We start from the raw sequence: 57,671 nt of genomic DNA on the forward strand, positions 1-57,671 counted from the left end.
TCCATACAATCGCAGTTCGTCCGCAGTTTTGTGCAATTAGCCATGGTGACGTTCTAACCATTTCATTTACATCTCCCTTTGTTGAAACGGATATTCAACGTGCTTATGTTGGCATGCTGACTGACAAATCTATCCCTGTAACTGTAACGGTTAATAAGGTAACAGCAGACGAGTTAGGAGGCGATAAAAAATGAGAGAATGTGAACATTGTCAAATCACAATCAAAGGGGATTGGGAGACTTGCCCGCTTTGTCATCAAGACTTAGATGTGACTCAAAAAGTAAATGATAATCCTTACCCAGACGTCCCGCTAAAATACAATCGTCAAAGAGGACTGAAAGTATTAACAATTATTTCGATTTTAATTGTTTTTGCATCGTACCCCATTGCATTAATATGGCAAGGGCGTTTTGAAGGCTTGCAAGGCGCCTTTATCGGGATTATCACCATGTGGTTGGTGGCTTTAATATTGATTCGAAAACGTCGTAATTTGGCTAAAAGTATTTTATATTTATTAGTTTTTTTATCGCTTGTTTGTGTATATATGGATTACTTGATGGGATGGTCGTCTTGGTCGACAACCTATGCAGTACCGATTATGTGCAACTCAGCTATAGTAGGTATGTTAGCGAGTGTGCAGTTTGTTAAAATTAGAGTAGGCGATTATATTCTTTACTTGATGGCAGCTGGCTTATTAGGTCTGATACCTGCTTTGTTTTTACTCTTTCATTGGGTTTATAATCCTATACCAGCATGGACGTCAATTATTCTAAGTTTGATTATGCTGGCGCTTATTTTATTTTTCCAAGGTAAAGAAATGATTAAAGAGTTGCATAAGCGGACGTTTATATAGGGGTATTGTTATTATAAAATCCAACCCTATGGTATCCTTATAGTATGAGGAGAGGAGTTGGAGAATATGAAAAAATGGGCTTGGCTTACTGCAGTCTTTTTATTGGCAGCTTGTGGAAACGGTGGCGGCAACGATGCAACAACTGAGACAGTATCGTCAGATGTACCAACCGAAATATCTTCTAAAACAAGTGACGTTGACTCAGAAGAGTCAGTGAGTTCGATAGAGAGCGAAGTTGTGTCGGAAACAACAGAATCCGAATCTGAGATGTCTGGAGAATCTGGTGGTTTAACCTTATATATTCCCGATACATTGAAAAAAGACGAGGGAACAGTCCTTTATGACGATGTTATCGCTGTAGCAACGGAATTTACGGAAGTTAATCCTGATTTAGGAGAGATTGGTCTCTTTACGTTAAGCTATACAGGTTATTATATTGAGCGTGATGACGGTAGTTTACAAGCCTTCTTTATGGGAATTAATCGTATTGGAGAACCTTTAAAGAATCTGTCATTTCAATTGAACTTTGTTGTGAATGATACGCCTATCTGGGATAATGTCACTTTTACTCTCGATGAAAGTGAGTTTGGTGAACATCCGAATCAGTCGGTTATGCCAATCTTCTTAGATGTGCCAGTTGGAAATGAAGAACAATTGATGGCTGCTGTTCCAGAGGAAACATTGATTGAAATCAAGAATTTACAAATAAATGAATAGATGCTTTATGAAAGAAGAGTTTGGGACGTTTGTCTCAAGCTCTTCTTTTTGTAATTAGTAAAAGTTTGACGAAAAATAAAATCCACGTTATAGTTATCTCGAATTCGAAATAACAAAACGTTTATTCAAGAATTTTTTAAAGGAGGAATAATATATGAAAACAGTTGGTATTCATCATATTACGGCAATTGTAGGGAGCGTTCAGGAAAATGTTGATTTTTATGCAGGGGTATTAGGACTTCGTTTAATCAAACAAACCGTTAACTTTGATGATCCAGGCACCTACCACCTCTATTTTGGGAATGAGGGCGGAAAACCTGGGACCATTATGACCTTTTTCCCATGGGAGAGAGCGGTTAAAGGAAAAATTGGTGGTGGGCAAGTCGGTATTACATCGTATGCGATACCTGTAGGAGCAATGCCGTTTTGGGAAAAACGTCTAGACAAATTTAACATTGCTTATTCAAAAACAAGTCGTTTCGTTGAAGACTATCTCCAATTCAGTGACGATCACGGTTTAATTTTAGAACTTGTTGAGAGAGACGGGGGCGAAAGAAACGAATGGGCATTTGGTGAAGTCACTGCTGATGTTGCCATTAAAGGGTTTGCAGGAGCTGTCCTATTTTCAACGGATCCACAATCAACCAATGATGCGGTTGCTAAAACAATGGGACTTGAGAAAGAAGCCAGTGAAGATGATCTCGTGCGTTATCGCTCATCAGCAGATATTGGGAATAGGATTGATATTAAACAAACTGCGGTTCGTGAAGGCCGCATGGGTGTCGGAACCGTTCACCATATTGCTTGGCGTGCCAAAGACAAACAAGAGCACCAAGAGTGGCAAGAACATGTTAGAAGTCACAATCACTACGTTACAGAAGTTCGCGACCGTAATTACTTTGATGCGATTTACTTCCGTGAAAAAGGCAATATTTTGTTTGAAATTGCGACAGATACACCAGGATTTGCTCATGATGAGTCTTATGAAACAATGGGTAGCGAGATTATGCTGCCTACTCAATATGAACCGAAACGTGCTGAATTAACAAGAGATTTAAGAAGCTTCGAAGTTCGTTCATTGGATTAAGTTATTGAAAAAAGTGCTGCTAAGACCCTGAATCGGTTTTAGCAGCATTTTTTTAGTCATATAAGATACAGTCTAGCTAAAGGAGCTGTATCTCCTGTTATCAGAAATCAGTAGCGATAACTAACTTTTTCTTTTAAATAATTATTAATTTCAATCAAGAATGATAGAGTGCAGACCCTTAAAAGGGTATACTTATCTTTAGAAAGTAGATGAAGAGGGGTTTGACGATGAAAAACGAAGTGGCCGTTGTGACAGGAGCCAGCTCAGGGATTGGACGAGAAATAGCCATACAATTGAGCAAACGAGGTTATGAATTGGTATTAGTGGCGAGACGAGAAGACCGTTTGAAAGAACTTGCCAGAGAATTACCAACTAAATCACATATTATCGTAGCAGACTTAAACAAAGAATCAGACTGTTATTCAGTTTATGAACAAACAAGAAATCTTGATGTCACCATTTTAATTAATGCAGCAGGATTTGGTTCTTTTGGATTATTTTCAGAATCAGGCATAGAGCGAGAATTTGAAATGATTGACTTGAACATTAAATCAGTCCATCTGTTAACTAAACTATATTTAGCTGATTTTAAAGAAAAAGACAAAGGTTATATTTTAAATGTATCATCAGTAGCTGGTTTGATGCCGGCAGGGCCTTATATGGCAACTTACTACGCTAGTAAAGCCTATGTCACAAGTTTGACATCCGCTATTCACCAAGAGTTATTAGAAGAAAACAGCCAGGTTTATGTGGGTTCGCTTTGTCCAGGACCGGTTGATACAGAATTCAATGAAGTAGCAGGCGCGGCATTCAACTTGAAGAGCATTACTGCCAAGGATTGTGCCATTTATGGCGTTCAGCAAATGTTTAAAAAGAAAGCCGTTATTGTGCCCGGCAAAAGTATTCGTGCCGCCGCAGTGGTTTCAAGATTGGCGCCACGGTCATTAGTTATTAAAATCGCTGGTCACCAGCAAAAGAAAAAACAAGGGTAATGCTCGCTTAGGAGGACACTATGGAAAAGGTATATATTGTGGGAGCGAAACGAACACCGATTGGGTCTTTTTTAGGCTCTTTGAAAGATGTTTCAGCAGGTGATTTAGGAAGTGTAGCAATTAAGGCTGCCTTAGAAGAAAGTAAGGTTCACGTAACTGATGTTGATGAAGTGCTGATGGGGAATGTATTATCGGCTGGGCAAGGACAAGGCATCGCGAGACAAACTGCCATTAAAGCTGGCTTAGGAGTCAGAGTTCCAGCCACTGCATTAAATATTGCTTGTGGGAGTGGCATGAAAGCAGTTATGAATGCTCTTCAGGCCATTCGAGCGGAAGACGCTCATGTGATTGTTGCAGGTGGTGTTGAATCAATGAGTCAAACGCCTCATCTTATTCCGGGACGCAACCGTAGCGGTCACAAAATGGGTAATTTTGAAGTAGTCGACCATATGTTGCACGATGGTCTAACAGATGCCTTCGAAGGTTATCATATGGGTATCACTGCTGAGAATATCGTTGAGAAATACCAAATTACAAGAGAAGAACAAGATAAATTTGCTTTTGAATCGCAACAAAAAGCAATTGCAGCTATAGATGCTGGAAAATTTAAAGCAGAAATAGCAGCCGTTGAAGTGATCAATAGAAATGGGAAAGTTGTTGTCGATCAAGATGAGTATCCAAACCGCCAAACAAATTTGGATAAGCTGGCACAATTACGCCCTGCATTTAAAAAGGGTGGTAGTGTAACTGCCGGAAATGCTTCTGGTATTAATGACGGTGCCAGCGCAACTGTTGTGGTGAGCGAGAGCTACTTGAAAAATAACAATATTCAACCATTAGTTGAAATTGTTGCAGTAGCTCAAGCCGGTGTTGACCCATCAGTTATGGGGTTAGGTCCAACACCAGCCGTTGAAAAAGTATTGGAAAAAGCACAATTAACATTGGCTGATATTGATGTCATTGAATTAAACGAAGCCTTTTCTTCTCAAGCATTAGGTGTAATTCATGAATTATCAGAACGTTGTGCAATTGATAGAGCAGAGCTTATGGCTAAAACAAATCTAAATGGTGGAGCCATTGCCTTGGGTCATCCAATTGGAGCAAGTGGTAATCGAATTATTGTGACTTTGATCCATTTGATGAAAGAAAAAAAAGCTAAATACGGTTTAGCAACGCTCTGTATCGGTGGCGGAATGGGAACCGCAATTATTCTTAAAAACCCAACCATTGACTAATAATAAAAAAGATGTTGACTTTTTAATGTTAATCTAATATGATTCTAATTAATAGCAGAATAGAAGAGTCGCGATGACGAGATAAGTAAATAAGAATGTTTAGGTAGAGAGCTTGTGGTTGGTGAAAACAAGTTAAACGGCATTATTGAAAATGGTCTCTGAGCAAAAGTAATTTGAGCCAATGGTTAGAGTTACTCGGGAACTCCCGTTACAGAGGACGAGTATTATCTATTTTTGAGACGTACTCTGTGAGGTTATGTCAGTGATGGCATGACGCATAAAGGTGGTACCGTGATTAAAGCTTTCACCCTTTACGTTTTTTCAAGACGTGGAGGATGGAAGCTTTTTTTATATAAACAGATAACGGGAGGAATATATGATGACAAAGGATTACAGATTTGAAACAAAAGCCATTCATTCAGGTTTAGAAATTGATCAAACAGGAGCACGCGCACTTCCAATTTACCAAACGACGTCATTTGTTTTTGAGGATACACAAGATGGAGCCGATAAATTTGCACTAGCTAAAGGTGGAAATATTTATACACGGTTAATGAATCCAACAACATCTGCCTTTGAAGCACGGATAACTGAGCTAGAAGGTGGGAGCGCAGGTTTAGCTGTTGCTTCCGGTATGGCTGCTATTACTTACGCTATCTTGACGCTAGCTCATAACGGTGATCATATTGTTTCTACTTCTAGTTTATATGGCGGAACTCATACGTTATTTACACACACCCTTAAAAATTATGGTGTTGAAGCCAGCATTGTGAGCACTAAAAATACGGATGATGTTGCTGCAGCCATTAAAGAAAATACAAAAGCTATTTTTATTGAAACCATTGGAAACCCAGAAGGTAATGTAGAAGATATTGAAGCTCTAGCAACGATCGCTCATCAGCACGGCATACCTTTGATTGTAGATAATACTTTTGCGACACCTTATCTATGCCGACCATTTGATTTTGGAGCAGATATTGTTGTCCATTCAGCAACTAAATTTATTGGTGGGCATGGAACCAGTATTGGAGGAGCGATTATTGAGTCGGGTCGCTTTGATTGGAAGCAAAATGATAAGTTTAAAGGCTTGAGTGAAGCAGATCCGTCTTATCATGGTATCATTTTTGCAGATACATTTGGGCCAGGGGCATTTGTAACAAAAATTCGTACGTCATTATTAAGAGATACTGGTGCATCTATTTCACCGTTTAACTCGTTCCTATTAGCACAAGGATTAGAAACATTAGCATTAAGAATGGAACGTCACGTTGAGAATGCTCAGAAAGTCGCGGAGTTTTTAAACCAGCACGATAAAGTAGAGTGGGTTGACTATGCTGGACTTGAAAATAGCCCTTATTATGACTTGAAAAATAAATACTTACCAAAAGGAGCAGGCGCTGTTTTCACATTTGGTGTGAAAGGTGGTCTGGAGGCAGGTGTTAAGTTTATTGAAGCACTAGAACTGTTTTCATTACTAGCTAATGTGGGTGACGCTAAGTCGTTAGTTGTTCATCCAGCATCTATGACACACAGTCAATTAACGGAAGAAGAATTAGCGCATGGTGGCGTTAAACCAGAAACAATTCGTATTTCTGTAGGAATCGAGCATATCGATGATATTATTGCTGATTTAGAAAAAGGGCTAGGAGTGATCTAAATGACGCTTATCGTTGCAAAAGGGTTGCCGGCTGCTAGTGAGTTAGCAGGAGAGGGAATTGTATTTGCGGAAGATTTGCCTCGATGTTCAAGCTACTTAACTATTTTAATTTTAAATTTGATGCCAACAAAAACAGATACCGAACGTCAATTATTACGTTTACTGGGTCAAAGTGGCGTAGCTATTCAAGTGGATTTTATCCACTTAACATCTCCGGAAAGTAAAAATGTCAGTAAGGAGCATCTAAGCCGTTATTATACTGATTTTTCAAAAATTAAAGGCAAAACGTACGATGGTTTGATTATCACGGGAGCACCAGTAGAACATTTGCCTTTCGAAGACGTTAATTATTATGATGAATTGAAAGAGATTTTGGAGTGGTCTAGAACCCATGTATCTCAGCGTCTATTCATTTGTTGGGCAGCCCAATTTGCTTTGAATCAATTGTTTAAGGTTAATAAGTTATCATTGAATGAGAAGTTGTTCGGTGTGTTTGATTATCATATTAGTAATCAAAATCATCCTTTTACGAATGGATTTCAAGCAACCTATTCGGTACCGCAATCACGTCATACTTCTATAGCGGAAGAGGATATCAGAAAAATAGCAGAGTTAGATTTATTATCTCGCCATCCTAATTTTGGACCAGATATCATCGCGACTAAAGATAAGAATGATTTGTTTGTTTTTGGTCATTTAGAGTATGAATCAGATACCCTGCAAAAAGAATATAAACGAGATTTGTCTAAGGGGGAAAGTATTAAACAACCCAAAAATAGTCAAGTAACAGACACTGCCCCTCACCAGCAAGCTTGGAAAAATGCTAGTCAACTTCTATGGTTTAACTGGATTCAGTATATCTATCAAATGAAATAATAGTGAAGAGTTCTCATCCTTTTGAAATAAAAAAAGGTTGGGAGCTCTTTTATCAATTCAGGACGTGGAAATAATAAATAGGAAATGGTATAATTTTGTAATGTTATGCGAAGCATAATAGATATAAAAGAATGTCGAAAGGAGATTACCCAGTGGTAGAGAATGAATCAATTGAATTAAACAAAGAACAAAGCCGGATGGATTATGTAGTCTCTGTGATTGAAAAAGAAAATAATAGACTCTCATATGAATATACTGAAAAACTAGAAAGACAAAAGGAATTATTAAAAGAGTCATCAACCATTAAGATTAATAATAGCTCCAACGAAGCAATGTGGGAATCTTCAGGCGAATTAAGAGAGTTTGAACAAAACTTAACTATTAAAAGTAATGAATTAAATCAAGTTCAAAACCGCCGTGCCGTTTTAACTAAAATGCAAGAAGACCCTTATTTTGGACGAATTGACTACCATAATATTGAAGAAAATGAAGAAGAACAAATTTACGTTGGGATTGGCTCTCTATTTGATGAAGGAGATAATCTTATCGTGGATTGGCGTGCGCCGATATCTGCCCTTTACTATGAAGGTAACGTAGGTGATACCGTTAAATTGCGCTTTGGCGAACAGACAGAAGCTTTCCAAGTTGATTTGAAACGTCAATTCCGTGTTAAGAATGGTCATATTACGGGTATGATTGATACAGATAATGTTATGGGGGATCCTTATTTATTAGAAGTATTAGAATCTAGTTCGTCTAATCAAATGGGACCTGTTATTGCCACTCTTCAAAAAGAACAAAATAGAATTGTCCGGGAATCAACTTCGAAGAATGTCTTGATTCAAGGTGTAGCAGGTTCAGGTAAAACCGTTGTTATGATGCAAAAAATTGCCTATATGTTATATGCCTACCGCAACTTCTTAAAGGCAGAGGATATTTTACTGTTTTCACCTAACCGTATTTTCCAAGCTTATATTTCACAAGTGTTACCATCACTTGGTGAATGGGATGTGGAAGGGAATACCTTCTCGCAATTTATGACGAGACGCTTACCTTCATTTGAACTCTTATCAGCAGATGTTGGTGGGGCAGCACTATTTAATACCGTAAAAGGAAGTTTGGAAGCCTATGAAGCTATGCAAAAATATGGTCGCTTACTGAAGAAAAAGCACTTGAGATTCCGTGATATTTTGTTGAATGATGAGGTACTCATTTCTAAAGAAGAAATTGAATATTATTATAATACGATTGAGAGTAAAGGCTCACTAGCAGCAAAACTAGAAATATTGAGAGTTCAGCTCTTACAAAAATTAGAAATACTCAAGGAAGAAGCTGTTAATGCAGACTGGGTAGATGAGGAATTGCAGCATCTTTCAGAATCAAGCATGCATCAGTTTGAGCGCAAAACGCATGATATTACTCGTATGGAAAGCTATATTCGTAAAGAAATTGTAGCCAAGGCGTTTAGAGTGGTTGAGAAAAAAATCAACAAGCAAAGTCATATTCGCTTCCTTGCGCAGTATATTCATTTTCTCCGTGTGTTACCTCAATTAGTTGATTTATCATCATTCGGTGTAACAGAAGAAGAATGGGAAGAGCACGTTAAACAAGTCGTTGAGACGTTAAGAGACAAAGAGATGTTTATTGAAGATATGACTGCCTATTATGCTTTATTATTGCAGATGAAAGGCATCATGCAACAGAAATCGTATCAGTACATTTGTATCGATGAAATTCAAGATATTACACCTTTCCAATTAAAGCTTCTAAAAGAGTTATACCCGCGTGCGAAGTATATGATGGCAGGTGACTTAAACCAAAATATTTGGCAAAATAGATTAAGTGAACAAGAATTGTCAGCAATTTTTGCAGAAGAAGTGATTGAAAGTCATTTGCTATTAACGAGTTACCGATCAACCGCAGAAATCATGGCGTTTGCTGATCAATTTGCAAGTTTAAGCGAGCGGAGAGCTAAACCCATTCGCTCAAGAGAAAAACCGACTGTTTTCTACGCTGATGAGGATGATTTTTCAGAAGAATTAAGAGAACGAATTTCTGGACGTTTGGCAAGAGGAGAGCGAGTAGCACTCTTAGCGCCAACTGTTAAAGCAGCTCAACAATTTGAAAAAGTTGTTCAGAATTGGGAATTAGATTTCCAAACCATTTACGATGAAGATGATTTCTTAAGCAAGTCATTAATTTTGATGCCGATTAGCTTAGCGAAAGGATTGGAGTTTGATGTTGCTGTGGGAATTGGAACTGCTGAAAGTTTGGCTGATTTATCTAAAGAGAGTTATCATCAAATTTGGTATACAATCTTTAGTCGTGCGATGCATGAATTATATGTCGTTGTGTCTAATGACGAATCACCACTATTAAATGGTATCGATGAATCAACTTATCAAGTGAATTAATAAATCGAGGCTGAGAATTTTCTCAGCCTTTTCTTTTTTTTAAAAAAAGAGATTCAGGTCGAAAATTGAGACTGTATCTTACATTAAGGACTCAAAATGTAAGATACAACCCATCTGTTAGGACTTGTATCTTACATTTAGCAGATGAAATGCAAGATACAGGTGATAAAGTGAAGCTGTATCTTACACTTAAAGCAAAAAGATGCGTCGAGACCAATTCTCGACGCATCTTTTTATAGATGAAATTTATTTTTGAAAATAGGTCCAATGGTTCGATATAAAATAATAGCAGTAACAGCGCCAACTATGCCTTGCAAGAGGTTCATTGGGAAGGCGGCAATGGCTGCAGCCAAACCATATAAAAACCAATCTGTTAATAAATAGCCGATAGGCATCCAAATAGCAGGGATAATGAGTGAAATAGATAGCTTTTTAGTTTTATTGTATAGCAAGCCAGCTAATAATCCTTCCAGACCTTTAACAACAAAGGTGAAAGGCATATACATGGCATAGCCAACAATCATATCAGCTAGGGCACTACCAATACTGCCCACCCAAAAACCAGCAGCTGGCCCCATAACAAGAGCAGCTAACAAGACAACTGAGTCGCCAATATTCAAATAACCTTGTCCATAAGGAATAGGGAAGTGAAACATTAAGGTCATTACAACAGTCAAGGAAGCAAAGAGAGCAAATAAAACAACTCGATGCGTCCGTTTATTATTTTGATCCATTAAACCAACCACCTTTAATAATTTTTAACTATTATAGCATTCTTTATGAAAAAAACAGAGAATACTTTCATTTCTTCAAAAATAAGAAGCAGATGATAAAAACATTTGGTACAATGAAAACTATATAATATTTAGTGAGATAAAAAGGCGGGATAAAACAGATGCATCAACCAAAAGTACTTGTTATACAAGATATATCCGCCAGTTGTCGGATTTCTTTAAATGTCGCCGGTCCTGTTTTGAGCTGTTTGAATAATGGCGTTAGTGTTTTACCAACTGCCTTATTAAGTACGCACACTGGGATTGGTTTTACTGATTTTACTTATTTAAACCTGACTTCTGAAATAAAAAAAATTCTCCACCATTGGAAAACACTTAGGTTAAAATTTGATGGTTTATTAATCGGCTATTTGGGGTCTATTGAACAGATCGAATTGGTTCGTTATATTATCCGTGAATTTTTAACAGATGATGCCTTATCAGTATTAGATCCAGTTCTAGGCGATCATGGGTTTTTATATCCTGGATTTGATGATGATTACGTCAATCAGATGAGGACTTTATGTAAGGATGTTTCGGTCGTTATTCCGAATATGACAGAAACGAGCTTATTATTAGATGAAAGCTATCATCCTGGACCTTACACAGAAGCAGATATAAAAGCGCAGTTGCGTAAACTGACGGCTCTTAATCAAGGGACGGTTGTTTTGACAGGAGTACGTTATGACGATGAAAAAATTGGTGCAGCTAGCTACCATTATCAAACAGATGACTATGCCTATGCAGTAGGTCCTTATTATCCGGGACACTTTGACGGGACAGGGGATTTATTTTCAAGTGTGATAGCTGGCTTTTTATTTCAGAAAAAGCCACTTGCTTTAGCTACAAAAACCGCTGTTGATTATGTGGGACGGGTCATTATCAGAACCCTAGAAAGTGATAATGATTTAAAGTATGGCGTACAGTTTGAAACAGATTTACCGTATTTAATCCAGCAGTTCTATCAATACATGGAATAGGAGATGATGGTAAGTGGATTCAAGCGATGTTTTGAATCAAATGGTCATGCTGATGTTAATTGTGGTCGTTGGGTATATCACTGCTAAAAGTGGTGTATTATCAAAAACGGCCAATCTTAATTTTGCTGGCTTAATTAACTATGTAACGGTGCCAGCTCTTATTTTGTCATCTACCTCAGCTGCAGGCCAAGTCGGAACGAAATGGGACAGTATCGTTGTATTAATTATGGCTGTCTTATCCTATGTCTTCTTTATTGGGCTGGCCTTTTTAACACCTAAGTTATTTCGAGTTCAAGCAGACCAAACGGGAATTCTTCAATTCCTAACGGTATTTGCTAACAATGGCTTTATGGGCTTTCCAGTTGTTCAAGCCATATTTGGAACTGGAGCCTTATTTTATGCCTCTATTTATAATATTCCGAATAATTTATTGGTCTATTCAATCGGTATTTATATGATTACCAAGGGGCAGAAGTCGAGTCAAATCGATTGGCATACCATTCTAATGAGTCCAGCTACATTAGCGTCTTTCTTAGCCTTATTCTTTTTCTTTTTTGACATTGAGCTACCATCAGTCATTGCTCAAACGGTGACCAGTATAGGGGGGATTACATCACCATTAGCTATGTTTATAATTGGTTCTTCAATGGCAGATATTGATTTAGTGGCAGCAGCCAAAAATATGAAATTGTATGCCTTTGCTGCTTTTCGAATGTTAGTGGTGCCATTGTTTCTTTGGCTACTACTAAGTCCGCTTATTTCAAATCCGATTATTTTAGGTATTTTAATTATTATTGCTGCTATGCCAGGGCCGACAATGGCGGTGACCTTATCAACCCAATATGGCGGGCAGACAGCTTTCGCGACATCCTATGTTTTTATTTCGACAATGCTTTCGGTAGTTACTATTCCACTGATAAGCTTGTTATTTTAGGAGGGAATCATGATACAAACAGTTGGTATTGTCGGTTTGGGTGCCTTAGGGATGCTATATGCGGACCACTTTTCTAAGCATATGGCTGATAAAGACATCAAAATCATTGTTAACAAAGAACGAAAAGATCGCTATGAATCACGTCCACTGACCATTAATGGAAAAGAAACTCATTTTAATTATGTTTTAGAAGATGACGCTGACGCAGCCGTTGACCTTATTTTATTTTGTGTCAAAGGCAATCAACTCGCTGATAGTCTTGAAACAGCTAAACATTACATTGGGCCACAAACCACTATTTTGTCAGTTTTAAATGGCATCTCAAGTGAAGAAGAGATTGCTAAGCGCTATCCAGCTAGTCAAATCGTTCATTGCGTGGCTCAAGGGATGGATGCGGTTCGAGAAGAGCAGAATCTGTTTTATGAACGTAAGGGCGAATTGCGAATCGGTATTGATGATCCAGCTAAACAAAGTCGACTAGCTGACTTGGAAACGTTCTTTCAAAAAACAGCCTTTCCTTATACGATTGAAACGGACATCGTTCACCGCATTTGGAAGAAATTTATGCTGAATGTTGGTGTGAATCAAGTTGTGATGTTAACGGAAGGAATTTATGCTGATGCGCAAGAAGATGGCGAGACAAGGGATTTAATGATTGCTGCCATGAAAGAGGTCATTCAACTCGCTCAAGCAGAAGGCATTCATTTAAATGAAAAAGACTTGGAAGATAATCTTAAGTTATTAGCTACTCTATCACCTAAAAATATGCCATCGATGCGTCAAGATGGTTTAGCAAAACGACCATCAGAGGTTGAGTTGTTTGCTGGAACGGTTATTGAGAAGGCTAAAAAACATCAACTGGCTGTGCCTACTAATATGTATCTTTATGGTAAAATAAAAGAAATGGAATCACATTATTCACTTTAATATGGAGGAAACATTAATATGCAAACACAAGAAATGAAAAGTCGTGACCAAGTAGAAGAAGCCTTAACATGGGACTTAACGGCGTTATTTGAAACCAAAGAAGCCTTTGAAGAAGCTGTTGTGAACTTAAAAGAAATGGTTGCGCAATTTGAAACAAATTATGCAGGAAAATTATCAGATAAAGAAACCTTATTAGCAGCTTTAAATGATTATGGTGCTATTTTAGAATTACATTCTTTAGCTAATCAATATGCCTTTTTACCAGAAACAACTGATTTAACAAACCCTGAAAATACACAATTATCCCGTAAAATGGGGATGACATCTGCTGAATTGTCAGCAAAACTATCATTCTTCCAATCTGAATTGTCTAAAATTTCGGATGATCAGCTAGATGCGGTTGCTGAAGAAAAACCGGAATATGCATCATTTATTCGTCTAACTAAAGCAAACAAACACATTCAACTTGATCCAGCGGTTGAAAAAGCCTTAGCACAATTATCACCAACACTACATGCTCCTGCTGATATATATGAGCAAGCACGTTTAGCAGACATGGACTTTGGTACATTTGAAGTTAATGGTGAGACGTATCCATTGAGCTTTGTTCTTTATGAAGATTACTATATGTATCATACTGATACGGCGATTAGACGTGCTGCCTTTGATAAATTTTCAGCCGTTCTTAAGCAATATGAAAATGTAGTGGCAGCAGCTTACTATACTAAGCTGCAAACAGAAAAAACACTTGCGACTATGCGTGGTTTTGACTCTGTTTTTGATTATTTATTGTATGACCAAGAAGTGGACCGCGACCTTTATAATCGCCAAATCGATACGATTATGTCTGATTTAGCGCCTGTTATGCAAAAATACATCACACATTTAAAGGATGTTCAAGGATTAGATAAAGTCACTTATGCCGATTTAAAAATTGACTTAGACCCAGATTATTCACCAGAAGTAACGGTTGAAGAATCGAAAAAAATGGTTGAAGAAGCTATTTCTGTATTAGGGAAAGATTACACCGACATGATTATGAAATCTTATCCAGAGCGCTGGATGGACTTTGCTCAAAACAAAGGGAAATCAACAGGTGGATTCTGTAGCACGTCACTAGGTGAAAAAGCCCATCCTTATATTTTAATGTCTTGGACTAACCATTTAAGTAATGTTTATACATTGATTCATGAGTTAGGCCATGCAGGACAAGGGATTCTTTCAAATAAACATAACTCACTTTTAGATGAAGGTCCTTCATTGTATTTAATCGAAGCACCGTCAACCTTTAATGAATTATTACTAACCGCTTCTTTAACAGCAAAAACAGATGATCCACGCATGGAGCGCTTTGCTTTAACGAAGATGCTGACGGATACTTACTTCCATAACTTCGTGACTCACTTGTTGGAAGCTGCTTATCAACGTGAAGTGTACCAACTCATTGATGATGGTATGAGTTTCGACGCTCAAAAATTAAGTGAGATTAAACGTAACGTTCTTGAAGCCTTCTGGGGAGATGCTGTAGAAATCAATGAAGGGGCAGAATTAACCTGGATGCGTCAGATTCACTACTACATGGGCTTGTATTCTTACACTTACTCTGCTGGTTTAACCATTGCCACACAAGCTTTCTTGAAAGTGAGAGAAGAAGGGCAAGCAGCAGTAGATCGCTGGTTAGACTTCCTAACAACTGGTGGTCGCTATATTCCAGTAGAGGCAGCTAAAGTGGCTGGTGTAGATATTACAACGGACCAACCATTAAAAGATACCATTCAATATTTGGATGATGCTGTGGAGCGAATGATGGTTTTAACCGCAGAACTAGAAAAATAAGAGTTGACAGATAGGGATAAATCACTTATTATAAGTCATTAATAAGTGCCTTATGAAAAATGAATGAGAGAAATATGAGAAAGACTATTGACATTTCTTATCCCATTCAATAAAATACAGTCAGATTAAAAAACTAAATATAAAATAATCAATCATAAAGAGAGTAGATAAGAATCACTTCTCAAAGCGAGATAGGGCAGAGTGTAAGCCTATCAGAAAAATCTTGTTGAACCGCACTTTATGGATGAAAAAGTGAAACTAGTAGCTTTTTCCGCAAATCATGCGTTACTAAAATGAGGTGGATGTGTCTTTGAACACGTCAACTAGAGTGGTACCGCGGAATCAATAAACTTTGACCCGTCTCTTGCATATTATAGAATATATGTAGGGGACGGTTTTTTTGTACCTACAATGAAAAAAAGGAGTTTTAATTATGTCGATCGATTTCTTTAGTGCGTATTTGCCGCTCTATTTTAAAGGAGCAGGTTATACCATTGCACTATCTTTTATCGCAATTTTTATGGGAGTTTTATTTGGGTCATTGCTAGCCGTCATGAAAATGTCGAAAAACCCACTTGCTCGTATACCAGCGCAAGCTTATATTCAAATTGTTCGAGGCACACCATTGCTCGTTCAACTCTTTATTATTTATTATGGCCTTTACGTGATTAATATCCAGCTGCCAGACTTTATGTCCGGTGTGATTACCATCGCCTTAAACTCAGCAGCCTACATCGCTGAAATTATCCGTGCGGGTATTCAAGCGGTAGATAAAGGCCAGATGGAAGCAGCACGCTCTATCGGAATGAATCAAAACCTAGCCATGCGTCAAATTATTTATCCGCAAGCCTTGAAAAATATCTTACCTGCTTTGGGGAACGAATTTGTTACGTTGATGAAAGAATCAGCAATCATTTCAGTCGTTGGTATGCGTGACTTGATGTTTAATGCGCAAGTAGTGGCGGGTGCAACTTATATGCCATTTATGCCTTACGTTATCGCTGCTGCATTCTATTTTGTCTTAACATCGATTGCAAGTAAGCTAGTTGAACTATTTGAAAGAAGGTTGAAACAAAGTGATTAAAACAAATAACTTAAAAAAATCATTTGGTGAGAAGGAAGTTCTAAAAGGTATCAATGAAGAAATTAAAGAAGGCGAAGTAGTCGTTGTCATTGGTCCTTCTGGTTCTGGTAAAAGTACCTTTCTTCGCTGCTTGAATCTTCTGGAAGAACCAACATCAGGAGAGGTACTCTTTGATAACCAAGTGATTAATCAAAAGGGTGTTAATATTGATGAAGTGAGAACAAAGATGGGAATGGTTTTTCAAAACTTCAATCTGTTCCCTCATTTGACTGTATTGCAAAATATTACCATTGGTCCACTTCAAATTAATAAAGTATCAAAAGAAGAAGCACATCAAATTGCAACAGACTTACTTCAAAGTATGGGACTTGCGGATAAAGCGGAAGCTTATCCTAACTCATTATCAGGTGGTCAAAAACAACGGATAGCTATTGCACGTGCCTTAGCTATGCAACCGAAAATGATGTTGTTTGATGAACCAACGTCAGCGCTTGATCCTGAAATGGTTGGCGAAGTATTACAAGTTATGAAGAATTTAGCAACGAATGGCATGACAATGGTTGTTGTGACACATGAAATGGGATTTGCTAGAGAAGTGGGAGATCGCATCTTGTTTATGGATGAGGGTTATATTGTTGAACAAGGTACGCCGCAACAACTATTTGATCAACCTCAAAACGAACGTACACAAAATTTCTTATCTAAAGTATTATAAAAAAGTATTAGGAGGAATGGAAGATGAAAAAGACTTGGCTAAAAGGTGTAATGGGATTAATGAGTATGGCAGCATTGGCTGCATGTGGTGCAAATGAAGGAGCATCTAGTGATTCTTCAGCAAACACATCGAAAGATAAACTAGCACAAATTCAAGATAAAGGTGAGTTAGTGATTGCAACAACAGCTGATTACCCACCATATGAATGGCATTTAGTAAAAAATGGGAAAGACGAAATCGTTGGTTTCGATATTGATATTGCCAATGAGATTGCAACTGAATTAGGTGTTGAGCTTATTATAAAAGATATGGACTTTGATGGATTGATTCCAGCTCTTTCAACAGGAAAAGTTGACCTTGTTATTGCAGGAATGAACCCAACTGCTGAACGTGCTGAAAGTGTTGATTTCACAGATATTTATGTGACAACGGAAGATGTTGTCTTAATTAGAAAAGAGGACGGTGAAAAGTACACATCTCCTGAATCATTAGATGACGCAAAATGGGCTACACAAAAATCAACAATCCAAGAAGATTTCTTGAAAGAAGCTTATGCAGATAACTATTTACAATCAGTTGGTAAATGGGGAACAGCAATCCTTTCATTAAATACGGGTAAAGTAGATGCCATCTTGATGGTTGAAACTGTAGCAAACCAATATGCAAAAGAAAATGACAACTTGATGGTTGCTAACCTTGATATTGCTAGTGAGGCAAATGAAGCAGCAATCGCAGTTCAAAAGGGTAATGAAGCGTTCTTAACAACGGTTAATGGCATTTTGAATGACCTACAAGAAGCTGGTAAAGTAGATGAATTAATCTTGAAAAATGTTCAATTGATGGAAGAAAACTCATCTGAAGAATAAAAAAATGTCGGGAAATTTCCCCGACATTTTTTTATTTAAGTTTTTCATCATAGTGAGCACGTTCACCACCAACTGACTTTGGTCTTGTCCTTGCAGCAGATAAAATAGCACTCCCAATTTTGTTTAATGTTAAGCGAACAGGAACAACAACTGGAATCATATGCATTCCTATAAAGGTTTGACCAATATCTAATCCAGCTTTTGCTTCAATAGCTTCTACTAATACGGGATCTTCCATGCCATTATAGGCAGCTGTTGCAAAACTACCACCTGCATGCAGGTGAGGAACAGCATTAACGACGGTATATCGTTCTTCCTTAGCAATTTTCCGATCAATCACTAAAGAACGGTTTAAGTGCTCACAGCATTGGGCAGCTAAAACAAGCTGATGTTGACGTAGTGCTTTTTGAGCTGTTTCAAAAATCAATTCGCCAACTTCCTTACTACCAGCCGTACCAATCTTTTCGCTAATGACCTCACTTGAAGAGCAACCAATGACAACAATGTCCCCATCTTCAAGTTTTGAAACAGCAATGAGTTCTCGAACGGCTTTATCAACTTCATTTCTAATTTCCTCTAACATTCTAAAACTCCTCTACAGTTATTTCTTTCATTATCCAATAAAAAGATGAATTTGTCATTTCTTCTCTCTTATATTTGTCCATGCCTCCACTATCGCTGCAAAAATAACAAACCCTATGCCAACAATAGGGAAAACTACCCAAGCAGTATCCCAGTTACCATGGAAGAATCCTTGGTAAAGAAAATAAAGGGTCGCTAACGGAAAGACAATGGATGAAACAGTTTCTTGGATTTGATTAGCGTTCACTCGAATAGGCGAATGCTCACCGATGCGGAGTAGTTTTTCATAGCTATCCTTTTGAATGCCAAAGAAGACAAATAAGAAAACACCAACAGCGATAAAACTCAGTAATAGTGAGACACCAATATATGATTCAGGTAAAAACACCAGGCTTAGTAACAAGACAACTGGTCCTAATATACATAAGGCTACACCGAAGGCGATAGCATAAGTAAAGCGTGTTTTAAAAAGGTTGTATTCTTTTTTTATTTCAAGATAGTATGGAGGATCCAATTCAAGTTCTTTCTTATCATAGCCAAAGTTAGACTCTTTCAAGCCAAATATGATAAACAGGGAAACGGCAATGGCGATAATCACTAATAAAACAATAACACCAAGTAAATCAAAAGCAGTTGATGAGAACAACCATTGTGTGAGAGACATAGTTAAAAACATCATTGTGACTGAAATGATACACATGAAAACACCTAATGCGATTGCGAATGCAAATTTTGTTCGATGAACTAAAAAAGCTTCAGCTTCTTGATTTGAAAGAGAAAGGATATTGGGATCAGAATCAAATGATTCACTCTCTTTTTCCAGATTGTATTCCTCAATAATTTCATCAATATTACCAAATTCAGATAATACTGTTCCGATTGCCTCGTTATCGCTAACACCAGCTTCTTTTAAAGCAAGGTATTTATCCTCCATATTAATGAGCATATCTGCTTTGAGCTGGTCCATTTCAGTTGTTCGAGGTAAGTTAATAAAAATCGATTCGATGTAGGCATAGATTGTTTCCATGATAATTCCTCCTTATTAGTCGTGGTGGCCGATGAATTGATCAATCAATTCTTTTGTTGCAGACCATTCCTTTATTTTTTCATCATAAATAGTTTTTCCTAGTGGCGTAATCGCATAGTACGTTCTTGGCTTTCCAAATGTCTCTGAAGAAGAGTAGGAACGAATAAGTTCTTTTTTTTCCAGACGAGAGAATGCAGAATAGAGCGTCGTTTCCTTCATAACATAATTACCTTGAGAAATATCTTTAATCGTACTGGAGATTTGATAACCATAGGAATCATTCTGGACGAGGATGGATAAAATTAATAGATCGTTAAAGCCTCTCATAATATCACTTGAAATCATTTTATCAACTCCTTTTTACTCCACCTGTCGTAGTAAATTTACTATAGCACGATTACTACGACAGGTAAAGTAAAATAACTTCTTAATTGATAAAACGCTTTAATGATAAAATTCTAATCTTATTAAGTTATTGTTCGTGTTTAATCTATTTACTTTTTGATAATAAGCTTTATAATAGGGTTAAATAAACGAAAGACTAAAATAAAACAAAAAAATTAAATTAATGTTCGTAATTAGGAGGAAGTTATGGAAAGCAATGTTGAAGAAATCCTAGGAAACATGCAAGAAACAGCTGTAGAAGTAGAGGCAACCGATAACGAGTTATTATACGGGGTAGAAGATAGTCCTGATCTGATTACAACTAGTGTGTTAGGTTTTCAAAATGTTATCACAGCTTTTGGTGGTTTAGTTGCAGTGCCATTAATTATTGCAGGTATGGCGGGCTTTGGTGTAGGGGATACTGCTTATCTTGTTAGTGCAGGGTTGTTAGTATCCGGTATTGTTTCAATTATTCAATCAAAAGGGATTGGGCCGAGAGCTTTCCGTGTCGGTGGAGGTTTACCGACTATTATGGGAACTGACTTTGCTTTCGTAGGACCTGCTGCATCTGTTATCGCAACAGGTGGTATCGCTGCTTACTTTGGTGGAACGATGATGGCAGCTGTACTTGAAATTGTTATGAGTTATTTTATCAAACCATTGATGAAATTCTTCCCACCTGTTGTAACAGGTTCAGTTATTTCTCTAATGGGGATGACATTGATGTCTGTTGCTATGGATTGGGCAGCTGGTGGAGTTGGTGCTGCTAACTATGGTGCGCCTTTAAATATTATGATTGCTGTTTTTGTTTTCATGATTATTGGAGTTGTTAATCATTACGGGGGCAATAAAATTGCGCCGCTATCTGTTTTAATTGGAGCGGTTGTTGGCTACATCGTATGTATTCCACTTGGTATGGTTGATTTCCAACAAGTTTCTGATGCAGCTTGGTTTGCTTTCCCACAATTATTCAAATATGGTATTACCTTTAAATTCGAATACGCACTACCATTTGTGACAGGTTACTTAGTTACTGTTATCGAAACAGTAGGCGTTATGCAAACACTTGGTCAAGTTACAAAAACAGAATTGAAAGATGAAGATATCGCTGCTGGTGTTCGTGCAGACGGTGTGGGATCATTTATTGGACCGATTTTTGGTTCAGGACCAGCTGCAACATTTAGTCAAAATGCTGGTTTGATTCCGATGACTCGCAATGCATCTCGTAAAGTTGCTATCGCAGCAGGTGTGATTATGATTTTAATGAGTTTATTCCCTAAATTTGCAACACTTGTTTCAATTATGCCAATGCCTGTATTAGGTGGAGCAGGACTATTGATGTTTGGTAACGTTGCTGCAGCTGGTATTCAATCATTATCTCGTGTTAAATTCAATAACCGTAACATGATCATTGTCGCTGCTTCTCTAGCAGTTGGACTAGGCGTTTCATTCCGACCAGAAGTAACTGCAGGCTTGCCAACATTCCTAAGTGGATTGTTCTCTTCAGGAATTTCAGCGGGAACGATCGTGGCGTTAGTTATGAATATTATTTTAAAAGAAAAAGAAGAAACAGTAACACAAACAGCTTAATATATAAAAGCCCTCACTAGACTATGTGTGATAGTCCAATGAGGGCATTTTTGATGGCTAGAGTGAATGGAAATTATATTTACCAGTTCTATTCACTTCTACTGATCTAAAAGGTCTTCTAAAATTGCGCGAAAGTGATTTCGGTCGTCTTGCGTGAATGCTTTTGGACCTTTTGTTCGTTTACCGCTTTTCCTCATTTGAGCATTGAGATAACGAGATTCCAATAGTTGATCAATATTTTGGCGCGTATAAAGAAAACCGTTATGGTGTAGAACAGTTAACTGCTTACCCAGTGCGAGAGAAGCGAGGCCGTAATCTTGAGTAACCAAAAGATCCCCTTTTTTGGCGAGCGCCATAATCCGATAGTCGGCAGCTTCACGGTCAGAATCAACATAAACAACTTCAACATGTTGCGGAATTTCCTTATTAGAAAAGTGAGCAAAGCTCGTCACTAAAATAACGGGCAAGCTACGCTTTTTTGTTTCTTCATAAATAATCGTTTTTACTGGAGAAGCATCTCCATCAATAATTACAGTCATAGTCTACCTCCTTATTTCTTTTATTTTACCAAAAATATGAGAAAAGCGTTGGAAATGATAAAATAAGCTTAAGTTTAAAAAGAAAAACTTGTGTTATTATTTAAAACAACATACTATAATTACGTGGAGTTTAATTAAATGTAGTAGTAAAGGAGATCGCTATGAGAATCGGAATAGATAAGATTGGTTTCTATACACCTCCCATGTACGTTGATATGAATGAATTGGCGGAGGCTCGAGGTGATGAACCAGCAAAATATACAATTGGTATTGGGCAAAGTCAAATGGCTGTTACGCCATTAAGCCAAGATATCGTCTCAATGGCGGCAAATGCTGCTTTCCAAATATTAGAGCAAGACGATTTAGATAAAATTGACTTAGTGATTGTAGGAACAGAGAGTGGCTTCGACGCATCGAAATCTGCTGCTGTATATGTTCATCAATTGCTAGGGATTCAGCCTCATGCACGTTCTATTGAAATGAAGCATGCTTGTTATGGTGCGACGGCAGGTATTCAAATGGCTAAAGGGCATATTTCCTTAAATCCTGATCGCAAAGCCTTGGTTATTGCAACTGACATTGCACGTTATGGACTAGCGACTGGTGGTGAAGTGACACAAGGAGCGGGAGCTGTAGCGATGATAGTTAGCGCTAATCCACGTATCATGAGCTTAGAAAATAATTCAGCATACTTATCAAAAGATATTATGGATTTTTGGCGACCAACTTATTCAGAATATGCTATGGTTGACGGCCAATATTCTAATGAACAATATATGTCGTTTTTCTTAGAAACATGGAATCTATATAAAGAAAAAACAACGATGAGTATTGAGGATATTAAGGCATTCTGTTTCCATTTACCTTATACGAAAATGGGGCTAAAAGCGCTCAGACAAATTTTAGCTGAAGCAGATGAAGATAAACAAACGGAGCTGCAAGAGCTGTTCCAACTGAGCACAACATTCAGCCGTAATGTCGGAAATATTTATACAGGGTCACTGTACCTTGGACTGTTATCGTTATTAGAACAAGATAGTCAATTAGCTGAAGGAGATCGTATTGGTTTGTTTAGTTACGGATCAGGTGCGGTTGGAGAATTCTTTACAGCTATTTTAGAAGAAGGCTACAAGTCGCAGCTGGCAATTGAAACACATAAAAGTCTGTTCGATAGCCGCCAACAGATTTATGTTGCGGATTACGAAACGATTTTCTCACAACAGCTCCCACAAGATGGTAGTGAAGTGGTCGTAGAAACCAAAGAAGATCCGTCAAAATTTTGTTTGGCGGGCATTAAAAATCATAAACGTTTCTATTTAGTTAAATAATAAAAAAATCAGTAGCGACCCACTTAATATGTGGTCGCTACTGATTTTTTTAAGCCTGATTTGATCGGTAAAAAGTTATGCCAACTTCTGTATCTTCTACATAAGCACCTTTTTCGGTCGTTAATAGCAATAGAATGAAGTAAAAATCCCCTACGCAAGAAGCCGCATGAAAGGCTGAGAAGAAAATAAAGGCTATACCTTGAAACCAGCCTAGTAGAAAGGCAATGAAAATGAGACTATTAATGATGACAAAAGGTGCCAAAATAATAATGGAAAATTGTCCTTTTGTATAGATTGATTGCGGACTTGTCGCATAAGCCATACCATTTTTAAAGCCAAATTTCACCTTTCCTTCAGGATTAAATAGTTTGAAGAAAAGACCATGGATGAGTTCATGAACAATCACAATCCCGAACATAATGAGAAAACCTTTAAAAGAAGTAGATAAATCAAAATGTTGTTCAAAGGCGCCATTACCTAAAATGAGAGTGGCGATAAAACCAAAGAAGAAAATAAACAGTATCGTTAGAATGACACTAGCTACATTTAGCCAAATAATGGTTTTTTTACTTTCTAAAAGATCAATTTCTTTAATAAGGATCATATCTCTTACTCCTATCTATTCTGTTTTAGATTATCTAAAATTTCTTTTGCTTGAGCTAAATTCATGTGTTTATGATTTTTTAATTCTGCTGCAACCCATTCAATATCATCAGCTGTGGCACCCGCACTAATGGCAAGCGAGCGAGCATGTAGTCCCATATGTCCTTTTTGAATACCTTCTGTGACGAGCGCGCGAATAGCTGAAAAGTTTTGAGCCAATCCAACTGAGACAATAATTGATTCAAGTTGTTCAGCATTAGGATAGTCAAGAAGATGGTGAGTCATCTTAGCACCAGGGTGGAAAGAAATAGAGCCACCAACTGTTCCAACTGGCATCGGTAAGGTTAATTCCCCAATTAAATCGCCATTATCAGCCGTCTTCCAGCTGGAAAGAGCACGGTATTGGCCAGATCTTGACGCATAAGCATGAACACCAGCCTCCATAGCGCGCCAGTCATTCCCGCTCGCTAAAACAACAGCGTCAACCCCGTTCATAATGCCTTTGTTATGCGTGACTGCACGATAAGGATCAACAGTTGCTAGTTGAGAAGCAAGAACAATTAAATCTCTTACTTCTTCACCACTTAGCTCGCCTTTAGCTAGAGCATCAGCAGGAACGCGACAGCTCGCTGTTGCCAAACATTCCGTCGCATAATTGGATAGAATTCCCATAAGAGCAGTCCCACCACTCAGTTCTTCCAGATAAGGCAAAATAGCCTCCATCATCGTATTGATCATATTAGCACCCATGGCTTCTAATGTTTCCACATGCAAATGAACGATTAAAAAGTGGGGCGTATTGTATTCAGGATCAGCTTGTATTTCACGGATACGGATGCTATCTGCGCCACCGCCACGTTTAACAATAGAAGGGTGAGCTTGGTTAGCTTTTTGAATGATGTCAATTTCATAATCATCAATGATTGCAATTGCTTTTTCTGGATCAGGAACGTTGGTTAAAATAGCCTGTCCAATCATCATACGTTCAGTGACTGCGGTTTGGAAGCCACCATGTTGTGCAAATAATTTGGCTGCGGAGCTCGCTGCAGCAATTACCGATGGTTCTTCCATTGCCATAGGAACGACATAATCCTGGTCATCAATTAAAAAGTTGAGAGCCAGTCCATATGGAAGTTGGTAAGTCGCTACTTGATTTTCAATCATACTATCAGCAACATCTTCAGAAAGAGCCAAATGATTGGCTAATAAGTCTTTTTCTTCCGTACCAACAAAACCTGCTTTTTCTAAGGCATCAATGCGTTCAGTTCGCTTTTTTTTATAAAATTTAGCTAATTCACTTATGTTTTTAGAGGTCATGACTAACTTCCTTTCTTTCAAACTATTATAACATGTTAAAGACACAAAAAAACCAGTCATCAAGACTGGCTCTCTTTGAAATTATTACATACCGTCGTTTTCAACAACCGCTTCTGGGTTATTTAAAACACTGTCATCAAATTGTTTAATGGTTCTGGATGAGACAACACCGGCTAACATAGAGTCGTTAACGTTAACCATTGTACGCATCATATCAACAACAGGTTCAACAGAGATAACAAGACCTGCAATCGCGATTGGTAAGTTTAAAGCGCCTAGTACGATTAAAGCCGCAAAAGTTGCGCCGCCACCAACACCAGCAACACCGAATGAACCGATTGTTACAATTGCAATTAAAGTTAGGATAAACCCAACGCTCGTTACATCAATACCAACAGTTGGCGCAATAATGGTTGCCAACATAGCAGGGTAAACACCCGCACAACCATTTTGACCAATTGAAACGCCGAAACTTGCTGCAAAGTTAGCTGAAGCTGAATCCACGCCTAGCGCTTCTGTTTGAGTTTTAATATTTAAAGGTAGCGCACCTGCACTTGAGAGTGCAGTAAAGGCAAAACTTAAAACAGGGAATGCCTTCTTGAAATAAGTTAGCGGGCTAACTTTTTGAGTAATTAGAATAATACTGTGAAGAATCAAGACAACGAATAGAGCAGCGTATGAAGCTAATACGAAGACACCTAAATTAAGAATGGCTTGTAGACTTGTTGTTGACGCTCAGCTAGTGATTAAATTCGAGCGGCTTCCGCAGCTCCTTCAACAAATTGCGCACCATCTAAATTGAAGATAATAACAGCAGCCCATCCGATAAAAGCAGCAACAGCTGTAGTAGCTAACAATGTTACTAATACAGAAATACTAATTTTACCTAAGTCCTTTGTTTGTTCAATCTTCGTAAAGGCTCCTACAACTGAAACAAAAATTAACGGCATGATTAACATTTGTAAGAATCTAACATAACCAGACCCCACAATACTCATCCAGTCAATCGCTACAGTCGTAACGTCGCTGTCTGCTTTAAATAAGAGTTGGATAATAATACCAAAAACAAGACCAATGGCCAGTGCAGTGAAGACACGTGTTGAAAATTTCACGTATTTCGCTGCCATGCGTTGTAATAAGAATAACAATCCAGTAAAAAATAGCTAAAATTGCAATAATAATGACAGTATCCATTGTTTTTACCTCCTAAAATAGTCGTTCTATAAGATAACTCTTTAGCAAGTATAAAGAAAAGTAGAATATTATTCTACTTTTCTGCCTGTATGTTCATAAAATTATTGAATACCTAATTTTTCTTTGACAATATCTTTCATTTCATTCACTTTTACCGAAGTATGGTGGCGAATGGGGTCATTAAGGGCTTCTTCAATGGCATTAGGGAAGGCAATGCCAGTTAAATCACGTAATTGCGATAAAGAATCTTCTAAAGACGTTTCTTTGAAATTGCTATTTGTCGCTTCTAAAACAGCCAATGGGAATTTATAAGGACTGGCAGTTGAAGCAATAACAGTTGTTGTCTGATCATTTGTTTTTGAACGATAGTCATTCGCCACATAAGCAGCAACAGCAGTATGGGGATCAAGAACATAGTTTGACTCTTCGAAAGTGTGCTTGATTTGGTCAGAGACCGCTTGTTCACTTGCAAATCCAGCATAGAATTCGACCGTTTTTTCAAGCATATCAGCTGTTACTTCATATAAGCCATCCTTCGATAATGAAGCCATATACGATGCTACTAATTGTGTGTCTTCACTCGCAAGGTGATAGAGCAGACGTTCTAAGTTACTTGATACTAAAATATCCATCGAAGGTGATGAAGTCAAGATAAAATCACGGTTACGATTATAGGTTCCTGTCTTGAAAAAGTCAGTTAGGACATTGTTTTCGTTTGATGCTACGACTAATTTATTAATCGGCAAGCCCATTTCTTTCGCATAATAAGCGGCTAGAATATTACCGAAGTTACCTGTTGGGACAACCACATTAATAGCATCACCAGCTTGAATACTCAGTTGATCAACTAATTGGCCGTACGCATAAACATAATAGATAATTTGTGGAATGAGACGGCCAATATTAATCGAGTTAGCAGATGAAAAGCGAAGCTTGTTAGCGTGTAAGTCAGATGCTAAGTCTTTATCAGCAAATAGTTCTTTTACCTTTGTTTGGGCATCGTCAAAGTTCCCTTCGATGGAAACGACATGAACGTTATCACCTTTTTGTGTCAGCATTTGCTTCTCTTGAATATCACTAACACCATCTTTTGGATAAAAGACAATGATATGCGTATTCGGGACGTCTGCGAAACCAACAAGAGCAGCTTTACCAGTATCGCCACTAGTCGCTGTTAAAATGACAATATCTTCTTGGCTGTTATTCTTCTTAGCCGAAATAGTCATTAATTTTGGCAGAATAGAGAGCGCCATATCTTTAAAGGCAATTGTAGGGCCATGAAAGAGTTCTAGATAATGATCGTGACCAGCTTCTACAAGTGGTGTGATAAGGGTAGTGTCAAATTTTTCCTGATTATAAACTTGGATACTTTCGTTAACTTCATCATCTGTAAAGTCAGTTAAAAAAGCTTTTAAAACATGAAAAGCAATCTCTTGATAAGATTTTTTTGCTAAATCTTCTAATGCCAGTGTTAGTTGTGGAATAGCAGATGGGACAAATAAACCACCGTCTGGTGCAATACCTGCTAGAATAGCTTCTGAAGCTGTATAAGATAATTGGTTGTTACGTGTACTGTGATAAGTGATAGTCATATAATTACTCCTTTAAATGAGGATTTTCTAATGAAAGTATGCCACACTCTAAGATAAAACTCAATTACCTTTTGTAATTATATAGAAAAGACCGAGACAAAAGTCTCGGTCTGAGGTCATTATTCTTCAGCGTCCGCATTTTCACCAATGACTTCTGGCTCAGCAACTTCTGCGTCTGTATCGCTTTCTTCTTCTAGTTGAGGCGCGGCAACAACGAATACTGTTGTTTCAGCATCCGACAAGACCGTCACATTTTCAGGGACTTTCAAATCAGCAACCGTTAATGAATCACCAATTTCAAGACTAGCAACGTCAACTTCAATTTCACTTGGAATATGAGTTGGTTCTGTTTCAATTTCTAGTTCATTTAACGGTTGAGTCAAGATACCGGCTTTAATTTCTTCAGCACCCGTTGCATTAATCGTAACAGTAACGGTAACCTTTTGTCCTTTTGTAATGGCTTGTAATTCAACGTTGTAATATTCTGGTTTTAAAGCAGAGCGGTCAACGTTTTTAATAATAACTTGTGTTTCTTCACCATCGATGACGATATTGAAAACCGCATTTCGTCCTTCTGAACGCAACAGTTCTTCAAATTGCTTGGCATCGACTAATACCGGAGTTGCATCGAATTCTTTTCCAAAAACAACTGCTGGAATTTTATTATCTACTCGTGCTTGTTTTGAAGCTGAAGTACCTAATCTTTCTCTTTTTTGAGCTGTTAATTTCATAAAATCTTTCCCTCCATTTTTGCGCTCGGTTAATTAACATAAAAAATATATTAATTAAATGCGCATAATATATAACTATTATAGCATTGAATAAAAGAAAAAGCTAATGATAGCCTTTTTCATAACAAACAGATATGAAAAAAGTGATGTCTATTTATACTTAAATCTAGTATACTTTTTGAGTATGAAAAAAGTATGAAGGAGTTGATAAGAAAATGTGGTGGTTTATCCCTGCAATCATTGCAACAGTATCTTGGGGTACAGCAGATTTATTTTACAAGAAAGGGTCTGTCCCAGACGATAAATATAGTTATTTAAAGACCGTTATTATGGTTGGATTTATTATGGGAATCCATGCTGTATATGTCATGGTAGTCCAAGGCGTTTCTTATGATCCGTCTTATATGCTTAAGTACTTACCGGTATCATTCTTTTATATTACATCTATGGCAGTTGGTTATGCTGGATTAAGATTTTTAGAGTTATCTATTTCAGCACCTGTTCAAAATTCATCAGGTGCCATTGCAGGCTTACTGACGTTTATCTTTTTAGGACAATCTGTGACAGGACTTCAATTTGGTGCCATTGCACTGATTACCGCTGGCGTTGTCTTACTAGGCGTATTTGAACATCGTCTGGCAGAAAAAGAACGTTTGGAAAACAAAGAAGTGATCGATCGCAAGTATAAATACGGCGCAATAGCCTTACTGTTTCCATTGTTTTATGCGATTCTTGATTCAATTGGAACGTTTGCGGATGCATGGTTCTTTGATGCTTACGCTAATCTAGATGAAGCAACGCTTGAAATGCAAGCTAATCTATCGTATGAATTTACGTGGTTCTTAGTAGCGATTGTAGCTTTTATCTATGTGGTTATTATCAAAAAACAACCGTTTAAATTAAAGGACCAAAAAGATCGTGGCGCTGCAGCTATTTTTGAAACGATTGGTCAATTCTTCTATGTTTATGCGATTAGTTCCAATGCTGTCATTGTCGCACCAATGATTTCTGCCTATGCAGTTGTATCGATTATCCTTTCTCGTATTTTCTTAAAAGAAAAACTGACAAAAGGGCAATACATGGCGATTGTGGGAATTATTATAGGAATTATTATTTTAAGTATTGAGTAAAACAAAAAGTGGTTCGGGAAAATTCCCGAACCACTTTTTTTATAGACTAGGGGATTATAAGTTCAGCCATCAATGTCTAGCTCCCAAGTCCTGACCTAGTGAAAAAAAGATAAATTTGCCCCATTGCGCGCTTCGCTGCTCGCTAACGCATATCATTCGACTAACCCGCTGAAGCGTGAAGTCTCCTGACAATTCAGGGTCAAATTTCCTATTTTTTCATAGGCCAAGGCGGACTTGTCCGCTTTTCTTATTTTTGATGACGTTCATAAAAGTCTTTTTTGGTTTGAATAAAGCGACTGAAATCGTTCAACAATTGAAAAAGAATCGCTCTATTTTCAAATTCAGGTCGGCTTTGAGGTAATTGACTCTCTCTAAACTGATTCAGTAAAAGGTCAATGTCTTGTAACAAATAGTCACCTGAATTAGACTCATGCAATTGATTGGCAGTAAGGTAAAAAAGACCGGATAGAATTTTATTTTCTTTCATTGGAATAACACAAATCGCTAGATTTTTCTCCATATAAGTTAAAATGGTTGCTTGGCTTTTACGCATTTCAATATAGCGAATATCATATTCTGATTGATTTAAAATTCTGTTTTCAGATTCTATTAAAACCAAACGCTCAGCATCAGACAAAAGTTGGTTAAGTTGATGGAGTGAGTCTCGATTGAAAGGACTACCATCCTTTAAGGCAATAGAAAAGGATAATAAAACCTCCTTCATACAAGTATCAGCTGCTTCCTTCAACTCAACGATATGATTTGTTTTGGAAGGCATATAAGAATTGATGATTAGTGCAATTCCAGCTCCAACAATCATTAAAAGTAATTCATTGGTCAGCCATTCTAGCGATGTACTTTGTTCGATTAACAAATGAGTAACCAATACAGAACATGGTGCGATACCAGAATCAACCTTTAGTAAATAAGCAGATGGTACATAAAGTAATAGATACAAGGCAAAGACATAGACATTAAATCCTAATATAGAAAAAAGAACGGCTGCAATACTCAAGGCTAGAATAGTTGATACTAACCGCTGACCAGCAGTGAGAAGGGATGTCTTTTTTGTGTCCAAGACGCTTAAAATAGCAATGATACCAGCTGCAACAGCATAGTCTAGCCCCAACCAGCCAGCGACTATAATAGCAATAAAAGCTGAACTGGCGATTTTTACTGTTCGTAGACCCAGTGACATGGGACAACCTCCAATTAAATTATTTTAGCAGTATACCCAGTGATGAGGAGATACCTCTTTGAATTCTTGTCCCTCATAGTTGGTCAGCTCTAGCTGTGCCTGTCTGACACTTGGACGGTTTGCTTCAAATGTTGGATCAGGAACAGGAATAGCTGATAATAGTTTTTTAGTATAAGGGTGAATCGGATTGGCGAACAGTTCTTCAGCATCCGCTAATTCAACGATTTTTCCTTTATACATAACTGCAATTCGATCAGAAATCTTTTTAACCATTGCTAAGTCATGGGCAATGAATAAGTAGGTTAAGCCGAGCTTTTCTTGAAGATTTTCTAGTAGATCTACAATTTGTGCTTGGATAGAAGCATCTAAAGCTGATAGTGGTTCATCCAAAACAATAAATTCTGGATTAACCGCTAAGGCTCGCGCAATACCAATTCGTTGACGTTGTCCACCTGAAAACTCATGAGGAAAGCGTTGGGCGTAAGAGGCCTCTAAGCCAACTAATTCTAATAGTTCAGTGACACGTTCGTTGCGTTCCTTTTTGTTTTTAGCTAATCCGTGAATGTCGAGCGATTCACCAATAATATCTTGAATTTTCATTCTTGGATTAAGTGAAGCATAGGGGTCTTGGAAAATCATTTGCATATGTTTACGCATTGCTTTCAATTCCGCATTGTTCAAGCTATTAATATCAAATCCTTCAAATAATGTTTCACCACTGTCTGCTTGGTGGAGTCGTAAAATAGTCCGCCCAGTTGTTGATTTTCCAGAACCTGATTCTCCAACTAGTCCTAGTGTTTCACCGCGGTAAATAGAGAAACTTAATTGGTCAACGGCTTTGACTGAATGATGACGTCCATAAGCGAATTCTTTTTGCAATTGAGAAACATTTAGAATAACGTCACGCTTTCCGCTATGAATCTCTTCTAGTTTTTTTAAGGATTTTACGGATTTTGTCTCATTTAATTTAGGTAAAGCAGCCAGTAGCATCTTAGTATAGTCATCAACTGGATTTTGGAAAACAGATAAGGTGTCTCCTTGTTCAACGATGTGGCCGTTTTTCATAACAACCACTTTGTCACACATATTAGCGACAACACCAAAATCATGCGTAATTAAAATAATTGCCGTACCAAATTTTTTCTGGATATCTTTTAACAGATCTAGAATTTGGGCTTGGATGGTCACATCAAGGGCTGTTGTTGGCTCATCCGCAATAATTAGAGATGGGTTACATGCTAAAGCCATAGCGATCATCATGCGTTGACGCATTCCACCAGAAAATTCATGGGCATACTGTTTATAACGGTAATCCACATCCGTAATCCCAACATGGGTCATCATTTCTTTGGCTTTCTTTTCGGCTTCCTTCTCAGAAACTTTTTCGTGGTAACGAATGGTTTCGCTAATCTGTTTGCCAAGAGTCATGGTCGGGTTGAGTGATGTCATGGGGTCTTGGAAAATCATACTAATGTCTTTTCCTCGCACAGACCGCATGTCTTTTTCAGATTTTTCTAACAGGTTTTCACCTAAATAAAGAATACGTGATTCAGGGTGAACATGGGCATTAGGAGATAATAACTGCATGATGGAACGTGCAGTTACACTTTTACCACTGCCAGATTCACCTACTAAGCCAATGGTTTCACCTTTTCCAACAGTAAATGATACGTCAGAAACAACTTTCTGCACATCAGAGCCTACAGAGAATGACACTGATAAATTTTGAATTGATAGTAAAGCAGTCATATTGACATCCTTCCTCGAGAAAATAGTGTTAATCAAAAAATAGCACGCTTTCTCTGAAAAAGAAAGGAAACTTTTCTTCTGAAAAAAAGTAAGCGATTGTTCTTGACGGAAGAAAGGCGCTCTGCTATATTAAGAATCAGCTAAACATTCGAAATAAAAGACTATGAAAAGAAGAGTACAGACTAGATTATGAGTAAAGCGAGTCCCGTTTGGTGTGAGGGGATCTGATAAAAGGTTTGGAAGTGCATCTTGGAGTCGTATGGGTGACGTTATAATCAGCCCATAACGGGATTGCCCGTTACAGCAAGCCATTATAGAAGAAATTCCGTATTGGACTGAGCAACAGCTTGCTTTTTTGCGTGCTGTTACTTAAGGTGGAACCGTAAAATTAACTATTTTACCCTTAAGTAGACTGTTTTTTGAACAGTTTATTTAGGGGTATTTTTTTTTGAAAGAGGAGGAGAGTAGTTGGAGGCAGTAGGAAAAAGTAAATGGCTGGATAACCTCCAGTATCTTTACACAAGAGCTTACCAAAAACAGTCGTGGAAAATCGCATTAGTCATCAGTGGTCTGTTCTTTCATCTAATTGTCTGGATAACATTCCTCTTGAGTAAAAAGACCAAGCATCACTTATCATCAGCTGATATTGATGAAGCCTTTGAATCAAGTGGACGGAAGCAAGACTTAAAAGAAAAGATTCAACAGCAAGAGTTAAAGAAGAACCGATACTTAAGCATTGAAAAAACGCCAATTCAAATTGAAAAAGATGTAGAAGGTCGTTTTCAATTAGAACTCAAGAATGAAAAAGAAAAGTGGAAAACAGCTTACTATGAGGATAAGCAAGTTGAGGAGTATAGTTATTTAAAAGCAACACTTGATGCGTTCGCTTATACACCACTCTTTATTTTATCCATTATCCTAGCATGGCCGATGTATCTCTTTTTAGGTATTGTATCAAAGCCAACGCTCTATTATTTAGCAGCTCGTTTGGTCATGATGCTCTTTGTTATTGTTGGAGTAACCGTTATTGTTTTTACACTTCTTTATTTTTCACCATCTGATCCCGCGACTAATATTTTAGGAAATCAAGCAACCCCTGATCAGATTGAAAACTTCAGAAATATGCATGGCTTAAATGATTCTTATTGGAGTCAATTAAGTCGAACGATAAAAGGTGTCTTCACTTTTGATTTAGGTAATGCCTACCAAGGTAATGAGCGTGTGGTGACGTCCTTACTCAGACGATTCCCTGTGACGCTTGAATTAACTCTCTTTGCCTTGTCACTATCAGTCATAGTCGCACTACCAGCAGGTGTTTATGCAGCCGTTAAAGCTAATTCAACCTTTGATCATTTATTTATGTTTATCGCTCTGATTGGTATTTCTATCCCAAGTTTTTGGCAAGGCTTAATTTTTATTTTGACATTTTCCATTAACTTAGGTTGGTTGCCAGCTACCTATAATGTCAATAATATGGCGTCATTGATTATGCCGGCAGTTGTTTTAGGAACAGGCTTAATGGCATCCGTTGCGCGTATGACTCGATCATCTACTTTAGAAGTGATTAATGAAGACTATATCTTAACAGCTAGAGCGAAAGGCTTGTCACGTAGCCGTATTATTTTACGTCATGCCGTTCCTAATGCCTTAATTCCGATTGTAACCGTCATTGGACTTCAATTTGGAGGCATGTTGGGTGGTTCATCGGTAACTGAAAAAGTATTTAATATTAATGGTGTTGGTAGCTATATAGTAGATAAGCAATTTATCCCAGATATACCGAGTGTGATGGGCGGGGTTATCTATATTGCTATCATCCTTTCCATCGTTAATATGTTTGTTGATATGCTCTATAGTTTCTTAGACCCTCGTATTCGCTCAAATATTCAAAATGGACAATATGGGAAGTAGGGGGGAGATAAAATGAGAAGTTATCGTGTATCACAGATTATAAATCAAATGCAATTTAATAACGGCTTGTCATGGGCTTTAGCTGTTGTCTTTCTACTATTATCTATAACAGCATTTCAACCTATTTTATTAGTGGCAGCTGCCGTCAATATTGTCGTTAGTAGTCTACATAGTTTATTAGTCTTTTTAATTAAACGAAATCGGATTAATTTAGAGCAGCCAAATCGATTGATCAGCCTTTCAGCTGTGCTCTTTATACTAGGATTAGCAGCTGGAAATATCTTTAGTTTCATATCAGGTTTGTTCTTAGTGAAAAAGGTAATAACGACAGCCTATATTTATAGTATTTATATGGTGTTGGTTGACCTTGTTATGATTGTGGTAAGTGGCTTAAATTTATTTAAACCCTTTGTTTCAAATACGTTTTTACCAACCCACTATGGATTGGTTGCCATCTTACTTTTCCACCTTTTTATTTTAATAAAGGGGGATCAATGGTATAGCTGGTCTAAACCATTGAAACATACCTTGCTTGTTCTACTAGGTCTAACAACTATAACTGGAAATGTATTAGCATTGTTTGTTGTTGTTTCGATGGTGCGTTTCGATCAAAACTTATCTGGAGAAAGACGTCAAACAAGTGTCCGAGAAAAGTTAACGCGTAACCATGCGGCTTTACTAGGCCTGTTCTTTATCACTTTCTTAGTTGCTATGGCAGTCACGAGCAATTGGACCTTTAGTCAAACCTTTGCTGTTCAAAATAACTACCAAAATATCTTGCAAAAACCATCATTAGCTTACCCGTTTGGAACAGATAATTATGGAAGAGACGTGTTCTCGCGGATTATTTTTGGCTCACAAATTTCACTTTCTGTCGGATTACTATCGACATTGCTACCATTTTTCTTAGGTGGTAGTCTAGGAGCTATTTCTGGTTTTTACGGTAATCGTACAGATAGCATCATCATGCGATTGTTAGATGTGCTTTATGCTATACCAGGAATGTTACTAGCGATTACGATTGTAGCAGCATTTGGTGCTTCAACGACCAACTTAATTATTGCACTAAGTTTAGGATCCATTCCATCTTATGCAAGAACAATGCGGGCAAACGTGATGCAAGTTGCTAATTACGAATATGTAGAGGCTGCTCGTTCACTGGGACAAAGCAATCTGTTTATTATCCGTAAACATATTATTCCAAATGCTATGGCGCCAATGATTATCCGTTCCACTCTAACAATCGGAACGGCGGTTATTTCAACAAGTAGTTTGAGTTATTTAGGACTAGGCGTTGAAGCTCATGTGCCAGAATGGGGGAATATCCTCAGAATTGGTAGTGAGTATTTAGAAACCAACCCTTACTTGGCTATCTATCCAGGCTTGGCGATTATTTTACTAGTATTATCATTCAACTTTTTAGGGGACGGTTTGCGAGATGCAACGGATCCTAAATTGAATTAAAAAACAACAAACGGAGGAGAATAAAGATGAAGAAAAAATTACTACCTTTTATTGCAACTGCTGCTATGGTATTGGCAGCTTGCTCGGTTCAAACTGAAGGCGATGCGAATCAAACATCTGGTAATACAGACAGTGCTGCAACAGTCGATGTTGCCGAAAAAACAACGATTGAAATTTTAGGAACAAGTGCAAATGAAACGGACATGAATATCGTCCGCGACCAACTGATTAAAAATGGCTTTGATGTCAAATTAAATACCCAACCTGATTATGCGAGCTTTACCTCTCAAAAAGAAGCAGGTAACTATGATCTAGCTATTTCGAGCTGGACAACAGTAACAGGTAACCCTGACTATGCGGTTCGTTCACTATTTATTACAGGTGGGGACTATAGTATTATGTCAAACCCTGATGTCGATGCTTTAATTAATCAAGCAGCTCTTGAAACACCAGAAGAGTATGTATCAACTTATAAAGAGTTGGAAGATGTTTTAGTAACGGAGAATGCTTATATCGTTCCCTTGTATACGTCTTTAAAAGCACAAGCTTTTAATAAAAATGTCTTACAAGCAGATTCTATTCGTCTATCGAAATCACGTGCATTTGCTTGGGAACCAGTTTCTTTTGTTGACGAGTCCCTAAATGACACGGATACGTTGCTATTAACGCAAACAATGGGGAACTTAACATCACTTGACCCAATTAAAGGAAATGATGGTTCAATCAACCAATTAAATACGAATATGTATGTGCGTTTAGTGAACTTAACAGATGACGATAAGGTTGTTTCTGACGGTTCATTATCATACAGCCATGCGATTGCTGAAGGTAATTCAGACTATTACTTTGTGTTAAGAGATGATATTAACTTTGCAAAAGTAGAAAACAATCAAGCTGTCGATACAGGTGAATTAGTTAGCGGACAAGATGTTATCTTCTCACTAAACCGTGCTAAAGATGCAAATTCAGTCCCTGACCACCGTACATACTCATTGCACGAACATATTAATACTGTAGAATTGGTAACCGATTTAAGCGAATTAGAATCAGCTCAACTATCTGATGGTTCAGCAACCGTTCTTGAAGCTTTGGAAGCTGATTTACCTGCTGGTTTAACTGAAGCAGTTGAAGCAGTAGACCAAGTGGATAATGCAGCAGGTCGTTACCAAGTGCTTAAGTTGACAACAACAGAGCCTTTCCCACAAGTATTAAACTACCTAGCTCACCAATCAGCAGGTATTGTTTCTGAGAAACAAGTGACAGCAATCAATACGTATGATGTAGCAAGCTACGATGTGAATACAGATATTGCTTACGGTGATCAACGTGCTGTAACAGAAGGCGCAACTTACGATAACCACCTTTATACAAGTGGTCCATATACGATGATTCAAAAGAATGACTACGAAGCTGTTTTCCAAAAAAATCCAGCTTACATGACAGGAACAGAGCACGAAGCTAATATTGCTAACGTCACTGTTCGCTTTATTGCCGATTTAGATAGTGCGCTATCTTCATTACGTTCTGGTGAAATCCACTTATTGTACGGATTGGATGAAACGAAATATGATATCGTAGAAGGCGAAGAAGCTCTAGCACTTCAAAGTATTCCAAGTAACGGTGTAGCTTATATGTTATTTAATACAAGTGGCCGTGACGTTTCTGACAGTGCTGACTTGCGTAAGGCAGTTTTATATGCGATTAACCAAGATGAAATTAACGCAGCATACGCTGGTAACAAACTAAAAGCTTACTCAACTGTTAGTCCATTAGTTGAAACAGGAAATGAATTAGTAGCTGATCCAGCTAAAGTAGAAGAATTCTACCAAAACTATGTAGATTCAGCAGAATAATAATTGACGCTCTCAGAAGACTCCTTTCTGAGAGCTTTTTTATTCGGATTATCATAAAAAAATACTATATATTGCTTATTGGAAATGATACAATACTAAATGTTGTTATTTTAACAAAAGGGAAGGGATCTGATGAGTGTGATCGTTTTGGCAGGTATGATTGGAGCAGGTAAATCAACCTATACAGAATTCATAGCAAGAGAAATGGGGACACAAGCGTTTTATGAGAGTGTTGACCATAATCCAATTTTAGATAAATTTTATGAAAACCAAGAAAAATGGGCTTTTAGCCTACAAATCTTCTTTTTAAATGCACGCTTTAGAAGCATTAAAGCCGCTCTAAGCGACAATAATAATGTTCTGGACCGTTCCATTTATGAAGATGCCTTGTTTACTAAGGTGAATCATTTACAAGGAAACATTTCTGTTGAAGAAATGGATATCTATAATGATCTCTTAGATAATATGATGGAAGAACTAGATGGTATTCCTAAAAAAGCGCCAGATTTGTTAATTTACTTGGATGGCTCATTTGAAATGATTTTAGAACGTATTAAAAAACGTGGTCGCGATTTCGAGCAAATTGATGATAATCCAGATTTACTTGCTTATTATCGTTTACTTTATGATAACTATGAGCAATGGTATCAAGATTATGACTACAGTGCGAAAATTAAATTATCAATTGATCAATACGATATTGTTGAACGTATGGAAGACAAACAAGCCGTATTAGACATTATTGAAAATGCATTAGCTGAAGCACGCTCGACAGAAGCGATGGCTGCTTTCACAGTAAAATAATAAGAAAAAAGACTGATTGAGTGTCAGTTTGATTACCTATTCGACATAAAAAGTAGAAAACCTGTCGAGTGAACAATGATTTTTCAACAGTTAGCATATCTAGCTCAAAAAGTGTCGACTAAGCAAATGATTCGTCCTCACTCGACACTTTAATAAATAATCAATAAAAAACTTGGAAAAGCAGCCATAATCAGCTACTTTTCCAAGTTTATTTTTTATCTAAAATGCATGTAAGCGTCTGGTCCTACTGGAATACTTGTGAAGTACCAAATAACTATTAAAAGAACCCATGAAATAAAGAAAGCAATTGAATAAAATAACATAGTAGAAATCAACGTTCCTAATCCACTGCGTTTATCATATTGAAGATAAAAAATAAGTTATTTTCTAATAGCATTCTCATCTAGAGTGTAGCCAATATTCTGATAAGTGATTTATTGAAGTTGAAAGAACAATATGTAAGGATATCATGCCCGGCTGTAAAATGAGGCCGATTATTGGTAGAATAGATAGGTACGATTGAAATGGAATAGGGGAGAGTATAAAGATGGTAGTAAAATTAATTGCAGTAGATATGGACGGTACCTTTTTAAATTCAGAAAAAGAATATAATAGAGAACGGTTTTCAAAACTGTTTACTCAAATGAAAGAAAAAAACGTTCGCTTTGTATGTGCGAGCGGCAACCAGTTTCCCCAATTAAAATATTATTTAGAAGACTACCATGATCAAATGACTTTTATCGCAGAAAATGGTGCTTATATTATTGAAAATGGAAAAGAATTAGATAGTGCTCTTATCTCGATGGACGTGGTTAGTCATGCGATACACACACTTAGAGAGTATGGAAACGTGCCGTTTATCTTATGTGGTAAAAATGGTGCCTATGTTCATACCGATATTCCTAGTGATTACTATAAAATGTTCCAAAAATATTTCCGTAACCTTGTTCAAGTTACTAACTTTGATAATATTAACGATGATATTTTTAAATTTGCTACAGCATTTCCAGAAGAAGAAGTTCCTAAAGTACTAGATTATTTACATGGTGAACTAAATGGTGATTTAATCCCAGTAGCGAGTGGCTTTGGTTTTGTTGATTTGATTCAACCAGGTATGCATAAAGGGCGTGGGATCCGTATCCTTCAAGAAAAATGGGGTATCACAAAGGAAGAATCAGCTGCTTTTGGAGATAGCCCGAATGATATTGAAATGCTAACAGAAGTTGGTCATAGCTTTGTTATGTCAAATGGCCATCCTGATGTGAAGGCCGTATCAAAAACTGAAATTGGCAGTAATGAAACAGAAAGCTTGTTAGACACAATAGAAGAACTTTTAAACTAAATAGAAGAGAGACTATATAATGGTAGCTTTTGCAAATAAAGAGGAGCCATTGCATGAGGTAAAAAAGAAAATAAATTAGCTTTTCCAAATCAAAAAGGATAAGCCTATCTCTTGATAATATTAGATGGAGATAGTAATGAATCGATTGAGCAAAGTGTTTTAAACTAACATTGTATTGAATTATTACCATTGATTGATATTAGCAAAGAACATACAGCATGGTATTTAAAAGATCGCCTTCTCGCATCTGTTGTGAGTTATTGGAAACAGGTGACAATGGATGAGATTGTTCCAATTAATCATATCGATACCCTCTATCGTTATAGGAAAGTATTAGAGGAAGAGAGCGGCTTGAAGCTAATTTACACACTTGTATTACGAGAGGTGATATCCAAAGTCAAGCTGTATGGGAAGAAAAAGGTGACTTAAGAGCAACCTATTTCCATCAAATGACAGCTGATATTAATCTTGAATTGATGAGGAATATCAAATCGGTGTTTGATCCTAACCATCTGTTAAATCCAGGTAAAGTTTTATAAGACAAGAAACCACTAGCGAATAGGTTAGTGGTTTTTTTGTTGACAAAAATCGTTTACGGATGTAAACTATAAATATGAGTTGATTACAAATGTAAACGAAAGGCGGTAATCGTACGATGCAACAAGCAATTGAAAGCAAAATATCTGATGCAGAGTGGGAAATTATGCGAGTGATTTGGACAAACCAACCTGTAACGAGTCGTTTTATTAGCAATGTATTAATGGAAAAAATGAGTTGGAAAGCTGCAACAATAAAAACATTAATTGGACGTCTAGTGGATAAAGGCGTTGTTTCTACTGAACAAGAAGGTAATAAATATCTTTACTCAGCAATCCAAACTGAGGAAGAAAGTATTCAGTCAATGACCTCAGCTGTTCTTAATCATATTTGTTCAACAAAGGTAGGACATGTATTAGCTAATTTGGTGGAAGACTCTCAACTGAGTCAAGCAGATTTAGACAAACTAGCTACTATTATTCAAGAAAAACGACAGACAGCGCCAGCTTCTGTTGCCTGTAACTGTATACCCGGCCAGTGCCACTGTTAATAAAAGGAGTGAGACCATGAAACAAGAGACTTATAATATAGAAGGTATGTCTTGTGCGAGTTGCGCTCAGGCAGTAGAAAAAGCTGCAGTTAAAGTGGCAGGGGTTGATCAAGCCTCTGTTAACTTAGCAACTGAAAAACTAACTGTTTCTTCAAAACATACTATTGATTTTACCCAAATTGAGCGAGCGATAACTGAAGCTGGTTATAAAGCTATCGAACCGCTGACAACTAAAGTATTTGATATAGAAGGAATGTCCTGTGCTAGCTGTGCCCGGTCCGTAGAAAAGGCAGTTGGGAAATTAGTTGGAGAAGGCTATGCGTCTGTTAACTTAGCCACAGAAAAATTATCAGTTCAATATCCGGCTGATCGTATTTCTACAAAGGCGATTATGGATGCAGTTCATGAATCAGGTTACCAAGCGAAGGAAGTTATCGATACGGTTGATCAAGATCGTGAAAAGAAACAAGAACATATTAAAGGAATGTGGCGGCGATTTTGGTTATCAGCCATCTTTACCATTCCATTATTCTATATTTCAATGGGACATATGATTGGGTTACCTATTCCAAGTGTGATTGATCCCATGCATCATGCTACGGCATTCTCAGTCATTCAATTTATTTTAACTCTGCCTGTTATGATAATCGGTAAAAAATTCTTTACATCAGGATTCAAGGCACTTGTTAAGGGACATCCTAATATGGATTCTCTCGTTTCACTAGGAACAAGTGCTGCCTTTCTTTATAGTGTATATGCGACTGTTCGTATTTTTAATGGTGAAGCAGATTTTGCGATGGCACTCTATTATGAGTCGGCAGCTGTTATCTTGACTCTCATTACACTCGGAAAATATTTTGAAGCAGTATCCAAAGGTAAAACATCTGAAGCTATAAAAACGCTGATGGGATTAGCTCCTAAAACAGCTCGAGTTATGAGAGAAGGTAAGGAAGTTGAGATTCCAATAGATGCTGTAGAAGTAGGCGATCAGCTTGTAGTAAGACCAGGAGAAAAAATCGCTGTGGACGGAGTGATTGTAGAAGGAAGAACGTCTATTGACGAAGCTATGTTGACTGGGGAAAGTCTACCTGTTGAGAAGGAAGTAGGCGATCAGGTTATTGGGGCATCGATTAATCAAAATGGAACCATCACTTATGAAGCAACTAAGGTTGGAAAAGACACAGTGCTATCTCAAATCATTACGCTTGTTGAAAATGCTCAAGGTTCAAAAGCTCCCATTGCTAAAATGGCTGATAAAATTTCAGGAATATTTGTTCCTATTGTCATCGGATTAGCAATTTTATCTGGCTTAGCTTGGTATTTCTTAGGCCAAGAATCTTGGGTTTTTGCATTAACCATTACTATTTCTGTATTAGTTATTGCCTGTCCATGTGCACTAGGGCTTGCAACGCCAACAGCGATTATGGTTGGAACAGGAAAGGGTGCTGAGAATGGCGTGTTGATTAAAAGTGGTGAAGCACTCGAAACAACACACAGTATTCAAACCGTTGTTCTCGATAAAACGGGAACAATCACAGAAGGTAAGCCGAAAGTAACGGATATCATCACTTTAGCAGATTTATCAGAGAATGATTTATTAGGTCTCGCTGCATCAGCAGAAGTTGGATCGGAACATCCTTTAGGGGAAGCTATTGTGAGGGAAGCCTTAAACCGTCAACTAACTTTAGAAAAAACAAGTCATTTTCAGGCAATTCCGGGTCATGGTATCAGTGTTTCTATAGAAGAAAAAACAGTTCTACTCGGAAACTTAAAACTGATGAGTGATAACCAGATCGAGTTAGGCCACTTAGAGACGTCTGCTCATCAACTAGCCTCACAAGGAAAAACACCGATGTATTTAGCGTTAGATAATGAAATTCAAGGCATTGTTGCTGTTGCAGATACTTTAAAAGTGAACAGCAAAGAGGCTGTTCGAACTTTACAACAAATGGGACTTGAAGTTGTCATGATGACAGGCGATAATAAACAAACAGCAGAAGCAATTGCAAGAGAAGTCGGTATCAAGCGTGTATTAAGCGATGTTTTACCAGAAGATAAAGCCTTCCATGTCAGTGAATTACAAAAAGAAGGCAAAAAAGTTGCGATGGTCGGAGATGGTATTAATGATGCCCCAGCTCTGGCACAGGCAGATATTGGTATGGCGATTGGAAGTGGAACGGATGTTGCAATTGAGTCAGCAGATATTGTTCTGATGCATAGTGATTTAACAGATGTACCAACCGCAATTGAATTAAGCCGAGCAACCATTAAAAATATCAAGGAAAACTTATTCTGGGCCTTTGCCTATAATGTGTTAGGGATTCCAGTTGCTATGGGGTTATTACATATCTTTGGTGGCCCGTTACTTAATCCGATGATTGCTGGAGCGGCGATGAGCTTCAGCTCTGTTTCAGTATTACTTAATGCATTACGCTTGAAACGATTTAAAGCTAAGAAACAAAATGGAAGGGGAGAGAAATAATGGCAGTAGAAATAAAAATTGATGGTATGAAGTGCGAGGGTTGCGCAACAACTGTTAAAGAACGGTTTGAATCAATTGAAGGTGTCACAAACGTTACAGTTGATCGCGAAGCCAAAAAAGCAGTAGTTGATAGCTCTAGACCAATTGAAGAGCTAGAATTCTCAAATGCATTAGCAGAAACCAAGTTTACGGTCGTTAAATAAAGTAAATATTGTGTAAAAAAGTCGACGTTCAAACGTCGACTTTTTTTGTGCAAACTTTTGTTTGGAAAAAACACATAAGAAAGCTTGTCTTATCAATAAAAATTAGAAAATAATGACAATTCTAATGTTACAAAAACAAATGTTTCTTGAAATCTATGTAATATTTGAGTTTGTTTTGTAATGAACACCCTTTCTTAATACAAAACCATTAAGGCATGTTGACAATAAGGTGTAAATGCCCATAATAGCAAAAAAAAGTGTTAGGATTACTTTGGCTTTGAAAGACATCCCTTTTTGAAAGGAACAAAAGGTGATGAAATTTGTATATAGCAGGCTGAAGAACAGCCACGGTTTCTAAGAAAGGAAAGAAATATAAACATGACAATCAAAAGAAAATTATTCGTAACAGGTGCTTCAATTGCTTTTTCAGGTATTTTAGCATTTGCAAACCCAACTGAAGCAAGTGCAGCTACATGGACAGCTCGCTCAGTTGACGAAATTAAACAAGATATTCAAGAAGATGAAAATGGTAGCAACTACATGGTAACATGGGGCGATACTTTATCAGCTATCGCAGCAGCAACAGAAATTTCATTAGATACACTAGTAGAAGTAAATAACATTTCAAATGCGGATATGATCATTGTAGGAAACAAAATTTCTCTGTCATCTGACGGTTCAATTGTAACGGTTGGAGAAGGTGAAGAAACACGTTCATACGATGTTAGCCATGAGGAAGAAATTGTAGAAGTTGAAACACCAGTTGTAGAAACTGTCGTAGAAACACCAGTTGTTGAAGAAGTAGTCGTTGAAGAAACAGCACCAGCAACTTCAGAAGGTTATACAATAACTGTTGAAGCAACAGCTTACTCAACAAACCAACCATCATTAAGTGACTACACTTATACTGGCATTAACTTACGTCAAACACCAAACGTTATTGCGGTTGACCCAAGTGTTATTCCATTAGGTTCAACAGTAGTTATTCCAGGATACGGTACATTTATTGCTGGAGATACTGGTTCAGCAATCATTGGAAACAGAATTGATGTTCATATTACTGATTTAAACGCTGCTTGGGCATTTGGTCGTCAAACAATGACCATTACAGTTTTACCTTAATAGAATATAACAGAAGAGAGCTAAGCTGCTCTCTTTTTTTGCGCACATTGTTAACCTTTATAAAAAAAGTAGTTGACAATAGCTGGCGGGTTCTATAAAATAAGTGAAAAATGAGGTGGTAGCATGTCAACGAAAGATAAAGTACTAGCATTACTTGAACATAATAAAGAAAAAATCTATTCCGGACAACTGATTGCAACACAGCTAGGTGTAAGTCGGACGTCAGTTTGGAAGGCGATCCAAAGTTTACGAGCGGAAGGCTACCTTATAGAGTCTGGAACCAACAACGGTTATCGATTATCTTCTCAATCAGATGTATTAAACCAAGAGCAAATTCAATCGAAACTAGACCATGATGTGACCGTTATAACATATGCTAGTATTGGATCTACTAATTCAGAAGCTAAGCGATTATTAGAGACTCAACTTAGTGGTAATTTTTTAGTTGTGAGTGATGAACAAACGGCTGGGCGAGGGAGACACGGACGCTTTTTTTATTCTCCTGAAAAAACAGGCTTATATATGAGTCTTGCACTTCAGCATATTTCTTCAGAAGTTGATGCGGCATTGCTGACGACAGCTGCAGCTGTAGCCGTTTGTCAGTCTATTGAAGGTATGACCTCGTTAAGCCCTAAAATTAAGTGGGTTAATGATATTTTTCTAAATGGACGGAAAATTTGCGGTATTTTAACAGAAGGCATAATGAATTTTGAAACTCAGTCGGTTGAATCCATTATTTTAGGTATTGGCATAAATATTTCAGTGGATAGAGAGCAATTACCAGAGGACTTAAAAAATAAAGTTGGTGGAATAACCAATCACTCAAGTGGCACGATTAATCGTAATAATTTAACTGTCAGCATCATTAATAACTTCTTAGCAATTTATCAGAATATTAATAACAGAAATTTTTTAGAAGACTATCGGAAAAGGTGCTTCGTTTTAGGCAAAACAATTACGTTTAAGCAAAAACAAGAACAAATTAGAGCGGTTGCGGAAGAGATAGACAATGATGGTGGATTAGTTGTTCGCCTAGAAGATGGTAGTCATAAGATATTATCATATGGAGAAATTAGCATTCAAATGCGAGAAGGAGAAGGATTTTATGAAACTAAATACTCGTGATTTATCAAGAATCAGTTTAATGGCAGCCTTAAGTTTTATTGGGGGCTTCATTAGCATTCCTATTGGTCCTGTTCCAGTGACTCTTCAGACCTTATTTGTTCTATTAACGGCACTATTGTTAAACCCACAAAGCGCTTTTTTTGCACAACTATTACATTTACTTTTATCTGTCCTAGTAAGAGGAGGGCAAATTTTTCTAAGTCCTAGTTTTGGTTTTTTAATTGCATTTATAATCGTGGCCCCTGTTATTTCTTACTTAAAAAAGACTGGGAAAGTGACGGCTGATCGTTATTTAGTTATACTAGCTACCGGGCTTATTTACGTCATCGGAACACCATATATGGCAATTATATTGAATGTCTTCTTAGAGCTTGGTTTATCTTTTAGCCAATTATTAATAAGCGGTGTGTTATTGTTTTTACCGGGAGATGGCATAAAGGCTGTATTAGCGGTAGTTTTAGCCAATCGATTAAGAAAAATTATCAAACATTAGTTTTTTGCTCATTTAGTTTTAATTTTATCATTGACTTCTCATAATAACTCCAGTATGATGGCATTACTAAATAAAAGATGTGAGGAATTTCTATGAAAATTAAAATAAAATCACTTAATCAATTGCATAGCTTTTACTTTAGCTTCTTTAGGGAACGTTTGTAGACATGAATTCATGGATGCAAACGTGACAAACAACGTTTGTATCTATGAGGCTAGAGTTACTTTGCATGAGCAAATGCCACATAGATGAAAATCTGAGTGGTGTTAGTAAAACTGATTTTATTGGTTACTAATAGAAATTCATGAACCCATTCAGATGATTAAAAATCTGAATGGGTTTTTTTGGTTTTATTTCATAATAGATACTCACAACATTCTGGGAGGAATATAGAGATGATGAAACAATGGATGAGGAAAATAGGTTTGACATTAGGGGCAGGCGTCTTGCTGGCAGCTTGTGGCGGATCAGATGAAAATACAGCGAACGATGGTGCTAACAAGGAACTTACTATTGGAATTTTACAATTAATGGATCATGAATCATTAAACGCATCACGTCAAGGCTTTGTCGATGTATTAGAAGAAGCAGGTTATCTAGAAGGTGAGAACCTAACATTAGATTATCAAAATGCACAAGGTGACCAAGCCAATCTTCAAACCATGTCTGAACGTTTAGCAGGGGATAATGATTTGATTTTAGCGATAGCAACACCAGCTGTTCAATCACTAGCCAATATAGAAAAAGACACACCAATTTTATTCACAGCAGTTACTGACCCAGTGGATGCTGGACTTGTTGCTAGCTTAGAAAAACCAGGTGCAAATATTACAGGTACAACGGATGCAGGTCCGATTGAGGAGCAAGTCAAATTACTATTATCTGTTGCAGAAGATGCTGAGAATATCGGTATCATCTACAATTCTAGTGAGCCAAATTCTGTTATTCAAGCTGATCAAGCGAAAGCAATTCTTGAAGAAAATGGTCAAAATGTGGTTGTTTTAACTGTATCTTCAACTAATGATGTACAACAAGCTATGGAGTCACTGGCTCAAGATGTTGATGGTGTTTATATTCCGACAGATAATACGCTGGCAAGTACAATGGCAACCGTAGCCCAAGTAGCAAAAAATTATAAGCTACCGGTTGTTGCAGCAGCAGCAGACCAAGTGTTAGACGGTGGTCTAGCAACATACGGTATTGATTACTATGAATTAGGTCGCCAAACTGGTGAGATGGCACTAGACATTCTAGAAAATGGAGCGACAACTGCTGATATGGCAGTACAGTCTTCTAAAAATTTAGAATTGGTCGTAAATGAGGAAATGGCAGAGGCCTTGGGTATTGACCCGGCTTCAATCACTGTTCCTGAATAAAAAAATAATGCCGTGTAGCAGAAAGTAGCTACACGGTTTTTCTTATAGACTAGGGGATTATAAGTTCAGCCATCAATGTCTAGCTCCCAAGTCCTGACCTAGTGAAAAAAAGATAAATTTGCCCCATTGCGCGCTTCGCTGCTCGCTAACGCATATCATTCGACTAACCCGCTGAAGCGTGAAGTCTCCTGACAATTCAGGGTCAAATTTCCTATTTTTTCATAGGCCAAGGCGGACTTGTCCGCTTTTCTTATTAGTCGTTTTTGTTCATTTTTTCAGACACTTCATTTATAATATACTTATATAGATCGAATGATGATTTGAGAGAGGGGCGTTTGTCATGTTTATTAAAAACGTTATTCCTACAAATTACAATCAAAAGCTTAATCCAGAAGAGTTATTACCTTACAATGAAGCCTACTATAAAAAATGTTTATTAGAATTAGATTCATTATCAGAATCAAAAACACAAGCCTTTAAATTAGAAATTTGCCAACTTGTGTTATTAAAAATTAAAGAGGCACAATTAGATGGCAAGCGAGCAGATGAAGAATTCGGTGTTGACCACAGATTGTTTGTTGAGAAAGTCATCTACAAGAGAAATAAGCTACGTCCTATTAACATTATTAAGGATCGTTTTCAGTTTCCGTTGTATGCGTTCTCTCTTTATTTAGTCGCCTATGCGTTTTTTGCTTTCTTGTTAGGAGCTTGGTACGGCCATAGCTTTAGTGAGACGATGGCTATACCGATTCCTTTTAGTCTACTAGGTGTTTTACTGAACTTTTTTGTTTTAGTTTTTGCCTATGTCTATTTGTTTTACCAACGTCAAAAAGCAGAATTGTTGTATCGAACTAGCAAACAGTTTACTACATACAGAGACTATATCAGCTATTCCCTAATCGTTGTGTCTTTCTTAGCAGCTTATGGATTATTACGATTGCGGCTAACTCTTTATCATTTACCTTTATGGCAAGTTCTTTTAATAGGTAGTGTGGGAGTTATTCTAGCATGGAGAAGATTTGTAACAACAAAAACATTACCGCTATAAACAGATTTCCTTTAGAAACGAGATTGTTTTTAAAGGAAATTTTTTATAGCCTTTCCGTTGAGGTGATAAAATGAAAAAAGTAGCGACAATGATGTTAGCAATCGTTCTAGCATCTTGCCAACCTAACGAACAGATTGATGAACAAACATCATCAGATATTGAGTTTACAAATAATGTGGAGGCTAGTTCAGAAGAAGAAAGCGAAGAAGCAGTCATCATTTCATTTGTTGGAGTGGGAGATAATCTAATACACGATTCAATTATCGCCGATGTGTATCAAGAGGATGGTAGTTATGATTTCACGCCAATCTACAAGCATATTGCGACCGACATTCAAGATGCAGATTTAGCCTTTTTAAATCAGGAAACCATTTTGGCTGGGACAGATTATCCATATACGGGCTATCCTGCTTTTAATACGCCTAATGAAATGGCTGGAAATATGGCTGATTTAGGCTTTGATTTAGTTAATGGTGCAACGAATCATACGCTTGATTACGATTATCCTGGTGCTATTCACGCTATTGAAGTTTGGAGTAACTATCCTGATCTTATCTATACAGGAACTTATTTAAGCGAAGCTGATCGGTTAAGTATTCCGACTATTGAGCGAAAAGGGGTTACCTTTTCATTTTTGTCCTATACTTATGGAACGAATGGTATTGAACCAGATACGGATTGGCGTGTATCCTACTTTGATGAGAAACTTATTCGTGATGATGTAAAACGAGCAAAAGAATTGAGTGATGTTGTCATTGTTTCTGCCCACTGGGGAGACGAAAATACGTCTGAGATTAATGATTTTCAGCGTTATTATGCTCAATTATTCGCCGATTTAGAGGTTGATGTCGTTGTTGGAACCCATCCGCATATTTTACAAGGCCATTTCCCTCGTGTACTATGAAGAAGAGAACATCCTCATTAAATAATGAAGGGGTGAAACGGTATGACAATGAATCAAATTAAAGAGTTGGCCGACAGGGCAATGACATTACATGAAAAGGAGGACTATGCAGAAGCGGAACGGTTGTTTTTGGAGGCGCTTTATTTGATTGATGATAAAGATAGCCAGCTATATCAATTACTTGTTTATGGATTAGGAGTAAACTACAGTTTGCAAGGAAATTATGATGGTGCTAGGAGTTGCTTTGAAGAAGGGCGTTTAAATGCTCGCAAAGCCAATAATGTCGACTTTGAGATGGATATGCTTCGCGAATTAGTCAAAACTTCCAGAGCCACAAAAGACTACGATTCAGCAAAACTATTATTAGAGGAAGAAATTCTGTATCGAGAACAATATGCTCCAAATGATAGGAGTTCTCTTTCTGCGACTTGGTTTGAGAAAGCAATAATCTATATGGAGGAAAATCACCCTAAAAAAAGTGAAGAAGCACTCATACAGGCAATGACCTATGCAAAACAGGCAGACGATGAAGAGGGGCTAGCCTATTTATTAATGACGATGGGTGATTTTTATCAGAAAAATAAGCAATCAGAACAAGCAATACAATATTATGAAGAAAGTCTACAAAAATTTAAACAGTTAGATAAAAGACTGGAAATAGCTGTGATTGAATCAATCCTTGGTGGTTGATGAATTGTTACAATCGCCTAACGATTTCTTTTTACTAATTGCGAAGGCAATAAGGAATTGATATGATAGACGGTATGATTGAATACAGAGAGGGCAATGACATATGATTCTGAATGAGAAAGAGTCCAGAGTTTTTACTTATATAAAGGAAGATCCTTTTATTTCCCAACAAGACTTGGCTGATAAGATTGGTTTATCTCGGCCAGCAGTGGCAAATATTATTTCTGGGTTAGTAAAAAGAGGCTATTTATTAGGAAAAGCCTATGTAGTAAATGAAACAAGACCGATTATCTGTATCGGTGCGGCAGCAATTGATCGAAGATATTTTATTGAAGATGAGTTGATTACAGGAGAATCAAACAAAGTTACCTCTCAAGTGACATTTGGAGGAGTCGCCCTCAGTGTCGCTGAAAATTTAGGTAGACTTCAAGAAGATGTTGTTCTCTTATCACTTTTAGGTGATGATCAAGAAGCGAAATCAATTAAGAAAAATATGCTACCCTTTATGAAGATGAATGAGGTGGAAGAACTTCCAGGTCAATCAACAGGGACATATATGGAAGTTTTAAATAAGCAGCGTGAGATGGTCGTTGGGCTTTCTGAAATGGATATTTATGATCAGATGGATACTAACTGGTTGATGAAGCGGGCATCGTTATTAAAACAAGCTAAAGGAATATGCGTGGATACTAATTTACCAAAGGAAACATGTGAATTATTGATTGATATTGCTTCAAAAAATAAAATTCCACTCGCTATGATGACTGTTTCCGCCCTTAAAGCTCATAATATTCCAGAAAATTTGAAGGGTGTCAAAATCTTTATTACTACTCAAAAAGAAGCAGAGCTGATCTTGAATATGACAATTGAAGATGATGAATCCTTAAAAAGAGCATTGAATCGCTTTCTAGAACGTGGTTGCGAGCATGTCGTTATTATGAATAAAAGTAAATGTGTGCAGTATGCGAGTTCTAAACAAGGTATGATTCGTTTCGATTTACGAAATACAGATTCAGAATCATATGTATGGGGAACAAATGAGGCCCTCATATCAGGTATGCTCTATCGCTATATGCACACAAAAAACTTGATTGATGTTATCCTGACAGGGATCGTCAATGCCGCTAAAACGACAAAATCCTTCTATAAAGTACGTCACGACTTATCGCAGGCACAACTTGAAAAAGATATTAAGGAATTTGGCGAATTAGAATTTGAGAAAATATAAGAATCTGTATCTCAAAAAAGCAAAAACTGTTTTGCCTTTATCTTATTTTGGTGTAAAATAAAGATGAAGGAAGCGTTTTCTGTGTGAGTTGAGAGGAGTTGGATCATATGAGTCATGATTACAAACATATTTTAATTCCTGTAGACGGTTCGCAACAATCGATCAATGCGTTTAAAAAAGCAGTTCAAATTGCCAAACGCAATGACGCTATTTTGCACCTTGTAACAGTTGTCGACAAAAGGAATGATCCTGAAGAAGCTGCCAGCATTGAGCGTGATAAAGAAGGTCTATTCAAATCTTTAGAAGCCCATGCTAGCAAAGAAAACTTGACCATTGAAAAAGATATCAAGTTTGGAAATGCTAAGAAATTAATAGCAGAAGATTTAGTAAAAGACTGGTCGATTGATTTGATTATCATGGGAGCAACGGGAAAAGGTAGAATAGCCAAACTCGTTGTGGGCTCCATCACTAATCATGTGACGCGTCATGCTAGATGCGACGTTCTAATTGTTAAATAATCGGTTATCAGTTTCCATTACACATAGTAAACGTTAAATAAGGCTTGGACAATTGTCCAAGCCTTATTCCTATTTAATACTTAATGGTTAATGAACTACCTTTCGCGGAATGACTTACCTCAATATGGGTTGAAATCCGATTTTTAAGCTCGTCAACGTGGGAAATAACTCCGACCATTCTTCCTAAGGCGTTTAAGTCCATTAAGGTTTGGATGGCATGATCGAGTGATTCAGAGTCCAGTGATCCAAATCCTTCATCAATAAAGAGAGTATCAATATGAACGCCACCACTTTGTTGCTGCATAACATCACTTAATCCTAATGCAAGTGCAAGGGAAGCTTTAAAGCTTTCCCCGCCAGATAACGTTTTAACACTTCTTGTTTGACTAGTGAAATGGTCAAAGACATCAAGCTCGAGTCCTTTAGCCCCGACTCCTTTACCCATCTCTTCAGAGCGACGCAGTAAATAGCGCCCACCTGTCATGTCTTTTAATCGTAAGTTAGCAGCCTTGACGATTTCTTCGTAGTAAATAGCTAGAACATAACGTTCGAAAGAAAGACGACCTGTCTCTTTTGAACTACCATTTGCCACGTCGGCTAAGCGTTTGATTTGGCTATATTTATTTCTAAAATCCTTTAAGCTTCCATAGGTTTCCATAATTGCAGCGTGACTTTTCTCGCCATTTTGTTTCTGCATAAATAGTTTTTTCAGTAAGGCATTAATTTGATTAATTTCTTCCGCTAGCAGACCTTGTGTTATCTCTAGTTGTTCAATATCGGTTGAATCAAATTCAGCGAGTCGCTGCTCTTGTTTGATTAAATTACTTTGATTCGTTTTAAGTCGCTGATCGTAAGTTTCATGCTCTTTATAAAGACGTTGATAGTCTGCCTCACTCAGTAAATGCTCCTCAAAGTCTTCAGCCATATTGGCAGACTTTAATTTTTCTTTGAAAGCTAATTCTGCAGCGTTAAGCGACTGAATGGCTGTTTCCAGCTGGTTGTTGTAGCTGGTTTGCTCTGTCGAACAAATCGCAGTTTCCTTTTCAATCCGATTTAATTCATTTTGAAGAAGGGGATAGTCGGATTCGATTCTATGGATTTGTTGAGTAAGCTCACGTAATAAATTAGTCGTTGCCTGCTTATCTGTTGATGGTAATGACACAATTAGTTGGTTTATTTGCTCACTGACATCTTTTATTTGTGTTTCTTGATTGCTAAGCAAGGTTGTTAATCGCGTTAGCTTCAATTCACATTGACGCTCATCTTCGAGGAACTTATCAAAAAGACTATTTAAGTGATCAAGTTTTTCTATTTGTTGTAACAAGCTTGTTTCTTTTTGGTTTAATTCATTTAGCTTTTCTAAATCTTGATTGTAAGCGAGTTGCGTCACTGTTTTTTCATTTTCACAATCGGCTTGAATAATGTCTAGCTGGTCTTCTTTTTCCTTTATCTGCTCCAATAAACTTCCTACACGGCTTGCCAAGCGGGCGTATTCGGCTTGTATCTGTTCATTTTCCGCGTGGTAACGGTCCAAATCTTCTTTAGTCGGTGCTTGTGGGTTTGTTTCAGCCAAATGAGGGTGATCAAACGAGCCACAAACTGGACAAGCAAGGTCTACTTTCAGATCTGACGCTAAAAGACCTGCTAAATTATCATAGTAAAGTTGTCGCATCTCTTGTAGTTGCTTATGAGAATATGTCGCATCTTTTCTGAGTTGAATGAGTTGATCTGACTCTGATTGCCATTGATTAGTGAGCTTTATGAATTCTTCTAAGTTCTTCAATCTCAGCAGGCTATTATCACGTTGCTTTTCTGTCTCTTGCTTATCTTTTTCTAAACTTTCTTTTGCTTTTTTTGCGTCATTAACAGCCTGAATAGCTTGTTGGCTTGTTTGTTTCTCTTTTTGTAACTGTTCAAGTAATTGGTTGGTTTGTTTCAATTCATCTTGATTTGTCCGAATAAGTTTTTCTAGATTTTCTTTTTCAGCTTGCTTGTTTTCGACTTGCTCAAAGGCTTCTAATTGCTTCTCGTATTCTTTTTCTTGTTTTCGCCAATCGGGTAGTTGTTTGTATTGTTCATTTAGTTTTTCAAACGTTTCTTGTTTTAACCGAGCTTCTTTTTTTAGGTTTTCAAGCTTTTCGGAAGTTGTCGAAAGACTAGTCTTTAATGAGTTGATGCTTATTTTTTCACGTTCGATAAGCTGTTTGGCTTCTAAACAGCCTTGCGCTTTTTCAAAATGAACTAGGTTTTGCTTTATTTGGGCAAATGCTTCTTTTTGTTGCAGTAAAGCAATTTGCTCTTTTTTTAGACTTTCGTAATGGTTAAGATCAGCCATTTGTTGATCAAGCTGTTTTACTTTTTCTTGTTTGTGTTGGTGTAAAGCCTCTTGTTCAGTAAGTTGCTCCGAAAATAGGTGGTTAAGGTATGATAAGCGATCAAGAATCGTATCAATATCTTCAATTGCAATCGCATCCTGTAAAGGCGCATCTTCAATATCAGTTAAATAACGTAAAGATGTTTTTAACGATACGGACGCTTCATCAGCGTCTTTTTTCAAGTCAGCAACTTGTTTTTTGAGATGATCTTGAAAGGCAAGAATGACGTCAGTTTGGAAAATATTTCTAAAAATCTGTTCTTTATCTTTACTATCCGATTCAAGTAATTTTTTAAATTCACCTTGTGGGAGCATGACAATTTGTTTGAATTGATCATAGGACATTGCTAACAAGGCTTCAATTTCTTGATTAGCATCTTTAATTTTTGTTGTAACACCGGTGTCATGGTAGAAGGCAACGGTCGACTCGTATTGTTTACTAGCGCTTCGCTTGCCGGGCCCCATTTGTCTCGGTGAACGCTCAACTTTGTATTCTTTTCCATTGATTTCAAAAATGAAGCTAACTTGGCAAAGCTCTTGGTCCGTTGCAAAATCTGATTTAAAGTTGTCTTTACTTCGACTATTCCCGCTGGCATCATCGTAAAGGGCATAGGCAATAGCATCGAAAATCGTTGTTTTGCCTGCACCAGTCGCGCCACTAATTAAGAAGAGATTTTGATGGCTGAAACTAGCAAAATCAATGGTTGTTTTTTCTTTATAGGGACCAAAAGCAGTCATTTCTAGTTGAATTGGTTTCATGACAGGCTCCTTTCTGCCGCGTGAAAGGCTTGTTTAATGATTTTTTTCTCATGCTCAGTTAAATTTGTTTCAGTGTGTTCTTCATAGAAGGCTTCAAATAACTCTGGATAAGCAAGCTGTTTCAAATCATCTTGGGTATGGCTTAGTTTAGAATGGTTGTTATCGCGCTGATGAAGGTATTCCAGCCCCATAGCATAAGGATAGCGTTGACGCAGTCGGTTCATGGTATCTGAAATAAGCTGGTCATCTTCTAATTCAAAAAAGATATAATCATCGGATTGACCGGTGATAATGTCATCGAAATAACCTCGTATCACACGCATATCACGCTTAGCTTCGATATAAAGAGGGCTGACAGACACCCGTCCTTTCTCTAAATCTACAATAGATATTTGTTTTTTATGGAAGACTTCTGATTTAGAATATTTCAAAATCGATCCGCTGTAACGAATATGCTCATATTTAATTTTTTGTGGTTTATGAATATGACCGAGAGCGACATAATCAAAGCATTCAAATAATTCAACAGGCACATATTCAGCAGTTCCAATCGTTAATGGTCGTTCTGAATCAGAAGCTTCTATGGATTGGGGCTGGCCATTAATGACATAGCCATGGCCGATATACACATTTAGCTCATCTGGATGAAGTGTTTCTTTAATGGCGTTTATTTGATGGTGGCTAATATCTTCCATCGTTCGAATATCAGGATTACCGACAATTTCGCGAACTTGGGCAGGGTCAGCAAAGGGAACTAAATAAAAATTTACCCCATTGATAGTGACTTTGTTGGTAACTGGTTTTACGGTTCCCTCCATGTAGAGACCATTTTGAGTAAATAGCTGTGACCCATATTCAATGCGTTCATTACTGTCATGGTTGCCAGCAATAACCAAAGTGGGTACCTTAACCTCTTTAATAAGGCGCGTTAGAATATCGTCTGCCAGAGCGACGGCTTCTTTGGAAGGCAGAGACCGGTCATAAAGGTCGCCGGCAATAATAATGAGGTCGAGCTCAAGTGGTTTTATTTTTTCAATAAGTGTTTCTAAAAAATAACGCTGGTCGTCGAGCATAGAAAATTCGTTGACGATTTTTCCTAAGTGCCAGTCGGCGGTATGTAATAGTTTCAAGCGGGCATCTCCTTTGTGGTATCATTTAATTAGTTATGACTATTATAGCAAACGTATATTCGGAAAGAAGGAGGAATTTTAATGGATTTGGGATTAAGAGGAAAGAATGCCCTCGTTGTGGCGTCAAGTCAAGGATTGGGGAAGGCTGTCGCAATGGAATTAGCGAAAGAAGGGGCTAATGTGATGCTGACAAGTCGGAACGAAGCGTCATTAGAAGAAGCTAAGCGAGAAATCGAGCAAGTTGCCAGAGGGACAGTTGCTTATTATGAGTGCGATATTACGAAAGTTGATGATATTAAAGCGCTAGTAGCTGAAACAAGAAAGCGTCTAGGTAAAATTGATATTTTGCTAAATAATGCTGGTGGACCTCCGAGCGGCGTCTTTGATGATTTTGAAGACCAAGACTGGGAAGCAGCCTTTGAATTGAACTTATTAAGTTATGTGCGTATGATACGTGAAGTCTTGCCTGACTTAAAAGAAAGTGGCGGTCGCATTGCCAATGTGGCATCAAGTTCTGTTAAACGACCGATTCCAAATCTCATTTTATCCAATACCTTCCGCAATGCCATTGTTGGCTTGACGAAATCACTAGCAGAAGAATTGGGACCGGATAATATCTTAATTAATGTAGTGGCCCCAGGTACAATCGAAACGGGCCGGATTCAGCAATTGAACCAAGACCGCGCTGATAAAGCGGGAACAAGCGTTGAAGATGTTAAAGCTGCAACAATGAAAGACATTCCACTTGGTCGTTTGGGCGAACCGGAAGAATTTGCTAAGGCAGTAGCCTTTATTTTATCAGATGCGAATTCGTATATTACTGGCACCACCTTATTGATTGATGGCGG

General features: G+C 37.5%; 52 protein-coding genes, 2 pseudogenes and 3 other annotated features (2 of these 57 running past the window's edge). Of the genes and pseudogenes, 38 read left to right on the forward strand and 16 right to left on the reverse strand.

From position 1 onward, the window contains the following. The 9 genes from BW721_RS00545 to helD form a co-directional block, all read left to right on the forward strand. Positions 1 to 194 carry the final stretch of an alcohol acetyltransferase gene (locus tag BW721_RS00545; protein WP_076765173.1) on the forward strand. It extends 1,213 nt beyond the left edge of the window, so the window shows 194 of its 1,407 coding nt (coding positions 1,214-1,407); its start codon lies beyond the left edge, outside the window; its stop codon occupies positions 192 to 194. Beyond that, entirely contained in the window at positions 191 to 853 is a 663-nt protein-coding gene (locus BW721_RS00550; protein WP_076765175.1) for a DUF6320 domain-containing protein, read from the forward strand. Before BW721_RS00545 ends, BW721_RS00550 begins: the two co-directional genes overlap by 4 nt. 66 nt (positions 854 to 919) lie before the next feature. After that, positions 920 to 1,570 carry a hypothetical protein gene (locus tag BW721_RS00555; RefSeq protein WP_076765177.1) on the forward strand — a complete coding sequence of 217 codons (651 nt, stop codon included), beginning with the start codon at positions 920 to 922 and terminating at the stop codon, positions 1,568 to 1,570. A 154-nt stretch (positions 1,571 to 1,724) separates the two neighbouring features. Then, positions 1,725 to 2,657 carry a ring-cleaving dioxygenase gene (locus BW721_RS00560; RefSeq protein WP_076765179.1) on the forward strand — a complete coding sequence of 311 codons (933 nt, stop codon included), beginning with the start codon at positions 1,725 to 1,727 and terminating at the stop codon, positions 2,655 to 2,657. Positions 2,658 to 2,884: 227 nt separating this feature from the next. Continuing rightward, positions 2,885 to 3,649 (forward strand): SDR family NAD(P)-dependent oxidoreductase, encoded by a 765-nt coding sequence (locus BW721_RS00565; protein WP_076765181.1) that lies wholly within the window; start codon positions 2,885 to 2,887, stop codon positions 3,647 to 3,649. 20 nt (positions 3,650 to 3,669) lie between these two features. Continuing rightward, the gene (locus BW721_RS00570) at positions 3,670 to 4,884 is read left to right on the forward strand and encodes an acetyl-CoA C-acetyltransferase (RefSeq protein ID WP_076765183.1); all 1,215 of its coding nucleotides are present in this window, start codon (positions 3,670 to 3,672) and stop codon (positions 4,882 to 4,884) included. A 64-nt stretch (positions 4,885 to 4,948) separates the two neighbouring features. After that, positions 4,949 to 5,199: a binding site (T-box leader), on the forward strand. A 64-nt stretch (positions 5,200 to 5,263) separates the two neighbouring features. Further along, positions 5,264 to 6,541: an O-acetylhomoserine aminocarboxypropyltransferase/cysteine synthase family protein gene (locus tag BW721_RS00575; RefSeq protein WP_076765185.1), complete on the forward strand. Its 1,278-nt coding sequence runs from the start codon at positions 5,264 to 5,266 to the stop codon at positions 6,539 to 6,541. Further along, positions 6,542 to 7,417, forward strand: a complete 876-nt coding sequence (locus BW721_RS00580; protein WP_076765187.1) for a homoserine O-succinyltransferase — start codon at positions 6,542 to 6,544, stop codon at positions 7,415 to 7,417. Positions 7,418 to 7,569: 152 nt separating this feature from the next. Next, positions 7,570 to 9,831, forward strand: coding sequence for an RNA polymerase recycling motor HelD (gene helD / locus BW721_RS00585; protein WP_198031374.1), 2,262 nt, complete (start codon positions 7,570 to 7,572; stop codon positions 9,829 to 9,831). 233 nt (positions 9,832 to 10,064) lie between these two features. Here helD and BW721_RS00590 read toward each other — a convergent pair whose 3' ends face one another. Beyond that, positions 10,065 to 10,565 carry an ECF transporter S component gene (locus BW721_RS00590; protein WP_076765190.1) on the reverse strand — a complete coding sequence of 167 codons (501 nt, stop codon included), beginning with the start codon at positions 10,563 to 10,565 and terminating at the stop codon, positions 10,065 to 10,067. 161 nt (positions 10,566 to 10,726) lie between these two features. Here BW721_RS00590 and BW721_RS00595 point away from each other — a divergent pair, with 161 nt between their 5' ends. The 7 genes from BW721_RS00595 (at position 10,727) to BW721_RS00625 (ending at position 17,946) form a co-directional block, all read left to right on the forward strand. Next, positions 10,727 to 11,584, forward strand: a complete 858-nt coding sequence (locus BW721_RS00595; RefSeq protein ID WP_076765192.1) for a pyridoxamine kinase — start codon at positions 10,727 to 10,729, stop codon at positions 11,582 to 11,584. Positions 11,585 to 11,597: 13 nt separating this feature from the next. After that, positions 11,598 to 12,518, forward strand: a complete 921-nt coding sequence (locus tag BW721_RS00600; protein ID WP_076765194.1) for an AEC family transporter — start codon at positions 11,598 to 11,600, stop codon at positions 12,516 to 12,518. 9 nt (positions 12,519 to 12,527) lie between these two features. Next, positions 12,528 to 13,445, forward strand: coding sequence for a ketopantoate reductase family protein (locus BW721_RS00605; protein WP_076765195.1), 918 nt, complete (start codon positions 12,528 to 12,530; stop codon positions 13,443 to 13,445). Positions 13,446 to 13,463: 18 nt separating this feature from the next. Then, positions 13,464 to 15,281, forward strand: a complete 1,818-nt coding sequence (gene pepF / locus BW721_RS00610) for an oligoendopeptidase F (protein ID WP_076765197.1) — start codon at positions 13,464 to 13,466, stop codon at positions 15,279 to 15,281. Positions 15,282 to 15,423: 142 nt separating this feature from the next. Continuing rightward, positions 15,424 to 15,649: a binding site (T-box leader), on the forward strand. 65 nt (positions 15,650 to 15,714) lie between these two features. After that, a complete protein-coding gene (locus BW721_RS00615; RefSeq protein ID WP_076765199.1) occupies positions 15,715 to 16,365 on the forward strand; it encodes an amino acid ABC transporter permease in 651 nt (216 codons plus the stop codon). Continuing rightward, complete coding sequence (locus BW721_RS00620; protein WP_076765201.1) at positions 16,358 to 17,080, forward strand: amino acid ABC transporter ATP-binding protein; 723 nt, start codon at positions 16,358 to 16,360, stop codon at positions 17,078 to 17,080. The genes BW721_RS00615 and BW721_RS00620 overlap by 8 nt, the downstream gene beginning before the upstream one ends. Positions 17,081 to 17,103: 23 nt before the next feature. After that, positions 17,104 to 17,946, forward strand: coding sequence for a transporter substrate-binding domain-containing protein (locus BW721_RS00625; protein ID WP_076765202.1), 843 nt, complete (start codon positions 17,104 to 17,106; stop codon positions 17,944 to 17,946). A gap of 31 nt (positions 17,947 to 17,977) precedes the next feature. Here the strand turns inward: BW721_RS00625 and BW721_RS00630 are convergent, their stop codons facing one another. The 3 genes from BW721_RS00630 to BW721_RS00640 are packed head-to-tail and all read right to left on the reverse strand — an operon-like array spanning position 17,978 to position 19,900. Further along, positions 17,978 to 18,529, reverse strand: coding sequence for a TIGR01440 family protein (locus BW721_RS00630; RefSeq protein ID WP_076765204.1), 552 nt, complete (start codon positions 18,527 to 18,529; stop codon positions 17,978 to 17,980). A gap of 54 nt (positions 18,530 to 18,583) precedes the next feature. Continuing rightward, positions 18,584 to 19,555, reverse strand: a complete 972-nt coding sequence (locus tag BW721_RS00635; RefSeq protein ID WP_076765205.1) for a permease prefix domain 1-containing protein — start codon at positions 19,553 to 19,555, stop codon at positions 18,584 to 18,586. 15 nt (positions 19,556 to 19,570) lie between these two features. Then, positions 19,571 to 19,900 carry a PadR family transcriptional regulator gene (locus BW721_RS00640; RefSeq protein WP_076765207.1) on the reverse strand — a complete coding sequence of 110 codons (330 nt, stop codon included), beginning with the start codon at positions 19,898 to 19,900 and terminating at the stop codon, positions 19,571 to 19,573. A gap of 246 nt (positions 19,901 to 20,146) precedes the next feature. On the opposite strand from BW721_RS00640, the gene BW721_RS00645 reads away from it, so the two are divergent. Further along, the gene (locus tag BW721_RS00645; RefSeq protein ID WP_083686734.1) at positions 20,147 to 21,529 is read left to right on the forward strand and encodes a uracil-xanthine permease family protein; all 1,383 of its coding nucleotides are present in this window, start codon (positions 20,147 to 20,149) and stop codon (positions 21,527 to 21,529) included. A gap of 98 nt (positions 21,530 to 21,627) precedes the next feature. On the opposite strand, the gene BW721_RS00650 is transcribed toward BW721_RS00645, so the two are convergent. After that, positions 21,628 to 22,068, reverse strand: a complete 441-nt coding sequence (locus BW721_RS00650) for a YaiI/YqxD family protein (RefSeq protein ID WP_076765209.1) — start codon at positions 22,066 to 22,068, stop codon at positions 21,628 to 21,630. Between the two features lie 161 nt (positions 22,069 to 22,229). Between BW721_RS00650 and BW721_RS00655 the strand changes: the two genes are divergently transcribed. Beyond that, on the forward strand, positions 22,230 to 23,396 hold the full coding sequence (locus BW721_RS00655) for a hydroxymethylglutaryl-CoA synthase (RefSeq protein ID WP_076765211.1): 1,167 nt from the start codon (positions 22,230 to 22,232) through the stop codon (positions 23,394 to 23,396). A 49-nt stretch (positions 23,397 to 23,445) separates the two neighbouring features. Here the strand turns inward: BW721_RS00655 and BW721_RS00660 are convergent, their stop codons facing one another. The 5 genes and pseudogenes from BW721_RS00660 to BW721_RS00680 form a co-directional block, all read right to left on the reverse strand. Then, a complete protein-coding gene (locus BW721_RS00660; protein WP_076765212.1) occupies positions 23,446 to 24,000 on the reverse strand; it encodes a DUF3267 domain-containing protein in 555 nt (184 codons plus the stop codon). An 11-nt stretch (positions 24,001 to 24,011) separates the two neighbouring features. Then, entirely contained in the window at positions 24,012 to 25,316 is a 1,305-nt protein-coding gene (locus BW721_RS00665; RefSeq protein ID WP_076765214.1) for a hydroxymethylglutaryl-CoA reductase, degradative, read from the reverse strand. An 84-nt stretch (positions 25,317 to 25,400) separates the two neighbouring features. Next, a pseudogene (locus BW721_RS00670) lies at positions 25,401 to 26,464 on the reverse strand (cation:dicarboxylate symporter family transporter). Between the two features lie 147 nt (positions 26,465 to 26,611). Beyond that, positions 26,612 to 28,102, reverse strand: coding sequence for a threonine synthase (gene thrC / locus BW721_RS00675; protein WP_076765216.1), 1,491 nt, complete (start codon positions 28,100 to 28,102; stop codon positions 26,612 to 26,614). Between the two features lie 119 nt (positions 28,103 to 28,221). Beyond that, a complete protein-coding gene (locus tag BW721_RS00680) occupies positions 28,222 to 28,833 on the reverse strand; it encodes a 50S ribosomal protein L25 (protein WP_076765218.1) in 612 nt (203 codons plus the stop codon). A 215-nt stretch (positions 28,834 to 29,048) separates the two neighbouring features. Between BW721_RS00680 and BW721_RS00685 the strand changes: the two genes are divergently transcribed. After that, positions 29,049 to 29,963 carry an EamA family transporter gene (locus BW721_RS00685; protein WP_076765220.1) on the forward strand — a complete coding sequence of 305 codons (915 nt, stop codon included), beginning with the start codon at positions 29,049 to 29,051 and terminating at the stop codon, positions 29,961 to 29,963. 247 nt (positions 29,964 to 30,210) lie between these two features. On the opposite strand, the gene BW721_RS00690 is transcribed toward BW721_RS00685, so the two are convergent. From BW721_RS00690 to BW721_RS12285, 3 genes and pseudogenes are all read right to left on the reverse strand, one after another. Continuing rightward, on the reverse strand, positions 30,211 to 31,161 hold the full coding sequence (locus BW721_RS00690) for an aromatic acid exporter family protein (protein ID WP_076765222.1): 951 nt from the start codon (positions 31,159 to 31,161) through the stop codon (positions 30,211 to 30,213). A gap of 24 nt (positions 31,162 to 31,185) precedes the next feature. Next, complete coding sequence (locus tag BW721_RS12280; protein WP_442905237.1) at positions 31,186 to 32,082, reverse strand: ABC transporter ATP-binding protein; 897 nt, start codon at positions 32,080 to 32,082, stop codon at positions 31,186 to 31,188. Between the two features lie 60 nt (positions 32,083 to 32,142). Continuing rightward, positions 32,143 to 32,910 (reverse strand): annotated as a pseudogene (locus BW721_RS12285) (ABC transporter ATP-binding protein); the annotation flags it as partial. Positions 32,911 to 33,064: 154 nt separating this feature from the next. After that, positions 33,065 to 33,318, forward strand: a binding site (T-box leader). 60 nt (positions 33,319 to 33,378) lie between these two features. Here BW721_RS12285 and BW721_RS00700 point away from each other — a divergent pair. From BW721_RS00700 to BW721_RS00715, 4 genes are all read left to right on the forward strand, one after another. Further along, a complete protein-coding gene (locus BW721_RS00700) occupies positions 33,379 to 34,821 on the forward strand; it encodes an ABC transporter permease (RefSeq protein ID WP_076765226.1) in 1,443 nt (480 codons plus the stop codon). Positions 34,822 to 34,833: 12 nt separating this feature from the next. Then, entirely contained in the window at positions 34,834 to 36,285 is a 1,452-nt protein-coding gene (locus BW721_RS00705; protein ID WP_076765228.1) for an ABC transporter permease, read from the forward strand. 26 nt (positions 36,286 to 36,311) lie between these two features. Beyond that, complete coding sequence (locus BW721_RS00710) at positions 36,312 to 38,138, forward strand: ABC transporter substrate-binding protein (protein WP_076765230.1); 1,827 nt, start codon at positions 36,312 to 36,314, stop codon at positions 38,136 to 38,138. Between the two features lie 132 nt (positions 38,139 to 38,270). After that, complete coding sequence (locus tag BW721_RS00715; protein ID WP_076765232.1) at positions 38,271 to 38,942, forward strand: deoxynucleoside kinase; 672 nt, start codon at positions 38,271 to 38,273, stop codon at positions 38,940 to 38,942. A gap of 215 nt (positions 38,943 to 39,157) precedes the next feature. Here BW721_RS00715 and BW721_RS00720 read toward each other — a convergent pair whose 3' ends face one another. Beyond that, positions 39,158 to 39,265, reverse strand: a complete 108-nt coding sequence (locus BW721_RS00720; protein ID WP_232222952.1) for an AbgT family transporter — start codon at positions 39,263 to 39,265, stop codon at positions 39,158 to 39,160. A 224-nt stretch (positions 39,266 to 39,489) separates the two neighbouring features. Between BW721_RS00720 and BW721_RS00725 the strand changes: the two genes are divergently transcribed. From BW721_RS00725 to BW721_RS00790, 14 genes are all read left to right on the forward strand, one after another. Continuing rightward, positions 39,490 to 40,284 (forward strand): Cof-type HAD-IIB family hydrolase, encoded by a 795-nt coding sequence (locus BW721_RS00725; RefSeq protein WP_076765234.1) that lies wholly within the window; start codon positions 39,490 to 39,492, stop codon positions 40,282 to 40,284. A 449-nt stretch (positions 40,285 to 40,733) separates the two neighbouring features. Further along, complete coding sequence (locus BW721_RS12290) at positions 40,734 to 40,823, forward strand: FAD-linked oxidase C-terminal domain-containing protein (protein ID WP_076765236.1); 90 nt, start codon at positions 40,734 to 40,736, stop codon at positions 40,821 to 40,823. 116 nt (positions 40,824 to 40,939) lie between these two features. Then, on the forward strand, positions 40,940 to 41,371 hold the full coding sequence (locus tag BW721_RS00735; protein ID WP_076765238.1) for a CopY/TcrY family copper transport repressor: 432 nt from the start codon (positions 40,940 to 40,942) through the stop codon (positions 41,369 to 41,371). Positions 41,372 to 41,387: 16 nt separating this feature from the next. Next, positions 41,388 to 43,853, forward strand: a complete 2,466-nt coding sequence (locus tag BW721_RS00740) for a heavy metal translocating P-type ATPase (RefSeq protein WP_076765240.1) — start codon at positions 41,388 to 41,390, stop codon at positions 43,851 to 43,853. Then, positions 43,853 to 44,056 carry a heavy-metal-associated domain-containing protein gene (locus tag BW721_RS00745; RefSeq protein ID WP_076765242.1) on the forward strand — a complete coding sequence of 68 codons (204 nt, stop codon included), beginning with the start codon at positions 43,853 to 43,855 and terminating at the stop codon, positions 44,054 to 44,056. The genes BW721_RS00740 and BW721_RS00745 overlap by 1 nt, the downstream gene beginning before the upstream one ends. Before the next feature lie 378 nt (positions 44,057 to 44,434). Next, on the forward strand, positions 44,435 to 45,178 hold the full coding sequence (locus BW721_RS00750) for a 3D domain-containing protein (RefSeq protein ID WP_076765244.1): 744 nt from the start codon (positions 44,435 to 44,437) through the stop codon (positions 45,176 to 45,178). A 123-nt stretch (positions 45,179 to 45,301) separates the two neighbouring features. Further along, entirely contained in the window at positions 45,302 to 46,303 is a 1,002-nt protein-coding gene (locus BW721_RS00755; RefSeq protein WP_076765246.1) for a biotin--[acetyl-CoA-carboxylase] ligase, read from the forward strand. Continuing rightward, positions 46,284 to 46,796 (forward strand): biotin transporter BioY, encoded by a 513-nt coding sequence (locus BW721_RS00760; protein ID WP_076765247.1) that lies wholly within the window; start codon positions 46,284 to 46,286, stop codon positions 46,794 to 46,796. Before BW721_RS00755 ends, BW721_RS00760 begins: the two co-directional genes overlap by 20 nt. 395 nt (positions 46,797 to 47,191) lie before the next feature. After that, a complete protein-coding gene (locus tag BW721_RS00765; RefSeq protein WP_076765249.1) occupies positions 47,192 to 48,172 on the forward strand; it encodes an ABC transporter substrate-binding protein in 981 nt (326 codons plus the stop codon). 340 nt (positions 48,173 to 48,512) lie between these two features. Then, on the forward strand, positions 48,513 to 49,220 hold the full coding sequence (locus BW721_RS00770; protein WP_076765252.1) for a hypothetical protein: 708 nt from the start codon (positions 48,513 to 48,515) through the stop codon (positions 49,218 to 49,220). Positions 49,221 to 49,290: 70 nt separating this feature from the next. Then, a complete protein-coding gene (locus BW721_RS00775; protein ID WP_076765254.1) occupies positions 49,291 to 50,124 on the forward strand; it encodes a CapA family protein in 834 nt (277 codons plus the stop codon). Positions 50,125 to 50,166: 42 nt separating this feature from the next. After that, positions 50,167 to 50,814: a tetratricopeptide repeat protein gene (locus tag BW721_RS00780; RefSeq protein ID WP_076765257.1), complete on the forward strand. Its 648-nt coding sequence runs from the start codon at positions 50,167 to 50,169 to the stop codon at positions 50,812 to 50,814. 103 nt (positions 50,815 to 50,917) lie between these two features. Further along, positions 50,918 to 52,042, forward strand: coding sequence for a PfkB family carbohydrate kinase (locus BW721_RS00785; protein WP_076765258.1), 1,125 nt, complete (start codon positions 50,918 to 50,920; stop codon positions 52,040 to 52,042). 107 nt (positions 52,043 to 52,149) lie between these two features. Further along, entirely contained in the window at positions 52,150 to 52,560 is a 411-nt protein-coding gene (locus BW721_RS00790) for a universal stress protein (RefSeq protein WP_076765259.1), read from the forward strand. Positions 52,561 to 52,633: 73 nt separating this feature from the next. On the opposite strand, the gene BW721_RS00795 is transcribed toward BW721_RS00790, so the two are convergent. Then, complete coding sequence (locus BW721_RS00795; RefSeq protein WP_076765260.1) at positions 52,634 to 55,693, reverse strand: AAA family ATPase; 3,060 nt, start codon at positions 55,691 to 55,693, stop codon at positions 52,634 to 52,636. Continuing rightward, positions 55,690 to 56,823 carry an exonuclease SbcCD subunit D gene (locus BW721_RS00800; RefSeq protein ID WP_076765261.1) on the reverse strand — a complete coding sequence of 378 codons (1,134 nt, stop codon included), beginning with the start codon at positions 56,821 to 56,823 and terminating at the stop codon, positions 55,690 to 55,692. The genes BW721_RS00795 and BW721_RS00800 overlap by 4 nt, the downstream gene beginning before the upstream one ends. A gap of 81 nt (positions 56,824 to 56,904) precedes the next feature. Between BW721_RS00800 and BW721_RS00805 the strand changes: the two genes are divergently transcribed. Further along, positions 56,905 to 57,671 carry the 5' portion of an SDR family oxidoreductase gene (locus BW721_RS00805; protein ID WP_076765263.1) on the forward strand. It continues 25 nt past the right edge of the window, so only the first 767 of its 792 coding nucleotides appear in the window; its start codon is at positions 56,905 to 56,907; its stop codon lies beyond the right edge, outside the window.

Source organism: Jeotgalibaca sp. PTS2502 (genome assembly GCF_001975685.1).
Lineage (GTDB): Bacteria > Bacillota > Bacilli > Lactobacillales > Aerococcaceae > Jeotgalibaca > Jeotgalibaca arthritidis.

Excerpts from the sequence above, each read along its gene's own strand:
- BW721_RS00550 (WP_076765175.1), top strand. The coding sequence starts at position 191 with ATGAGAGAATGTGAACATTGTCAAATCACAATCAAAGGGGATTGGGAG.
- BW721_RS00555 (WP_076765177.1), top strand. The coding sequence starts at position 920 with ATGAAAAAATGGGCTTGGCTTACTGCAGTCTTTTTATTGGCAGCTTGT.
- BW721_RS00560 (WP_076765179.1), top strand. The coding sequence starts at position 1,725 with ATGAAAACAGTTGGTATTCATCATATTACGGCAATTGTAGGGAGCGTT.
- BW721_RS00565 (WP_076765181.1), top strand. The coding sequence starts at position 2,885 with ATGAAAAACGAAGTGGCCGTTGTGACAGGAGCCAGCTCAGGGATTGGA.
- BW721_RS00570 (WP_076765183.1), top strand. The coding sequence starts at position 3,670 with ATGGAAAAGGTATATATTGTGGGAGCGAAACGAACACCGATTGGGTCT.
- BW721_RS00575 (WP_076765185.1), top strand. The coding sequence starts at position 5,264 with ATGACAAAGGATTACAGATTTGAAACAAAAGCCATTCATTCAGGTTTA.
- BW721_RS00580 (WP_076765187.1), top strand. The coding sequence starts at position 6,542 with ATGACGCTTATCGTTGCAAAAGGGTTGCCGGCTGCTAGTGAGTTAGCA.
- BW721_RS00590 (WP_076765190.1), bottom strand. The coding sequence starts at position 10,565 with ATGGATCAAAATAATAAACGGACGCATCGAGTTGTTTTATTTGCTCTC.
- BW721_RS00595 (WP_076765192.1), top strand. The coding sequence starts at position 10,727 with ATGCATCAACCAAAAGTACTTGTTATACAAGATATATCCGCCAGTTGT.
- BW721_RS00605 (WP_076765195.1), top strand. The coding sequence starts at position 12,528 with ATGATACAAACAGTTGGTATTGTCGGTTTGGGTGCCTTAGGGATGCTA.
- pepF (WP_076765197.1), top strand. The coding sequence starts at position 13,464 with ATGCAAACACAAGAAATGAAAAGTCGTGACCAAGTAGAAGAAGCCTTA.
- BW721_RS00615 (WP_076765199.1), top strand. The coding sequence starts at position 15,715 with ATGTCGATCGATTTCTTTAGTGCGTATTTGCCGCTCTATTTTAAAGGA.
- BW721_RS00625 (WP_076765202.1), top strand. The coding sequence starts at position 17,104 with ATGAAAAAGACTTGGCTAAAAGGTGTAATGGGATTAATGAGTATGGCA.
- BW721_RS00630 (WP_076765204.1), bottom strand. The coding sequence starts at position 18,529 with ATGTTAGAGGAAATTAGAAATGAAGTTGATAAAGCCGTTCGAGAACTC.
- BW721_RS00635 (WP_076765205.1), bottom strand. The coding sequence starts at position 19,555 with ATGGAAACAATCTATGCCTACATCGAATCGATTTTTATTAACTTACCT.
- BW721_RS00640 (WP_076765207.1), bottom strand. The coding sequence starts at position 19,900 with ATGATTTCAAGTGATATTATGAGAGGCTTTAACGATCTATTAATTTTA.
- BW721_RS00645 (WP_083686734.1), top strand. The coding sequence starts at position 20,147 with ATGGAAAGCAATGTTGAAGAAATCCTAGGAAACATGCAAGAAACAGCT.
- BW721_RS00650 (WP_076765209.1), bottom strand. The coding sequence starts at position 22,068 with ATGACTGTAATTATTGATGGAGATGCTTCTCCAGTAAAAACGATTATT.
- BW721_RS00655 (WP_076765211.1), top strand. The coding sequence starts at position 22,230 with ATGAGAATCGGAATAGATAAGATTGGTTTCTATACACCTCCCATGTAC.
- BW721_RS00660 (WP_076765212.1), bottom strand. The coding sequence starts at position 24,000 with ATGATCCTTATTAAAGAAATTGATCTTTTAGAAAGTAAAAAAACCATT.
- BW721_RS00665 (WP_076765214.1), bottom strand. The coding sequence starts at position 25,316 with ATGACCTCTAAAAACATAAGTGAATTAGCTAAATTTTATAAAAAAAAG.
- thrC (WP_076765216.1), bottom strand. The coding sequence starts at position 28,102 with ATGACTATCACTTATCACAGTACACGTAACAACCAATTATCTTATACA.
- BW721_RS00680 (WP_076765218.1), bottom strand. The coding sequence starts at position 28,833 with ATGAAATTAACAGCTCAAAAAAGAGAAAGATTAGGTACTTCAGCTTCA.
- BW721_RS00685 (WP_076765220.1), top strand. The coding sequence starts at position 29,049 with ATGTGGTGGTTTATCCCTGCAATCATTGCAACAGTATCTTGGGGTACA.
- BW721_RS00690 (WP_076765222.1), bottom strand. The coding sequence starts at position 31,161 with ATGTCACTGGGTCTACGAACAGTAAAAATCGCCAGTTCAGCTTTTATT.
- BW721_RS00705 (WP_076765228.1), top strand. The coding sequence starts at position 34,834 with ATGAGAAGTTATCGTGTATCACAGATTATAAATCAAATGCAATTTAAT.
- BW721_RS00710 (WP_076765230.1), top strand. The coding sequence starts at position 36,312 with ATGAAGAAAAAATTACTACCTTTTATTGCAACTGCTGCTATGGTATTG.
- BW721_RS00715 (WP_076765232.1), top strand. The coding sequence starts at position 38,271 with ATGAGTGTGATCGTTTTGGCAGGTATGATTGGAGCAGGTAAATCAACC.
- BW721_RS00720 (WP_232222952.1), bottom strand. The coding sequence starts at position 39,265 with ATGTTATTTTATTCAATTGCTTTCTTTATTTCATGGGTTCTTTTAATA.
- BW721_RS00725 (WP_076765234.1), top strand. The coding sequence starts at position 39,490 with ATGGTAGTAAAATTAATTGCAGTAGATATGGACGGTACCTTTTTAAAT.
- BW721_RS12290 (WP_076765236.1), top strand. The coding sequence starts at position 40,734 with ATGACAGCTGATATTAATCTTGAATTGATGAGGAATATCAAATCGGTG.
- BW721_RS00735 (WP_076765238.1), top strand. The coding sequence starts at position 40,940 with ATGCAACAAGCAATTGAAAGCAAAATATCTGATGCAGAGTGGGAAATT.
- BW721_RS00740 (WP_076765240.1), top strand. The coding sequence starts at position 41,388 with ATGAAACAAGAGACTTATAATATAGAAGGTATGTCTTGTGCGAGTTGC.
- BW721_RS00745 (WP_076765242.1), top strand. The coding sequence starts at position 43,853 with ATGGCAGTAGAAATAAAAATTGATGGTATGAAGTGCGAGGGTTGCGCA.
- BW721_RS00750 (WP_076765244.1), top strand. The coding sequence starts at position 44,435 with ATGACAATCAAAAGAAAATTATTCGTAACAGGTGCTTCAATTGCTTTT.
- BW721_RS00755 (WP_076765246.1), top strand. The coding sequence starts at position 45,302 with ATGTCAACGAAAGATAAAGTACTAGCATTACTTGAACATAATAAAGAA.
- BW721_RS00760 (WP_076765247.1), top strand. The coding sequence starts at position 46,284 with ATGAAACTAAATACTCGTGATTTATCAAGAATCAGTTTAATGGCAGCC.
- BW721_RS00765 (WP_076765249.1), top strand. The coding sequence starts at position 47,192 with ATGATGAAACAATGGATGAGGAAAATAGGTTTGACATTAGGGGCAGGC.
- BW721_RS00770 (WP_076765252.1), top strand. The coding sequence starts at position 48,513 with ATGTTTATTAAAAACGTTATTCCTACAAATTACAATCAAAAGCTTAAT.
- BW721_RS00775 (WP_076765254.1), top strand. The coding sequence starts at position 49,291 with ATGAAAAAAGTAGCGACAATGATGTTAGCAATCGTTCTAGCATCTTGC.
- BW721_RS00780 (WP_076765257.1), top strand. The coding sequence starts at position 50,167 with ATGACAATGAATCAAATTAAAGAGTTGGCCGACAGGGCAATGACATTA.
- BW721_RS00785 (WP_076765258.1), top strand. The coding sequence starts at position 50,918 with ATGATTCTGAATGAGAAAGAGTCCAGAGTTTTTACTTATATAAAGGAA.
- BW721_RS00790 (WP_076765259.1), top strand. The coding sequence starts at position 52,150 with ATGAGTCATGATTACAAACATATTTTAATTCCTGTAGACGGTTCGCAA.
- BW721_RS00795 (WP_076765260.1), bottom strand. The coding sequence starts at position 55,693 with ATGAAACCAATTCAACTAGAAATGACTGCTTTTGGTCCCTATAAAGAA.